Annotated in this window: 40 protein-coding genes and 6 pseudogenes; 35 read left to right on the top strand and 11 right to left on the bottom strand. The window is 41.4% G+C overall.

Annotated features, from left to right (window positions below):
• Positions 1-139: 139 nt before the first annotated feature.
• The 20 genes and pseudogenes from K6J74_RS08040 to K6J74_RS07945 all read left to right on the top strand — a co-directional run bounded on the left by K6J74_RS08040 (position 140) and on the right by K6J74_RS07945 (position 21208).
• Positions 140-2263: a replication initiation protein gene (locus K6J74_RS08040; RefSeq protein WP_221272654.1), complete on the top strand. Its 2124-nt coding sequence runs from the start codon at positions 140-142 to the stop codon at positions 2261-2263.
• Positions 2220-2585, top strand: a complete 366-nt coding sequence (locus K6J74_RS08035) for a hypothetical protein (RefSeq protein ID WP_221272653.1) — start codon at positions 2220-2222, stop codon at positions 2583-2585. Before K6J74_RS08040 ends, K6J74_RS08035 begins: the two co-directional genes overlap by 44 nt.
• Positions 2586-3610: 1025 nt before the next feature.
• Positions 3611-3889 (top strand): UPF0175 family protein, encoded by a 279-nt coding sequence (locus K6J74_RS08030; RefSeq protein ID WP_221272652.1) that lies wholly within the window; start codon positions 3611-3613, stop codon positions 3887-3889.
• Positions 3853-4365, top strand: coding sequence for a PIN domain-containing protein (locus K6J74_RS08025; protein ID WP_221272651.1), 513 nt, complete (start codon positions 3853-3855; stop codon positions 4363-4365). Before K6J74_RS08030 ends, K6J74_RS08025 begins: the two co-directional genes overlap by 37 nt.
• Before the next feature lie 471 nt (positions 4366-4836).
• On the top strand, positions 4837-5154 hold the full coding sequence (locus tag K6J74_RS08020) for a hypothetical protein (protein WP_221272650.1): 318 nt from the start codon (positions 4837-4839) through the stop codon (positions 5152-5154).
• Positions 5115-6128, top strand: a complete 1014-nt coding sequence (locus tag K6J74_RS08015) for a hypothetical protein (protein WP_221272649.1) — start codon at positions 5115-5117, stop codon at positions 6126-6128. The genes K6J74_RS08020 and K6J74_RS08015 overlap by 40 nt, the downstream gene beginning before the upstream one ends.
• Positions 6129-6214: 86 nt before the next feature.
• Positions 6215-8101: an acetate and sugar kinases/Hsc70/actin family protein gene (locus K6J74_RS08010; protein ID WP_221272648.1), complete on the top strand. Its 1887-nt coding sequence runs from the start codon at positions 6215-6217 to the stop codon at positions 8099-8101.
• The gene (locus tag K6J74_RS08005) at positions 8080-8739 is read left to right on the top strand and encodes a hypothetical protein (RefSeq protein WP_221272647.1); all 660 of its coding nucleotides are present in this window, start codon (positions 8080-8082) and stop codon (positions 8737-8739) included. The genes K6J74_RS08010 and K6J74_RS08005 overlap by 22 nt, the downstream gene beginning before the upstream one ends.
• 12 nt (positions 8740-8751) lie before the next feature.
• On the top strand, positions 8752-9393 hold the full coding sequence (locus K6J74_RS08000) for a hypothetical protein (RefSeq protein ID WP_260321746.1): 642 nt from the start codon (positions 8752-8754) through the stop codon (positions 9391-9393).
• Positions 9394-9407: 14 nt separating this feature from the next.
• The gene (locus K6J74_RS07995) at positions 9408-9677 is read left to right on the top strand and encodes a hypothetical protein (RefSeq protein WP_221272646.1); all 270 of its coding nucleotides are present in this window, start codon (positions 9408-9410) and stop codon (positions 9675-9677) included.
• On the top strand, positions 9677-10699 hold the full coding sequence (locus K6J74_RS07990; RefSeq protein WP_221272645.1) for an HNH endonuclease: 1023 nt from the start codon (positions 9677-9679) through the stop codon (positions 10697-10699). Before K6J74_RS07995 ends, K6J74_RS07990 begins: the two co-directional genes overlap by 1 nt.
• Positions 10666-11088 (top strand): SMI1/KNR4 family protein, encoded by a 423-nt coding sequence (locus K6J74_RS07985; protein WP_221272644.1) that lies wholly within the window; start codon positions 10666-10668, stop codon positions 11086-11088. Before K6J74_RS07990 ends, K6J74_RS07985 begins: the two co-directional genes overlap by 34 nt.
• Before the next feature lie 8 nt (positions 11089-11096).
• Entirely contained in the window at positions 11097-11330 is a 234-nt protein-coding gene (locus tag K6J74_RS07980; RefSeq protein WP_221272643.1) for a hypothetical protein, read from the top strand.
• Positions 11331-11338: 8 nt separating this feature from the next.
• A complete protein-coding gene (locus tag K6J74_RS07975; protein ID WP_221272642.1) occupies positions 11339-13810 on the top strand; it encodes an FtsK/SpoIIIE domain-containing protein in 2472 nt (823 codons plus the stop codon).
• Positions 13811-14127: 317 nt separating this feature from the next.
• Positions 14128-14700 (top strand): P-loop NTPase family protein, encoded by a 573-nt coding sequence (locus K6J74_RS07970; RefSeq protein ID WP_221272641.1) that lies wholly within the window; start codon positions 14128-14130, stop codon positions 14698-14700.
• Positions 14693-14956: a ribbon-helix-helix domain-containing protein gene (locus K6J74_RS07965; RefSeq protein WP_221272305.1), complete on the top strand. Its 264-nt coding sequence runs from the start codon at positions 14693-14695 to the stop codon at positions 14954-14956. The genes K6J74_RS07970 and K6J74_RS07965 overlap by 8 nt, the downstream gene beginning before the upstream one ends.
• Positions 14957-15078: 122 nt before the next feature.
• Positions 15079-15471, top strand: coding sequence for a type II toxin-antitoxin system PemK/MazF family toxin (locus K6J74_RS07960; protein ID WP_221272640.1), 393 nt, complete (start codon positions 15079-15081; stop codon positions 15469-15471).
• 915 nt (positions 15472-16386) lie between these two features.
• Entirely contained in the window at positions 16387-18492 is a 2106-nt protein-coding gene (locus K6J74_RS07955; RefSeq protein WP_221272639.1) for a replication initiation protein, read from the top strand.
• A 1186-nt stretch (positions 18493-19678) separates the two neighbouring features.
• Positions 19679-19872, top strand: a pseudogene (locus tag K6J74_RS07950) (nucleotide-binding protein); the annotation flags it as partial.
• 514 nt (positions 19873-20386) lie between these two features.
• Positions 20387-21208, top strand: coding sequence for a protein rep (locus K6J74_RS07945; protein ID WP_221272638.1), 822 nt, complete (start codon positions 20387-20389; stop codon positions 21206-21208).
• Between the two features lie 351 nt (positions 21209-21559).
• Here the strand turns inward: K6J74_RS07945 and K6J74_RS07940 are convergent, their stop codons facing one another.
• The 3 genes and pseudogenes from K6J74_RS07940 to K6J74_RS07930 form a co-directional block, all read right to left on the bottom strand.
• Positions 21560-22081 carry a tetratricopeptide repeat protein gene (locus K6J74_RS07940; protein WP_221272637.1) on the bottom strand — a complete coding sequence of 174 codons (522 nt, stop codon included), beginning with the start codon at positions 22079-22081 and terminating at the stop codon, positions 21560-21562.
• An 809-nt stretch (positions 22082-22890) separates the two neighbouring features.
• Positions 22891-23280, bottom strand: a pseudogene (locus K6J74_RS07935) (DNA adenine methylase); the annotation flags it as partial.
• Between the two features lie 291 nt (positions 23281-23571).
• Entirely contained in the window at positions 23572-24393 is an 822-nt protein-coding gene (locus tag K6J74_RS07930) for an outer membrane protein (protein ID WP_260321751.1), read from the bottom strand.
• Between the two features lie 654 nt (positions 24394-25047).
• Here K6J74_RS07930 and K6J74_RS07925 point away from each other — a divergent pair.
• Positions 25048-25733 (top strand): annotated as a pseudogene (locus K6J74_RS07925) (aldo/keto reductase); the annotation flags it as partial.
• Positions 25734-26030: 297 nt separating this feature from the next.
• Here the strand turns inward: K6J74_RS07925 and K6J74_RS07920 are convergent.
• From K6J74_RS07920 to K6J74_RS07905, 4 genes and pseudogenes are all read right to left on the bottom strand, one after another.
• On the bottom strand, positions 26031-26396 hold the full coding sequence (locus K6J74_RS07920) for a DUF779 domain-containing protein (protein WP_221272670.1): 366 nt from the start codon (positions 26394-26396) through the stop codon (positions 26031-26033).
• Positions 26397-26407: 11 nt separating this feature from the next.
• The gene (gene exaC / locus K6J74_RS07915) at positions 26408-27913 is read right to left on the bottom strand and encodes an acetaldehyde dehydrogenase ExaC (protein ID WP_221272669.1); all 1506 of its coding nucleotides are present in this window, start codon (positions 27911-27913) and stop codon (positions 26408-26410) included.
• A gap of 11 nt (positions 27914-27924) precedes the next feature.
• Positions 27925-28966: pseudogene (adhP, locus tag K6J74_RS07910) on the bottom strand (alcohol dehydrogenase AdhP).
• A gap of 209 nt (positions 28967-29175) precedes the next feature.
• Positions 29176-29457: a hypothetical protein gene (locus K6J74_RS07905; RefSeq protein ID WP_221272668.1), complete on the bottom strand. Its 282-nt coding sequence runs from the start codon at positions 29455-29457 to the stop codon at positions 29176-29178.
• Between the two features lie 328 nt (positions 29458-29785).
• On the opposite strand from K6J74_RS07905, the gene K6J74_RS07900 reads away from it, so the two are divergent.
• Entirely contained in the window at positions 29786-30301 is a 516-nt protein-coding gene (locus K6J74_RS07900; protein WP_221272667.1) for a hypothetical protein, read from the top strand.
• A 54-nt stretch (positions 30302-30355) separates the two neighbouring features.
• Entirely contained in the window at positions 30356-31120 is a 765-nt protein-coding gene (locus K6J74_RS07895) for a hypothetical protein (RefSeq protein WP_221272666.1), read from the top strand.
• 389 nt (positions 31121-31509) lie between these two features.
• On the opposite strand, the gene K6J74_RS07890 is transcribed toward K6J74_RS07895, so the two are convergent.
• Entirely contained in the window at positions 31510-32205 is a 696-nt protein-coding gene (locus K6J74_RS07890) for a MerR family transcriptional regulator (protein WP_221272665.1), read from the bottom strand.
• A gap of 530 nt (positions 32206-32735) precedes the next feature.
• On the opposite strand from K6J74_RS07890, the gene K6J74_RS07885 reads away from it, so the two are divergent.
• From K6J74_RS07885 to K6J74_RS07855, 7 genes and pseudogenes are all read left to right on the top strand, one after another.
• Entirely contained in the window at positions 32736-33314 is a 579-nt protein-coding gene (locus K6J74_RS07885; protein ID WP_221272664.1) for a hypothetical protein, read from the top strand.
• A gap of 122 nt (positions 33315-33436) precedes the next feature.
• The gene (locus K6J74_RS07880) at positions 33437-34900 is read left to right on the top strand and encodes a replication initiation protein (RefSeq protein WP_221272663.1); all 1464 of its coding nucleotides are present in this window, start codon (positions 33437-33439) and stop codon (positions 34898-34900) included.
• A 256-nt stretch (positions 34901-35156) separates the two neighbouring features.
• Positions 35157-36557: a coiled-coil domain-containing protein gene (locus K6J74_RS07875; protein WP_221272662.1), complete on the top strand. Its 1401-nt coding sequence runs from the start codon at positions 35157-35159 to the stop codon at positions 36555-36557.
• Between the two features lie 17 nt (positions 36558-36574).
• Entirely contained in the window at positions 36575-36757 is a 183-nt protein-coding gene (locus tag K6J74_RS07870) for a hypothetical protein (protein WP_221272661.1), read from the top strand.
• A gap of 699 nt (positions 36758-37456) precedes the next feature.
• Positions 37457-37792 carry a type II toxin-antitoxin system death-on-curing family toxin gene (locus K6J74_RS07865; RefSeq protein WP_347709919.1) on the top strand — a complete coding sequence of 112 codons (336 nt, stop codon included), beginning with the start codon at positions 37457-37459 and terminating at the stop codon, positions 37790-37792.
• Between the two features lie 57 nt (positions 37793-37849).
• The gene (locus K6J74_RS07860) at positions 37850-38557 is read left to right on the top strand and encodes a Fic family protein (protein WP_221272660.1); all 708 of its coding nucleotides are present in this window, start codon (positions 37850-37852) and stop codon (positions 38555-38557) included.
• Between the two features lie 345 nt (positions 38558-38902).
• Positions 38903-39210: pseudogene (locus tag K6J74_RS07855) on the top strand (Fic family protein); the annotation flags it as partial.
• A gap of 20 nt (positions 39211-39230) precedes the next feature.
• Here the strand turns inward: K6J74_RS07855 and K6J74_RS07850 are convergent.
• Complete coding sequence (locus K6J74_RS07850) at positions 39231-39452, bottom strand: type II toxin-antitoxin system HicB family antitoxin (protein ID WP_221272659.1); 222 nt, start codon at positions 39450-39452, stop codon at positions 39231-39233.
• 188 nt (positions 39453-39640) lie between these two features.
• On the opposite strand from K6J74_RS07850, the pseudogene K6J74_RS07845 reads away from it, so the two are divergent.
• The 5 genes and pseudogenes from K6J74_RS07845 (at position 39641) to K6J74_RS07830 (ending at position 45894) form a co-directional block, all read left to right on the top strand.
• A pseudogene (locus tag K6J74_RS07845) lies at positions 39641-41547 on the top strand (type I restriction-modification system subunit M).
• Positions 41547-42845 carry a restriction endonuclease subunit S gene (locus tag K6J74_RS07840; protein ID WP_221272658.1) on the top strand — a complete coding sequence of 433 codons (1299 nt, stop codon included), beginning with the start codon at positions 41547-41549 and terminating at the stop codon, positions 42843-42845. Before K6J74_RS07845 ends, K6J74_RS07840 begins: the two are co-directional and overlap by 1 nt.
• Complete coding sequence (locus tag K6J74_RS07835) at positions 42817-44106, top strand: type I restriction endonuclease (protein ID WP_260321748.1); 1290 nt, start codon at positions 42817-42819, stop codon at positions 44104-44106. Before K6J74_RS07840 ends, K6J74_RS07835 begins: the two co-directional genes overlap by 29 nt.
• A gap of 14 nt (positions 44107-44120) precedes the next feature.
• Positions 44121-45701, top strand: coding sequence for a type I restriction enzyme subunit R domain-containing protein (locus K6J74_RS08820; RefSeq protein WP_260321747.1), 1581 nt, complete (start codon positions 44121-44123; stop codon positions 45699-45701).
• Positions 45694-45894, top strand: coding sequence for a hypothetical protein (locus tag K6J74_RS07830; RefSeq protein ID WP_221272657.1), 201 nt, complete (start codon positions 45694-45696; stop codon positions 45892-45894). The genes K6J74_RS08820 and K6J74_RS07830 overlap by 8 nt, the downstream gene beginning before the upstream one ends.
• A gap of 125 nt (positions 45895-46019) precedes the next feature.
• Here the strand turns inward: K6J74_RS07830 and K6J74_RS07825 are convergent, their stop codons facing one another.
• Together K6J74_RS07825 and K6J74_RS07820 are read right to left on the bottom strand one after the other, a co-directional pair.
• The gene (locus K6J74_RS07825) at positions 46020-46157 is read right to left on the bottom strand and encodes a hypothetical protein (protein WP_221272656.1); all 138 of its coding nucleotides are present in this window, start codon (positions 46155-46157) and stop codon (positions 46020-46022) included.
• Between the two features lie 610 nt (positions 46158-46767).
• The gene (locus K6J74_RS07820) at positions 46768-46923 is read right to left on the bottom strand and encodes a hypothetical protein (RefSeq protein WP_221272655.1); all 156 of its coding nucleotides are present in this window, start codon (positions 46921-46923) and stop codon (positions 46768-46770) included.
• Between the last annotated feature and the right edge of the window lie 138 nt (positions 46924-47061).

Below are 47061 nucleotides of genomic sequence, written 5' to 3'. Positions count from 1 at the left end.
TTTGGATATAAATTGCGCTTTTTAGGATATAAATTGCGCCAAATAGTGGATTTTTAGGATATAAATTGCGTATTAATCGTTATTTTTCAAAAAACACGCTACAATCCCCCAAAATTTAGCATAAAAACTTAAAGAAAAAATGGATAAGAGAAGTCCCTTGTATAGGCACATAAAAAGCTTGATATGCGACATTGATGCGCTTACAATTTTAGAATGTGAATCGGACAAAAACCCAAAGGTACATGAATTTATCCTAGCCCAAAAGACAGAGAAGCTAAAAGAGATTGTGAGCTTTATTTTGGAGCATGAAAACGAGTGGGGTCAAGATGATATAGGGGGACTAAACACTTCCAAAGAAGCCATCGCAAATATCAAACACTATATGGGTATCATTGAGAGTATGGAGAAACTCAAAAGCACAAATACCCACCCCGACATCCAAAAAACCTGTGATGATGGCATTAAAGACTGCATCAATAACATGTTTATCGCCGTAACCACATGGTGCGAGTGGGTAAAAAAAGAAAACATTCCATCTTATAGCCCCCCAACCACGCAAACAACCCCTACACCGCCTACAGAAGTTGCCCAAATTACCACAACTGAAGTGGGTAGCTCCCAAAACACCCCCAAAACTCCACCATTGCAAGCGCACACTTTCCAAGAAGTGGTTAAAGAAACTCCGCAACAAGAGCTACAATTAAGCCTAGTAGCTCAAAAAAATCCTAAAGAACCCACAAACACAGAAAACCTAACAGGCGAAGTTATAGAATACACACCTATTTTAGCCAAAAGGACAAAAATAGCTAACCCTAAGCAAGTTGTGATGCATAACAATATTTACAAAGTCAATCTAGGCATGCTAAGTGAGCTAGAAAACAATTTATTCTTTAGCCTATTTAACCGCCTAAAAGACAAAAAAGACACTGTGATCCGTTTCACCCAACAAGAGCTAAAAGCTCTAGCAGGCGACCCGCACATGCCCAATACAAGACTTTATAAAGTAACCCTTGATCTTTTTAACAATATAGCGGGGGCTAATTTTGATTTAATCAAACATCTGCCCAATGAGCACATACGTAGAAGCAAAGTGATGCTTTTTAGGGTGTTTGCCCTTGAATACGACAAACAAAAAAATGTTAAACATTTAGACATACAAGTCAATGACCCCTACTTTACCTACTTGCTAAACGACCTAGAAGCAAATTTTACCACAATGCAACTCCAAACATTTGTAGACCTAAGCGGTAAATACACCAAGAATCTATTTAGGCTCTTAGAGCGGTTTAAGCACGCCACAGACAAGAATGGGGTTTTTAAAGTCTGTGTCTATGAGAGCAATTTACAAGGCTTCCGTGATTTTATGGGTATCCCCGAATCTTTAAGGATGGGTGATATTGATAGACAGGTATTGAACCCCACTTGCAAACAACTCACCCAAAAAACCAAAAAACTAAGCCACTTTGAACCCCCCTACAAATCAGTCAAGGTGATCAAAAACAAAGCCAAAGCTCGGGGACAAAAAGTGTTAGGTTACACCTTTGAAGTCATGCCAAACCCAGCCCTAGCTGAGCTAGAAAAAGCTCTAGAAAATGCCAAAGCCCCTAGACTCAAATACTTCAGTAAAAAAGACATTAAAATTCTTAATGACTGTTTGCACAAATGTGTAGATGTAGTTTTAAAGGATAAAGAGAACAATCCCTTTAGCATCCCCCTTGCCACCATAGAGCAGATCATCCCCACTCAAGACAGCAAAGCCCTTATTGTGCAATTTAGAGCTCCACCCCTCATTGATGGGCAATTAGAAGTGATGCAACTTTACCAAGACTACACAAAATATTGCCAAGTTTGTGGGCATGACTACTTCACTCTAGCCTTTGCTCACATGCAAGACTTGCTTGCCTTGATTGAGAGAACACAGGAACGCTTTAACACAGATAAAACATATGAAACACAAACACCCCCCACCATCAATGCCACACAAAAAGCCCAAATCCAAAGTGCCCATGGCATGCTCGCTCCATTTTTTGAGAACAAGACACCACAGCACAACTTTACAGAAGTCAAGTTAGTGGATACCATTTTGTCCAAGACTAATACAGAAGTGATTGCCCTATTTGAGATTATTGGTGGCACGGAGAAAGACTTTTACAGAGCACAAGAACATAAAACCTACATTGAAAAATTTAAAAAAAGATGGACAAGAATACTTTACACATGTGTTTTCAAACCCACAAGACTTTTTAGAAAACTTTGGCAATAATGCTAAACCCCCACACACCATAGGTGCAATCACACCAAAAGGCAAAGGCAAAAAAGGCACAACCCACACTTTCAACACCGCACAATTAATCACTTACATCAAAAGCCCTAACACTAAAAGAGTGGGAGCCTTATTTAAACTCATTGAGCCTAGCCCAAAAGATTTAGAAAACGCCAAGCTTTACCAAGAAAAAATCTACATAGACTACTTTAAAAAATCTGTGCCCAAATGTGATGCTCCTGATTATTTTGTGTATGTGTTTGAGAGTATGCAAGAGTTGCAGAAGTGGATAGAGAAATATAGCCAAAATTCTCTTTCATAAAAAGCTCCATAATACCGAATATACAACTTAAGGGCTGTTGTGTTAAAATGCACTAAGCAAGTGGTAACCTCTTATTATGAGCTATTTAGCGTATCGATCTTTTCCAATTACAACGCACTGATTGAGTCATAAGACCAAGATAGCAAGCTCACGCCCTAGACGAACTCAAGGCTATAGAAACTAAGTTTCAACTAGAAAAAAATAAAACTGAAAATTTAGATATTGTCCATAAAGACTTAAACACTCTTTGCGAGAGTTTAGGTATTAGTGTGGGTAAAGAGAGCATGCCCCAAGACATACTCAAAACGCTCACAAAGGCGATTAGCAATACAAAACACGCACAATTTGTTTTTAGTCATTGCGCACTTGTCTATCCACACATACCCCCAAACTCAGATAATTGGATAATAATCAAGCAATATTGATGAGTGAAAATTAGAATAAAAACTCTCATTGCCTTTTTCATACAAAACAACCCAAACACCACCCTATATCTCTCTCAATTCTATATTTTGTCATACAAAATCGTGTCATACAAATTTCTATGAAGTGCCTATTTTAGGAGGTTTTTTCTGTGAGAATACCTGTATTTTATTATACAAATTTGTCATACAAACTTGTAATTTTGTCCTACAAATGTCCTACATAAAAAATCTCACAAAATGTATCTCAGGCTATAATACCCTATATGATTATTTAGCTTCTTCTTTGCAAACAAAAGTCCTAATACGACATAGATAGTGCTGTACGCACACACTAAAGAAAGAGTGAAGCGGATATTAAAGGAGTGGAAAGGGAAAGGCGGAGATGAGATAGGTAGAGACTACCATGAGGTATGGTCATCATTAAATAATTCAAGAAATACTAAATACAATTTTAAATAATGTTTAATGTTTTTAATAGTGTTTGAAATATTAATAATTTATATTTAATATATTTCTAAATGTGTGCCAAATATTCAAAAATCTTATCAAGTGCTCTATTTTGCTACAATTCTTGCCTACACCATAGATAAGGGGGCTGTTATGAAGACTATCCAATTATCAGTACCAGATGAAATGGCTACACTGATTGGCGATGCAGATGAACAGACACAAATTTTACAAAAAGCCTTGCTCCTTTATCCTCGCATCAAAGATCAAAGCATTTCTTATGGGAGAGCTGCAGAGATACTGGGGATGAAAAAGTTGGATTTACTAGACATTTATGGTCAAATTGGTATCCCCATTATTGACTATAGTGTAGCAGAAGCACAAGCAGACCTAGAATGTTTGAGAAAAATACTAAGAACAAAGCCTCATTAGTCGTTTCGGACACGACACCCCTGATTTCATTCTTAAAAATGGGAACTTTAGATCTGTTGGGGGATTTTTTTGGTTATGTGTATATCCCATCAGGTGTGTTTGCTGAGCTCACAGAGAATGAGAGGTTTCAAGATGAAGCCAAGCAGATTAGAGATTGTAAATTCATACAAGTTTGCTCTGTTCCAAAAGAAGAGACCGCAAAACTAAAAAAGAACACGGGACTAGACTTAGGAGAATGTGAAGCCATTGTTCTAGCCAAAACTCTCAAGGCTGAATTACTTCTTATGGATGAACGAAAAGGCAGAGCAGAAGCCCAAAAACTAAGTTTAAAAATTACAGGCACTCTAGGTATTTTATTGCAAATGAAAGAAGAAGGCTTTGTCTCCTCTACACAACTCCAAACCTTTGTTGAAGCTTTAGAAAGACACAAACTTTTTATAAGCCAAAAATTGCTGAATATGCTTTTTGAAGGTTAGGGTCTCATCTGAACATTTAGTCAACTTACAGCACCTTATAATATTCAACAACAAAAAAATATAATATAACGTCTGCATTGTATAAGGCAACTATACTCAGTCGCGTTACCTTGTTCTGTACTGAGCGAATAATCATTGGTGTTGCATCGCAGAACATGGGGTTGTTTTTAGATGATGTTCTAAAGGGCTCTGACACGAAGAAATATTTAAATACTGGACTTAATAGACCAGATGATCCAAAACCAAGAAAAATACAAGAGGTGAGCAGAAATCCGCCCTCGAATCCGCCCGCATCGTAGCACAATTTTTGATAATTTTTCTATGGTAAGATGTGAGTAAGATACAATATAAAAAATATTTAAAAATGATATAATTTCTGTGTGCATGGGGTTATAGTTCTTGCAACTAAAAAGGCAAGATTACCAAATCTTGGAGGGTGGGAGTCTTATTTTGATAAACATAAGGAGTTGTATGGATCGTATCTGTCATTTAACTATCGAGCACTTGACTATCGAGCATTTGACCATCAATGGTGATTTAAAAGACTTGGGCATTAAAGTTTGGGGGGTAGATCACGCCTCTAAATCTTATCCATCCCCACACCACAACCCCGCTGATGACCCCGTCTACAAGCGAGCAGTAGAGGAAAATAACCGCTACAAGGGGTGTCCTGAATGTGCTAGCACTAACCAACGCTCTTATGATCTCCAAAAACAGCTAGTAGAGGTGCTTGAATGGGCAGCTTCTCTATGCCCACATCTTGGCTTAACACCCCTAATCCCCAACTAGCACCCGCAGAACAAATTAGAAGCCTTTTAGAACAAAAACCCAACTCCGAACAACAAGAGGATTTGAGCGAACTTGAAAAAGAGTTATACCACTTCGCACAGAACTTGTTAAAACTAAACCTAGAGGACATAATAGACATGGGCAAGGATAAAAAGGACAAACTCACCCTCAAAGAACTTAGAAAAATGGTTGTGGAAATGCAAAAAGCAGTTAAAACACTGCAAGGGCGGGTCGAAAACCTAGAAAACGAGCTTGAAGGTCCTGAGGGTTTGAGGGAAAAATACACAAAACTAGAGAAGGAAAAAGGAGCGGTTGATAAGGAGCTAGGAGAGAAAAGGGAAGCACTAGGGAAAAAAGAGAAGGAGCTAGGAGAAAAGAACGCAGCAATAGAGGATTTGCAGAAAAATAAGATACCGGGCTTACAGAGCGAACTAGGAACTGAAAGGCAAAAAGTAGAAAACTTAGACAAGAAGTTGGAAGGTTTAGAGCAGGAAAAAGCCAAACTAGAAACCAACGCACAACAAAAGGAAGAAGAATTAGAGGGGCGGATCACAAATTTAGAGACACAAATGGCTACACTCAAGGGCTTTGAGCCCTACCAAGAGCTTTTAAAACTTGCCCAAGAACATCCTAATTTGGGGCTTGTGGCAAATACGCCCGGGGATTTGCTCAATGAGATTTATAAAGCCCCTAAAAACTTGATGAAAAAGGTAGCCGAGAACACCCTCAAATCCATTAAAGAAAAAACAGCGGATGCGCCAATTTGGATGGACTATTTTGAACGCCTCTTTGCGATTTTGCAAGATTTGCTTGGTTTGCAAAGGCTGGCGATTAAAGAAGGCGATGGATACAACCCCGCAAAATGCGAGATATTGGGCAAGGGCAATAAGCAGGGTAAGGTTTGCAAAGTTCTCTTTCAAGGCTACCAAATAGGTGGCACCACCGTGGCATATAGTTTGGTCGAAACGCAGTGATCGCGGGCATTTTGGTGCGTGTGCGGGCGTTTTTATGTGCGCATTTGTGTGCAAAAGTTCCAACCCCCATTAAGAAAGGAAAAAACATGGAAGAACAAAGAGACAAAATCAGTATTGAGGAATTAACCCTTCCTGAAAGGCATCCTTTAGCCAAAAAGTTACGGAATTTAGAGAAAAAGGGCAATGAGAAAACCAAAGAGATTTTAACCGATGTCCAAAGGAAATTAGATGGTTTTGAGGGAAAGATTGCAACTCTCCCTACCAAAGACCAAGAGCGTTTGTTAACGGTGGCTAGACGCGTGCGTTATCTCAAGCCCGATGATTCTTGTGTGCGATCCCCGCAGTTTTTGGAATACCTGCAGGAATTATCTGTTTTGGTTTCTCGCAACCAAAAGCCCTTTATTCCGGCGCACTGGATTAAAGAGTTTGAAGCGTTGTTGCAAGATAGCCAATTACATATCAAAATGGAGGATTTGCGCCCTGAGTTACTCGAAATTGACCATGTAGCCATTGGCATTGAACCCTATGCGCAAACTTTGCTAGATGACCCCAACGAGGGGCATTGGGACCTCTACCCTAGGGAAGATGGGTTCAAGGGTAAGAAGTTGTGTTTTAAATTTGATGTGCGTCTGAATGTCAGAACCCCTAAGGGAGATGTTAACCCCGGAGAGGTCGCCATTGACTTTGGCACTAAAAGCACCATTGCAGCTTACTTAGAAGATGGCAATCCCACCTTGCTCTCCATTGGTGCAGAACAAAATCTAGGAAATTTAGGCGATCGGGAGTTTGAAAACCCCACCATTATCGAGTTTAGACACCACCAAAAGTTTTTAGAGGACTATGGTGCACTTGAACACCGCCCCTTGACAGAACTTGCCGATCTAGGGGTCTCCCACGGGGCTTTTGAAGAGTTTAAAAAGGCTGAAGGGAATGACTTTTATCGATTTTTTTACAAACTCAAGCAATGGGCGGGCGCGGCAGATTACAATATCCGTTTCAACGATGAACAGGGGTATGAAGTGAGCTTGAAGGGCTTCATGGATTGTGATTTTAATAATCCAGTGGAATTTTACGCCTATCTGTTAGGACGCTATATCAACAACATGAATAGGGGGGTGTATTTAAAATATTTCCTCTCTTATCCGGTCAAATATGAGGAGGAACAGGCGTTAAAAATCCGCGAGAGTTTTGAAAAGGGTTTGAGAAAATCCCTTCCTGCTGGCTTAGATGAGAATCAATTACAAGTGCGCTTGACCTTGAGCGAACCGGCTGCCTATGCGATCAGCGCATTGCTAGAATTTGGGTTTTATGACAAAGTGGATCAAAAGGGCATTTACTATGGGATTTTTGACTTTGGGGGCGGGACAACCGATTTTGACTTTGGGATTTTTAAAGAGAGTGATGATCCCAACCACGAATTTGATCTCTGCCCTTTCACAACCCATGATGGCATGCGTTGGCTAGGAGGCGAGAATTTATTAGAACTTCTAGCCTATGAACTCTACATTCAAGAGGATCACCTAGAGCAGATGCGCGAACACAAAATCCCCTTTGTAGCCCCTAATTACGATCCGGCGCGTTTCAACACTGCCCTCTTAGGCGATCTCATCACTCTAGCTCCCCGTGAGGGCAGGCGCAATTTACAAGATTTGGTAAAACTTTTGCGCCCCTTTGTAGAAAACTTGAGTGCGGAGGATTTGCAAAAAGAGGATCAAGAGCTACAAGAACAAGAAATGGGCAAAATAGAGCGAGTCATCACTTTAAAAAATGCGCATGGTGGGGATGAAGACATTAACCTAGCCATCAACTATCCCCATCTGCTTGCCGTGCTGAGAAGAGAGATTGAAGATGGGGTCAAAAACTTCTTTACAAGCTTGCGACTCTTGGGCGAGAAAATAGAGGGCATGACAAAATTGCACATTTTCTTAGGGGGGAATGCGAGCCGCTCCCCTTGCTCAAAGCCATTTTCTTAGAGCACATTGAAAAGGAAAAAGAAAAATACCAAGCCTATAAAAACACCCAACTGAACAAACGCGGGGAAGAGATGCCGGATATGGATTTTGAACTCTGGCCCCCTCTAGGCACCCCTGAGGCAGATGAAATCATCAAAAGAGAGAACCCCATGCACCCCATACACGATGGACCGATCCATTCTTCACACCGCGTAACCTGTAAAACGGGGGTGGTCTTTGGGCTTTTGGAGGGGCGTGAGCGCAACAAAGGGGGTATTCGGATTGTGCGGGAGGAAACAGCCCCTGCCTTTAAATACCACATCGGCTTTGAACGCAGAAGGCGTTTTGAACCCAAATTGCACCGCGATCGAATCAAGATCGGGGAATGGGTGGAGTTGGATTGTTTGGGGTCTTATCAAGAGGTGGAATTCCGCTACACGGATAAAGCGAGTGCCTTTGCTGAGGAGAGGAATTTTCCAGCCAACCAAACAATAAGATGCGTGGTGAGTTTGGATCGCCCCTATCCCGACCATGTGCTTAAAATTTGCGCTCAAGATATGAGCACGCTTAAAATCGGCGTTTTCAACGATAAGGGTGAATTGGTTTGGTCAGAGAAAGTCATCCGTCTAGATGACAACAAAGCGACTCATCTCAATTAATAAAGGAATGCCATGCGTTATACCTATGTTTTTGTGCTAGTCAATAATTGCGTGTGTGTGCTCCAATATAAAGATGAAAAGATTAGAGCGTCTAATTTAGCTAACAAAGCACGCTTTGAGGACATCTCTGAGAGTTTTTGGGAGGATTTCCAGCGGGTTTTTAACATCGATCCAAAAGGGCATAAAGACTATGCCTTTGTGTGGATCAACAAAGCCTACAAGCATAGTATCGTGCTAAATACCCCTGATTTTAAGGATCGCCTAGAGAATAGCATTTGGGATTATAGACGCATGGCAGATGTGCGCGACATCCTTGAGAGGGATTGTTCCATGCGTTTTAATTTTGAGGATTTTGCAGGGTGTCAGTTATATTCCCTGTCCTCTGCAACCCTCTTATTCACCAATGCTAATCTAGAACGCCCACAAGAAACATCCTTTGAGGATGAAAAACGCTCAACGGGTTTTCATGACTATAGCAAGGATAGCCTCAAGTCCAATCACGAAGCTATCTATGGAAAAAACCCCAAAAAGAGCACATCTGTGGGGCGCACCCTCTCTACTACAGCCTCTATGAAAGGGGGGATAACAAACCTAGCAAAGATGAGGAGAATATATAAAAGCGGTGTGGTTGGGCGGGACTTTAAGAAAATCTAAAACAAGGAGTTTTGATGTCAGTAGCACAAGCCGATTCTGATGAGATTGAGGGTTTTGCCAACCATTTACAGCAATTCCTAGACGATCTCAACGACATGGTCAATAGTCTCAATGGGCATTTTCGTTCTTTAGGAGATACTTGGGGCGATAAAAAATATTTGGAATTTGAGGAAGTCTTGCGGGATTTAGAGTCGTTTTTAAAACGCTTTGATACCGATGCGACCGAGCAAGTCGCATGGCTTAGGCGCAAGGTTGAGGAACTTAGGACTTATGGAGGCATCTGATGCCTGTTAATGTCGATACGGAGCAACTACGCCAAGTCATTACGCAGTTACGCTTTTTTAGAGATGAGTTGCAACAAAGAACACGCAACTTTTTGCGAGAGTTGCAAGAGTATTACGAAGCGATCTGCGAAGAATATCGCAACACCAAGAAGTTGCTAGAAGAGGCTAGAGTGGGGTTAGCGGATGCTAGGCGTTATGAGGGTTATTGTAAGGCTGCCCTAGCAGCAGCTATGCTTCTCCCGCCACCATGGAGATTTCCTGCTGTAGCCACAGCCACAGCCGCCCTGACCATAGCCACTAATAAACGCAAACAATGGGAAGAAAAAGTTGCTTTACTTGAGCAGGCTTTAGAGATTTACAGCGAGCAGATTAAACGCATTGAGAGTCAGCTCCTAGAGGAAGCCTACCAGCAAAGCAAGGGCTTATTGCTAGACTATGACGAGGAACATAACCAACTCTGCCGGCGTTCCAATGAGGCGGCTAGCATTATCGAGCAAGCATACAACATTCCCCCACCACAATTCCAAAAATTACAAGAATTATCCGCACAACTAGAAGCCTTACAAGAACAGCTCAAACCCAATGCCAGAGAGCAACAAATCCAAGAGGCAAACACCAAATACCAAGAACTCTTAGAGGGACAAAAAGAGGACTTTAACGTAAACCCCCAAAATGATTTTGACATCCACTTTAGTGAGTTTAATTTGCCTATTTTTCCGGGAGTGTTTTCTACCACCATAGACTTAGAACATTTAAATGAGGAAAAATCTATGTTACACTTCCGCGCGATCAAGGCTTTACAAAAAGCCCTAGAAGAACGCGCCTCCTTGCAAAATCTTTTTGATGATGAAGAGAAAGCACAGATCAACAAGGGCATCACCCCTAAGGGTTATCTCTGGCATTTTGATGGCAACCCACCACTAGGCACTATGCAACTTGTGCGTGAAGAAATTTTACTCAAAGTCCCACACAGCAAAGGTTATCCCCTATGGCAACAAATGGCAACACAACTCAAGGCTTAAGTTGGGATTTTGCGATCCCCTTACAAGAGGAGGGATTGCAAGTTGCACAAGATTTTAGCAAGCAAGAATTTAGCCCTACATTCATTGACTTTTTAAGGCGTAACAACAATGCGATTCCCCCTAAACGCAGTTTCTCTATTGGCAATAAAAACTATAGCTTTAAAAATATGCTGAACTTCAACACAGAGGGCAAATGCCTCTTTGTGTTTTTCATGGAGAGCCTCAAAGAGCACTTGGGGCAGAGTGAAATCGTCTTTGGGAGCGATGGGTATGGGGGTTATTATCTCTTGGATACTAGCAACCAACAAGTCTTATTCCTAGACACGGACACCTACACCAAAACGCCCTTATTGGTTTTGGACATGTTTATGAAAAAATTAGAGGACTAAGGACACGCATGTATTATGATGGGAGCACACAGACTTTACAAGGGCTAGAGAGGCAATTTTTAGAGGCAATGGATGACGATTTGGGGGCTAAGTTAAGTGTAGAGGTCTTTTACCCCATGTGTAGCCTCACCAACCGCCTAGAAAACCTAGAATACGAGATCAAAAATACTAGGCAGGTGATTGAAAATCGCTTAGATGAGGCTAGAGACTTGGTCAGAAAAGCGCAAAATATTAAACCTTAGGAGAGTACATGGACCACAGCTTAAAAAATTTAGATAATATTCTCAAAAGTGTGTATTTTGAGGATGCGCCCGCATCTTTGATTCAAGAAAGCTTAGATAACATGCAAGCGCAAATCAAGCAAGTGCGCGCGATTCAACCTCAATTAGGTGGGGAGTTGCATGTCAATCACAGCAAAGAATATCCGGATTTTCTAGCCCTAGGACTCTATGAAGTGCGCGATGGGCACACTCCTGAGAGTTTTGAGCCCTTTTATGCCCCTAAAACCCACACTTTCCCCCCACCAGCTCTCTTTGGGGATAGCCCAAATACGCCTAGATTTATGCGTGAAACATTGATGCGCTTGATCTCAACAATCCCCCTCACGCATTTAGAAGTGGTCTTAGTGGATGCGCTCAGTCTTGGAGGTATTTTTGCACTGGCTAGAAGATTGCTTAAAAAAGACAATGACTTTATCTACAAGCAGAAGATTCTCACAGAGGGCGATGAGATCAAGGAGGCTTTAAAGAGTCTTTATAGTTACTTGAAAGTGAATTTACAAGAAAAACTAGCCAACTACAAAGATTTTATGCACTTTAACCGCAATAACCCAGACATTTTAGAAGTGCGTGCGTTATTTTTAAGCGGGGTGGATGCGCTGGATGGGGAGAGTTTGCATTACTTGCAAAAAATTGTGCGTTTTGGACCGTCTAATGGGGTGTTGAGTTTTATTCATAGTGAGAGTGAGGGCGAGGCTTCTACTGGGCTTAAAGCCTTGATGGGATATTTAGAAAATTATGGGCAAGACTTCGAGGCTGTGGCTGACTTAGAGCATGTGGATTTAAATGTAGTGCATGATTTCAGCGTGTCTCAAGAGCATTTAAACGCTTTTGCGCACGAAGTGGAACAATATTATAGCGAACGCAAGCAGGTTAAGCGCGAACTTGATGTCTTGCAAAGACCTAAGGAGTTTTGGAGCAAGCAGAGCACCTTTATTGTGAGCGTACCCATTGGCTGGGATAAGGATCATAGAGAGGTTTTATTTGAGATTGGGGGCGATCACACGGGACACCACACTTTGGTGTGTGGGAAAACGGGGAGCGGAAAGTCCAACTTTTTAAATGTGTTGATCCAAAATCTAGCCTTTTACTATTCCCCAGATGAATTGCGCTTGTTCTTGTTAGACTATAAAGAAGGCGTAGAATTTAACGCCTATGCCAATCCGCCTTTAGAACATGCTGAATTGGTGAGTGTGCAGGCTTCTGTATCCTTTGGGATCGAGTTTCTAGAATCGCTCAATAATGAGATGATTGCGCGATCGGAGAAATTCAAGGAGTGTGGAGTCAAAGATTTTAAGGGCTACCGCCACGATGCCAAGCAATCCATGCCTAGAATAGTGGTGGTGATTGATGAATTTCAGGTACTTTTTGCAGAAGTCGTAAGTAAGGAAAATGAACATCTAACAAAGCTCTTACAAGCGTTACTTAAAAAAGGGCGTAGTTATGGGATTCATCTCATCTTTTCTACCCAAACTATGCGCGGAACTACAATTCCACAAGCAATGAAAACCCAAATTGATAACCGCATGGCTCTGGCAATGGATGCAGAGGATAGCATGACTGTTTTAGGCAATGAAGCCGCTGGCGATCTCACACTCAAGGAACGTAAAGGTATTTATAGCAATGTTGGCGAGAAGAAAACGCCCGCTATGATGACTTATACGACCATCCCCTATGCAGCCAATGAGAAACTCCCTACCTTTATTCAAGAAACCATCAAAGCCGCCCAAGAGAGAGGCACAAAGCCTGTAGAACACGAGCTTTACAATGGCGAACTCCCAGTTGCGATGCCTACAAGCTTGCAAGTGCAGGGCGCGGCCTTGCAGCTAGGCGTGGGTGCGGGTTATAAGGGGAAAGACTTTATTTTGCACTTTGAGGATGCCCCACAATCCCATTTGCTCATGGTGAGCAATGATCTAGCCACCCAAATTGCTTGGCTTCAGATTATTGGTAAAAATTTACAAGTAACTGGCAAACAACTTTACTACTACAACGCTAGTAAACAGATCGCTAGCCATGCCTCTGTGCTACAACCCTTTGGGATTGTAGTAACCCACACCAATGCCCAGCTCTTTGCGGAGAATCTAGCACCGGGTAGCTTTATTCTCATCGATTCTTTAGATGAGGCAACAGATTTACATCGTAGCAAGGGCGGTTCTCTAGGTATGTGGCAGACATTTTTAGAGAAAGCCATGGATAATGAACAGCACTTCATTGTCTTTGCTAGTAGTCTTAAAAATGTTATGGGCAATCATGAACTCAAGCCTATGTTAGAACACTTCCGCTACCGCATCATCTTTAAGAGCAACAAAGAGAATTTAGAAAAAGCCATCTACCCTGGGGAGATCAGAGCTGAGCTAAGTCCTGTTAATGCACGCTTTATAGACAAAACAACCGATCAGTGGAGGGATTTCAGACCCTATAGCTTAGGACAAAATGTCTAGAAAAAAGGATAGTTTGGCTAATCAGTCAAAAGGAACTTGAACTCAAATGAATAAAAATGAAAAAATAAGGGGATGCGGGAGTTAGTTGCTTACCAAAGAGTACCGAACTATTACTTATCCACATTTAACCCAATTACAAACATTACTCATTTGATTAATCAAAATTTTAAACATTTTTTAATGGATTAAATCTTACACTGACCTATTAATCTAGAGTATTGTACTAGTCTAGTAGTGATGCCAGTAATGTTAGCAGTATCTGTACCAATCAACCAATAGTATCAACAATCAACAAAAACCAAAAGACAAGGGTCTCCATGATTTTCTCCACTATTAATAAAAAAGGCGGTGTGGGTAAGACCGCCTTTAGCTTCTCCATTGCTAAAGATTTAGATTTGTTCTTGCAAAGCAACGACTCTTCTATCATTGAGAGCATTTACCCCAACAAGGCTAAGATCAGCACCCGCCCCTCTTTAATCGACAATTGTGTCTATGACTTTGGAGGCTTTATCCAAAGTGGAGTTTTAGAAATTGCTAAAGCTAGTAAAGCCATCCTCATCCCCTGCACTCCCCTTTACAACTCTCTATTAAAAACCATTGAAACCATCCAAGAGTTGCAGGCTTTAAAAGTGCCCTTAATGGTGCTCATCACTGATTACCAAAGCCTAGAAGAGCAAGATCAAGCAAGATCTACCTTACAATCCAACTTCACAGACTTAAACTTTTTCTTTTTCAAACACTCTAGGATTATAGAGAACTCTATGCGCAAGGGATTGAGCTTTAAAGAGTTGTCTATGCAAACCCCACTCTCTAGAATCCACTACAAGACCTTCATTACAGAATACCAACGCCTTTTAGACACTTTAACACAAGGAGCAAGCGATGCGTGAAAACAAAAACATCCCTAAATCTATCCAAGATGCTTTGAAAAACACCAACAACCCACAAGCAAACACTTTCAGTGCTAAAGACAAAGCTAAACCGGGCAGAAAACCCTTACCTGCACACTTAAAACAAAACCACACCATCACTTTTTATCTATCCCAAGATGAATACAACACCCTCAAAGCTCTAGCTGACAAGGAAGCTGATAGTGTGAACTTCTTTGTCAAACGCTATGTGTTGAAGAATTTGGTAAGGGGGTGAGGTGTGAGTGGATGGCAATAAGCTAGGGATTGCCTGTATATGGACGCGTACTTATAACCTGCTTTCTTAAAACTTTTGTCTTTTTGGCATATTCGATATATCTTAGGTTTTGAGAGAAACAGATGGATAAACTTTTTGATGCGTGGAACAAACAAAGGAAAAACACGAATAAGTTAGCACCCTATAGAGTTATCCCGGGGTATACCTATTGGGTTTGTGGTGGTTACAATGTAGGATGTGAAGTCTATGGTAAATCTGTAAGTTTTACACGCCTTATTTTGGTGTCGCGAGTTCTAGCCAATAAACTCTCCTTGGGCGTGTCCCTTTCTAGTAAAACATACAAGAAAAAAATGCCTTACCATCACTTGTTTAAGAATGGTAGAGGCATAGAACAAATCGCTCTGCTCCACCAAATCCGCACATTTGACGCTAGACGCAGGCGCAATAAGGTGTCGAGAGCGGATAGACAAACTTCAGAAACTATCAAAGGGAAGATTAGAAATGAAGTGATTTGATATTCCCTACTCAAAGGTAGGGCAACTCTGTGTTGTCAAATCCAACACGAGTTCTCACCAAAATGGGTTAAGGATATATTGTAACATACTTTTTAGCTTTTATGCTACCACAGTTTTTGATGACTAAATTTTGAGCTAGGTTTTTATTGCTCTTAAAAGCCCTCACAATCGCTTCTAAATCCACATTATAAGTTTAACTCCCAACTCCTAACCTTTCGCTCTATGAGCCTTTAAAAGCGATTTAAACGCTATCTTTGTTTTATCGTCTTGCTTTGTCTTACTTTTCAAGAGGCATGATTGCTCTGTTTGGTTGCTTTTTCACTCTCTCCCCAAGGACATGATTGCTCCACAATCGTAGATACTTCAAGACCAAAATCAAATTCTCATTTCTAAAACCCTCTCTTGGGGGTTTGGGGGTTTACCCCCAAGAGTAATATAGATGCCAAGCGTCAGCTTGGCTTACCTTAATCTCAATGTAAATTTTTTATTTTTGTGTGAAGACACGAAAGAGAATTTATAAAGAGATTGTAAGATAATTGTACCTAGCTTGGGGGCTCGTTTGTACCGAGGTTCGCGAGGTCTAAGTGAAACATTTTGTCGGGAAGTTAATAACATTTTGTCGGGTTACTTAATAACATTTTGTTAGGATAAAAAATTTTTTAGGCTTTTTAATAACTTTTTGTCCGCAATCTCCACATTTTTAGCCATTTTTGCCACAAAAACTGCTCGATTTTGACGATTTTTGTACAAAGTTAACGCTATCTTATCTAAAAGGTTTTTATAAAATTCAATACCGTTATAGATGAGTTTATAGACATATTCTACCCAAAGATGATGCTTTTATTGCAAATTTAATACTAGATAATTTTAAAGTTTTAATATGTTATAATCTGTCAAATACGAAAAGCGTAAAAATTGGATAAAGAGCACCCCCTTTGTAAGCAACTGAGAACCCTACGAGACAAGCTAGATGCAATTATTTACTTAGAGATCAAGCACACTAAAGACTCTGTAAAGCTCAACCAAATTACCACGCAAAAATCTAAAGTAGTGCAAGAGATCGCTACCATTGTGATTGCCAATAAGTGGGATGGGGATGAAACAGGGGGTATCAACACATCGCCATGGGCTAAAGAGTGCCTAACAGCAATGGCAAACACGCTCAATAAATTGCAAGAACTTTTAGACAAGACAAACAACCAGCAGCTAAAGCAGAACATCAAAGAGGACTTAAAAGAGGTCGTTAACAACATTTCGATCATCTTAACCTCGTGGTTTAATGACCCCACTGAGGTATTGCCCTACACAATGTTATCACTTGTTACTGCGCAAACACAGCCACAACAACTCACTAAGGAGGAAGCACCACAACCGCAACCGCAAGAAACCCTCCAAGAGCAACCACAAGAACCCGCCAAAGTTCCCGTCTTATATAAAGACATTAATATGCACAACCCTGGGCAGGTCGCTTACCACAACGACATGTATAAAGTGGAGATGGGCAACTTAGGCGCACTAGAGAGCAATTTATTATTTTCTATTTTTAACATTGTCAAACAACAAGGTGATACAATCGTACATTTTGACTTACAAGGAATCAAAACGCTCATCGGTATCCCCAATATCCAACATAGCAGAGTTTCAAAGATAGTTAAAGAAGTATGGAACAAAATAAAGGTAGCGAACTTTTGGATACTGCTCCCAAGGCGTGATGAAAATCACTTGCTCTTTAGAACCTTTGCTATCAACTACTATGATGATGCCAAAACTAAAGTCAAAGACATAGAGATACAAGTCAATCACCCCCACTTCACCTACTTATTAAACGCGTTAAAGGGTAATTTCACAAACTTTCAATTACAAAAATTTTTAACTATCAAGGGCAAATACGCTAAAAGTCTTTTTCGCCTGATTGAGCGGTTTAAGGATAAGGTTGTTAATGGGTTTATTACCATCAACGCCTATAAAAACGACTTTCAAGGCTTTTGCAACTACATGGGCATCCCTAAAGATTATGAAGTATGCCATGTAGATAATAGGGTCCTCGTTCCCGCTTGCAAAGAACTCGCCTATACCCAAGATGAGATCAAAGAACGCGCTGAAAAAATGCGGTTGCTAGATCAACGTATTTATAGTAGCATCACCTATAGAAAAATTAAAACGGGGCGAGGGGGCAAAGTTACAGGCATTGTCTTTAAAGTGATACCTAACCCCAAAACCATTGCCGAGCAAGAGGCACGCCAAAACGCCCTAAAGGCTAGACAAACAAAAAGCTCCGTTTTAGATGCGCTCATGCAAGACTACAAAGAAAATAAGGCCTACCATAAACATTTTAGCAAAGAAGATGTTAAGACCCTAAAAGGCTTAATCAACTCTACGGGTAAGCTCGCCATAGACAATCCCGAACACATCTTTAAAGCGGTGCGCCTTGTAGACATTTACCCCGCCAAAACGAGAAAATGGATCGCCGTGCATTTTGAAGTCTTGGGTAATGATAAGCGAGATTTAGACATGGCAGGGCATGTGGCACTAAATGACAACCACAAATGGCAATACTTTGAAAAGCCCAAGAAGTGGGAGGGGCATTTTGTGGCAGTGTTTGAGGACATTGACCAATTCATCAAAGATTTCAAAAGAGGGGGCGACTCAGACACCACGCAAAAGTTAGTTGTCTTAGAAGCGCAAATCCCAACACCACAAACACCGCAAGAAATACCTTCTTCCACACTACAACAAGAATCGCCCAAAGCAAGGACACAAGAGGTAATACGGACCGAGCTAGAAACCCTAAGGACCTATCATGGGCAGATTGTAGACTTACACACCCCAGATCACATTTTCATAAAAGTGCTCTTAAAAGATATTCTACACTACCCCACAGGGCATATCAAAGTATTGTTTAAGATCACAGCACAAGAACAAAAGGTGGTGCAAGCCGAGCTGGAATGGGCTAAAAAATGCCCTAACTTTTTGAAGACTTTAAAAAATACTCCAAACACCCTCCCACTGCAGAGTTACTAGAAAAATGCTTTACCCAAATTTTTCAAAGTTTAGAGCAGTTTGAGAAAATGATTAAAATTTCCCAGTTTCATACAGAAGCACAAAAAGAGAAGTCCAAAGTTACCACGGGTGTTTGGGAGAATTTTTTGAAGATGAACAGCCACAACACAACTTTAGAAAGGTCAAATTAGTGGATACGAGATTTTCTCAAACAAGCACAATGGTGCTAGGCTTGTTTGAGATTATCGAAGGCACCGACAAAGATTTTTACATAGCAGGGGAGCATAAGCTTTACATTGAGAAGTTTAACCAGAACGGGCAAGAATACTTTACGCATGTCTTTGCAAGTCCCCAAGACTTTATAAACAAAATATATACTTTCATCAAATCATTATTTTAGCTACAACATAATTCCCCATAACTACGACATAAACCAAAACCCGCACTCTAGCATGCCCTCATCGCTTTTAGAGCCTTTTATAAGCTTAAACATATTTAAGGTTTTCTCCACAAACAGCCCAAACCCATAAATCAATATTAAATCAATATAAATAGAATTTTAGCCCCCACGGCGTTTGAGTGGCAAATTATGCAAAGCGAACTTGTGAGCACACCCCAAATGGTGTTGCTTGGTTTACAAGTCATGCGACCACATAAAGGAGTTTCGTTCGCAAGCTCACCGCCTAGTTTGCCCTTGCAGGGAGCTAAAGCAAGACACTCACTTACGAGAAACACCTACAATTATTGAGATGACTTTAACAACTAAAAACAACATAGCGGTTTTGGCTTGCGGGCGGGCTTGCTTTTGCTGTGTTTGGACTTGCATCTGGGTGCGCCTTTTTCAAGAGCTTGTGTTATACCTTAACTTGAACTTTCTGTTATATGGGTTGCTTTTAGACTTCTAGTTGTTTTAGGGCTTCTTGGGTTTCTTGTTGATTTTTAGCCATATGCACGATAAACGATAAATTAATTCCCTTAATCGTAGCTTGGTGTTTTCATAGAATCTCTAGTGAGTGGTCGCAATACACTCCCCAAAGAATTACATTGTTGTTTTGTATTTTGCATTGCTTTACATTATTGTAAAGTCTTGTATTTTATACTACTATCTTGTATTTTCTTATTTTTGCGGTGTTGCAGTTTGTTCTAATGTATTTTGCAGTATTTTAAAGACTCGTGTTTTATGGTATTTTCACAAAAGAAGGGGTCTATGATCATTACGGTTGCCAATGAAAAAGGAGAAAGCGGTAAAAGCACATTGTGCATCAACTTAGCGTTGCAGTTTTAAAAGAACAAAAAGATGTCGTGGTGCTAGACACAGACCCCCAGCAAAGCGTGGAAGTCTTTTTGAATATCAGGGGTGAAACCGACTTGCCTACTTTCCCTCTTTTCAATAGGACGGGTCTTACACTTTTGCAAAGCCCTTTTACACTTGATTTTGTGCCTTACAAAATGGCACAAAACGACTAAAAACACTCAAAATTTTATTTTTTGTTAAGTAGTTTTTATTTTTTTAAGATAGCGCAAAAATCCACATGTGTGCTTTTAGATTTTTGGCAACTTTTTGGCAATAATTTATTTTTTCATTGAGAAACAGCCCAACAAGTCCAAAATAGAAACATTAAATAAGAAAAATTTATATTTAGTTATTACTTAATAACCGAACATAGCATAGTTTAGGCGTGGTTTTGCGGGCAAAATGCTCTATTCTTAGTGGTTTGACAAAGACAGCACCGCATTGCCTAGCGATGACAGCATTTAGGCTAGTTTTGTGTGGATTAGCCCCCAAATCTTTGGGCTAGACAAGTAAGCCCGATCAAGCGATAGCCATCTTCTATTATTTAAATGTTTAGGCATGCAAACCAAAAAAATAATTTTTAATATGGATTTAGATAGATTTAGATTCAAGGAGATTTTCATGCCTAAAGAAGTGCATTGTGGTGCTTGTGATGATGATGATCGAGCTTTTCAGCTCTTTCGCAATAGAGATACTACTGAGACTCAACAAGAATTTATGCGCACTGGTTTCTGTGGTGAGCGCTGGTGTCCCGTATGTTTGTGGCGCAAAGTGACTCGTTTGATGATGGAAACCATCAGTATTCTAAATCAAATACAACACGACCATAAAGTGGTGTATATTTTTCTTACTCTGACGATGAAGAATGCGAGTATGGACAAATTGAGAGCTTCCATTGAGCATTTATCTCAATCATGGGATAGACTAACTCAAACTCCGCAATGGAAAGACAATATTTTAGGCTTTGTCCGCATCACTAGGTTTCTAGGTAACAAGATTTTTGCTCAAAAGTGTAATCCTCATTACCATTGTATTTTAGTTGTGTCCCCTAACTACTTTTCACATGGCTACATTAAACAAGCTGAGTGGGTGCAAATGTGGCATGAGGCTTTATGTGTAGATTATAATCCCATTGTGTTTGTGCAATCTGTTAAAAGCAACTTAGAATCTGTTTTGCTTCATTGTATGAAACCTACTAAGGTAACTAGACTCAACCAAGAGAGTTTTAGTATCTTAGACAATCAAGTAAGGGGTATTCGTCAATATAATAAGGGCGGATTAGTTGAACAATATAAACCACTTGTGTCTGATAATCTTGACTCTAGCCTATGGGAAAAAATTGAGAATGGATTTTATGAATGGTATGATGAAACTTATTTATTGAAGGTTAGAGATGTTATAGGCTATTTATCTAAGCACTTACAGCCTCCACGGCGTATTTGAGCGGTGCGCTATGTGTAAGCTTGCGAACTTTTGGAGATACGGGGCGCGCTATGCACTATAAACCTATAGCGTAGACTGCGCAAGTTCCGTTGTTATAGTGCGCTCTATGGGTTAAGTAAACCCAAACCCAAAAAAGTATGTGCGCCATGTATTCTGCGGTCAATCAGTGGTGAAGTGTCCACCCGCTAAAGACGAGTGGGATTTCTGCCAATAAGATCAAAACGCTTATGAGTTTTAACATGGCGTTCTAACGCTCCATGGCTCGCAGAGCTTTCATGGCATTTTCGTTGCCAAAATCTACAGCTTTTCGCAGAAAAGTTTTAGCCTTACCTAATCCCCGTTTCTTGTAGATCATGCCCATGTTATAGAGTGTTTGGGCAACAAGGTTTTGAGCATGGGGGCATTGGTAAATTCAGCTACTCTTAAATTTTTTACTTGAGCGTATCTAAAATAGATTAGAGGAATTGTAATTATGGTGAAAGCAGTGAGACCGCCAAAGATGATTAGTCCATATCCTCTACCTCCATTGTAGGAAATAATTTTTTTATAGAATTTTAGTGCTTTGCCCATGCTTTGTGTTACACCAAGCCCTTTTTCATATATCTGTGCTAAACCAAAGAAAGCTACAGAAACAGGTAGAGAGTACTCTCTTTGATTTCCTTTGTATTTTCTCAATACAGACTCAAAGTATTGTTTAGCTATTTTTCCATCTTGCCTAACCCCCTGCCCCCTCATATAAGCCATTCCTAAGAACACTTCCCCCAAGCTATCTCCCGATTCGTAGGCAGCATGAAAATTTTCAAAAGCTTTTTTAAACTGCCCTTGGCTTCTAGCCTCTAATCCTGCTTGCACAAGTGAGCTGACTTGTTCCACTTGTGGTATGATCCATATGCTTTTAAGGGCATAAAAGCAGTCAATACTAAAATTAACACCAAGCTAATGCTATTCTTGATACGCAACAACAACTTCAACTCCTTGTACTTAGAAATTAAAATCCAAAATTCCAAATTATACACCGCTAGAGGTCATGTTAGGATAAATAGAGCCATGAAAAGATGAGTTCGCACATGTTAGGGTGATGCTTGAAAGATCAAAAGGGAATAAAAATACTGACAGTGGAGTTTGAGGGCAAAAAACCTATGGGTAGGCCCTAGAAAGCTCGCACAAGAAGTAGTTACAGCCACTTAAGTAAAAAAGAGAACAAAGAAAATAAGAAACAGCACAGATCCCTAAGTCGCAACAACTATCCAAGAGAGAAGCAAACAAAGGGGCAAGCACACAAACAGAACAAGAGTTAGAATTAGACACTTCTAAGCCCCAAGAAACTAAAAACAAAGGGGCAGAAAGACTAAGAAGGACATATAGCAAACACACACTATCATCCAATATCCTAAGAGCCAAAGTGCTAGTGTGCTAAACTCCACACCACGAGACAACCCACCAACCCAAGGGGGAAAACCGCCACACAAGCTACTCCAAAATCTTGTGTGAAGCCCAAGAACCCCCTTAATCCTATGCTGCACCCTTCATATAGGGGACAGCCCATGTCACTCAATCTAAGGACTCTTGTTCCCTCACCGTCAAACACCTGCTTGAACCGCTTATACCACAATCTTACATCTCACAAAGGTGGATAATAGATAGTTAGAATAAAACAAAGTTTGATCTAGCCATTAAGCCAACTAAAGCACATAATTCGTAACCAACACTTCTTGACTCGGGGTTTTGTGCTTGGCTTGGTAGCTAGAATTGGCGTAGCTATGTTTTAGAGGGTGGATGTGCCACTTTTGCGCCTTGCACCACTCCAAGAGTAAATCATGTCCTGCCCCCTTATGCTCGAGCACATTAGAGAGCGCAAATCTAATGCCCTTGTAGCTAGTTCTCTCTAAAAAGCGCAATAAGTCTAACTCATCGCCTACAGACCAGCCTCCATTTTCGTTGTAACTCGCACAGCCCAAGAGATAGGGTGGATCAAGGTAGAGAAAATCCTTAGAGTTCAAGGCGTTTAGGTCCATCGCCCTAAAATCCATGCATAAAAAAGAACTTTCTTGTATTTTTTTATAAAAAAGCCTTAACTTGCGCCGAAGTTTGTCGTTAAAAGCTCTTTAAACGCTATGTTTGATTTACACTTTGCTTTACCTTACCTTCACAAAGACATGACTGCTCTATTTAGTTGTTTTTTACTCTCTCTTCAAAGACATGATTATCCCACAACCATAGACATTTCAAAACCAAAAATCTAATCCTCACTCCAAAACCCTCTCTTAGGGGTTTGGGGGCTCGCCCCCAAGAGCATAGACGCCAAGTATTAGCTTGGCTTACCGATTCAAATCAAGATTGTCGCTATCCACCACCAGCCATGCTTAAAAATTATAGACATAGTTGGCATAGATGGCCACATCGCGCCTAAAGGTGAGGTTTTTCCAAGTTCCCTCATTGCCCCATGGTCCCATCTCTGTGTATGCGATCTTAAAATACGGGTCGTCAATGGTGGGGATGCGCACACCCACTTCAAAGCCCTGATGTCTGGTGAAATTGGTTCTAAATCCAACATTGACGAGGAATTGCACAAAGGTGGGCGAGAACGAGGCTCTGGACACATTGCCGTCATTGGCACTCGTCAAGTTACCATAATAGTCATTCATGCTCACACAATCACCGCTAGTCGCTCGTGTTTGACACACATCATTAGCCTTACCTGCCCCAAAAGTCCAACTGCTCCCTCCAACTGCCACGCCCACAAAGACCCCAAATTCACTTCTCTTATTGTGGTAGAAATTCCAAAGCGCATCTATACCCACACCATAGAAGAAATTCCCCGCGGGTCCTTGTGTGGAGTATTTATTCCCCGTTTTTTGCGAGAAACCTCCACCTTGTAGGCTAATGAGCCCATAGTAGCGTAGACCCCAATGTTTCTTTTTGCCAAAGAATTGTTTATAACCAACTTGGAGATCTACCCCAAAGAGATTCCCATCGTAAGGGGCTTTGCTAGAGGCTGGTATTCCAAGAAGTTCACGCTCTGCAGCACTTTTAGCGTATGCGTAAAAGCTTGCTATATGTTCGTTCCTATAGGTTTCTGCCTGCGGTTGGGTATCCCCCGATGCTACAAGAGTTTTTACATATTCTTGCTCGATCTCCTGTTGCTTCACCTGTATCAGCTCTTGCAATGCAACCGGTTTAACCACATGCGTGTCAAGACCTGAAAAATGGGAATACTCAAGACCACCCTCTACAAAGAACCCATTTTTTTCCCCACTAAGAGGCACCAAAGAGAGAAAAGCCAAGGCACCAACTCCAAAAAGGGAACACTTAAAGTTTAAAAACTGCTTGCTAGCTATCATCCTAGTAAAAAACCCTTTATAAAAAGAGTGAAAACAGCCACATCTTAGTAGGATTTTGCTTATTTTTCAAAGACTATCTCCATCACCACACAGACCCACTAAAAATACTTAACTTGGTATCAAAGTATCAAAGAAACAACCATACACAAAGTGTATCTAGCCTCGCGCCATAGGTGATTGCAAGAATATTAAAACTTTGTCCAATCTAAAATTTAGCCCCTACTTTCTTAGGACTAGCCGAGCAAAAACAAAAAGCACAAGATTAGTGTTTTAGTCGGTGTCTTTTACCTCTCGTTTGGCGTTTAGAGTTAGACAACGACATAAAAAAGCCATCCACACTAAACTAGCACAACCCCCATATCCCCACGCAGCAGTAAAACACTAACACCCGTTTTCTACTCCACACTAAAAATCATCTAGACCGTTGCCTATGCTTATACCTTTAAACACTAAGTGGTAGGCTTTATCGTGTGAAATACTTTAAAACAAGGAGAAAACATGACACATAAGCAATTAGGACACTTTCAAGTCAGCCTTTTGGCTTTGGGCTGTATGGGCATGAGTTTTGGCTATGGTGAAGTGCATGACAAAAAAGAAATGACTAAACTCATACATAAAGCCTTTGAGTTTGGCATTAACTTTTTTGACACAGCTTAAGGTTATGGGGCTTACAACGAGGAGCTCTTAGGCGAAGCCATTAAACTCTTTAGGGACAAGGTTGTCATTGCAAGCAAATTCAGGATTTATAAGGATGAAGAAGGGGGTGGGCTTTAAAAACCGACTCCAGCCCTACCAACATACGCCAAGCCCTAGAGGGGAGTTTAAAACGCCTAGGCATAGAATGTTTGGATTTGTATTATCAGCACCGCATGGATACCAACACACCCATAGAAGAAGTTGCCCACACAATGCAAGAGCTCATTAAAGAGGGCAAAATCAAAGCGTGGGGGATGAGCGAGGCTTTGTGAGGCACATAACATTACCTATGTTGCCTTTTCACCTCTAGGCAAGGGCTTTTTAGGGGGCAAATTTGCCAAAAACACCACTTTTTTAAAGAGGACTTTAGAAATATCGTACCCAAGTTTAGCCCAGAAAACCTAGCCCAAAACTACACCCTAGTGGAGTTGGTGCAAGACATGGCCAAAGCCAAAAACGCCACCCCCGCCCAAATTGCTTTATCGTGGTTTTATCTCGGGGAGAGATAGCCCCAAAAATTAGCCGAAAAACGGGTAAATAAGAGCTTAACCTAAGCGGCGCAGCTAGCTAGTGACTCATTGGGGGTCTTTGCTCCCTTTGGGAGTATAAAAGGTTTTTATACCCCCACAGCACTTGAGTAACAAACCACTAAGGAATCTATGGGTATCCCCTCAATGGCAACCATCTAGCTCTATAAGTGAGATGCTCTACAAGCTTCGTTTTTGATTAGTTTTTTTGCGGGGAAAAAATCCTATGAATCGCATCAATTGTTTTTGACCTCAGGTTTACACCTGTCTTTGTAATTCCTCTAGCTCCTCAGGGCTAAACAAACGACTTTGGAGTTCAAAGCTTTTGCCCATGCCATATTCCAAAGAAAATTCACTGCCATCGATGGGCTTAACACTTAAAATAAGCTGTGTGTGTTTTTGGTATTCATACTGCTTTTTGTGCATATAAAACTCCACTCCCCCTACGCACCCCAAACAGATGTCATTATCGCCTAATTTAAAATCAGATCGATCATAAACATAGACAATGCTCCCATCACAGCAACCGCAAGACTGATAAAAGATGAAATCCGGATGCAAAGCCTTGAGCTCTTGGATGAGTTTAGCCGCCTCAGGTGTTAAAACAACCTTTGCTACCTCCACTCAATCCCCCACTAAAAAAACCCTAGTTTATGGGTGCTGTAACTCACCAAAATATTTTTGGTCTGCTGATAGTGATCTAAAATGATCTTATGGGTTTCGCGCCCAATGCCACTTTGTTTATAACCCCCAAAGGCAGCATGTGCAGGGTAGGCGTGGTAACAATTAGTCCACACCCGCCCGGCTTTAATGGCGCGTCCAAAATGATAGGCGCGGTTAATGTCGCGCGTCCACACACCCGCTCCTAAGCCGAACATGGTGTCATTGGCGATCTCTAAGGCCTCTTTTTCGTCTTTAAAAGTGGTGAGAGCGAGCACGGGACCAAAGATTTCTTCTTGGAAGATACGCATCTTATTATGTCCTTTGTAGATTGTGGGTTGGATATAACACCCATTCTCCAAGCCCTTGATGTGGTTTTTACCCCCACCAATAAGGCACTCTGCACCCTCTTCTTTAGCCACCTGCATGTAATTCAAGATGGTATTAACTTGGTTTTCATCCACCTGTGCGCCCATCATTGTTTCTACATCCAGCGGATTACCCACCTTGATGGCTTTCACACGCTCTAAGACCTTTTGCATGAACGAGTCATAAATTTTTTCATGCACCAATGCCCTTGAAGGACAAGTGCACACTTCGCCTTGATTGAAGGCAAAGAGGACTAATCCCTCTATGGCTTTATCCAAAAAGGTATCCTCGTGATCGCAAATATCGGGGAAGAAAATATTAGGACTTTTGCCCCCCAACTCTAAAGTGCAAGGGATGATATTTTCCGTAGCAAATTGCATGATCTGCCGTCCTACAGCCGTTGAACCGGTGAAAGCCACCTTGGAAATCAAGGGGCTTGTGGCTAGGTGCTTGCCAATCTTAGCACCACTGCCATTGACAATATTGACCACTCCTGGGGGTAAGAGATCGCCGATGATTTCAAAGAGAACCAAGATGCTAGCCGGCGTTGGCGATGCGGGCTTGATCACCACAGCATTGCCCGCAGCTAAAGCCGGTGCTAGTTTCCAAGCTGCCATGAGAATGGGGAAGTTCCAAGGGATGATCTGCCCGACCACGCCCAGGGGCTCGTGGAAATGGTAGGCAACCAAATCCTCACTAATATCGCCAATGCTCCCCTCTTGTGCGCGGATACAGCCGGCAAAATAGCGGAAGTGATCGACAGCTAAAGGAATGTCCGCATTGAGTGTTTCTCGAATGGGCTTGCCATTGTCCCAAGTCTCAGCATAGGCAATTTTCTCTAAATTAGCTTCTATGCGATCGGCAATCTTTAGCAGAATGTTGGAGCGTGCCTCAACAGAAGTGGCTGCCCAAGTGTCTTTAGCCTTGTGTGCGCTCGCCAATGCCTTATCAACATCAGCAGAGCTGGATAAAGGCACTTCACAGAGAACCTCGCCATTGATAGGACTTTTATTGGCATGGTAGTGCCCTTCAATGGGTTTGACCCACTCCCCCCCAATATAATTTTCATAACGGGGCTTAAAAATCTGTCGGCTGTCTTTATAAATGCTCATGCGTCCCCCTTTCAATGACTAAAATCAAGCACCATGCGCCCATCAATCGCTCCCTTTTTCATCTGTTCAAAGATAGCGTTGATGTCCTCCAACTTAGCCGGGCGCAACATGGGCTTTAACCTTTTGATCCTCAGCAAAATTGATCGCCTCTTGCAAATCTAGGCGCGTGCCCACAATCGACCCGCGCAAGGTGACCCCGTTTAAGATCAGGTTGAAGATATTGACCGGAAATTCCCCTGGGGGCAAGCCATTCATCGCCACAGTTCCGCCTCGGCGCACAAACCCCAACGCTTGTTTAAATGCAACCGGGTGCACAGCAGTGACCAAAACCCCGTGTGTCCCCCCATCGGTTTCTTTCACAATTTTATCAATCGTGCCTTGTTCGCCCAACTCTTTTGCGTTAGCCACCACACTCGCACCATAATGTTTAGCTAACTTTAATTTATCCTCCGATACATCCACCGCGGCTACATTCAAACCCATCGCCTTCGCATACTGCACGGCTAAATGCCCTAGCCCACCAATGCCAGAGATGGTAACCCATTGTCCGGGCTTGGCTTCTGTCATTTTAAGCCCCTTATACACCGTAACGCCCGCACAGAGAATAGGTGCAATGTTTAAGAAGTTTGTATCTTTTTTAAGCACGCCGACATAATTGGCATCGGCTAGCGCATATTCGGCATACCCACCATTGACAGAATAACCTCCATTTTCTTGATGCTCACAGAGTGTTTCCCAACCAGCCATGCAGTGATCGCAGTGCCCACATGCACTATAAAGCCAAGGAATCCCTACGGCATCACCTTCCTTGATATGCTTAACACCCTTGCCTACTTCTACTACATATCCTACACCCTCATGTCCGGGAATCAAGGGGAGCTTAGGTTTAACAGGCCAATCGCCCTCTACAGCATGCAAATCCGTGTGGCACACCCCACATGCTTCAATTTTAACCAGCACCTCCCCTTCATGCACTTTAGGAACATCCACTTCTTCCACGGAGAGCGGACTCCCAAACTCTCTAGCTACAGCCGCCTTCATTTTCTTAGCCATGATCTCTCCTTCAAATTTGTTTGTCTAATCTCAATGCCAAACACATCAAGCCCGTTTAGGACAAGGGAACTTTAGTTGAAAAGGTTAATGGTTTGGTAAAAGATTTTTAGAGTATTGCAAAGTCAGGTTAGAACAGTTACAAAAATACACGATTTAGTATCGTAACGAACCCTATTGATATTGTTTCTGAGTCCCTCATAATGTGAAATTTAAGAACGCTGTGAAAAATTACTGGACCAAAGTTGAAATGTTAAAAATATTGTTTTCCCTGAAAAGTCCAAAGCGTGATTTAATTTAAAGTTTTGATAGGAAATCCATCTATCCTTGGCAAGTGGTTGATGTAATTCACAAATAATCCCCTCCTCTAACGCGTTCTCATTAAAGGCTTTTGTACAAAGTAGTTCGAATAAGACATTGATATTTGCTTTAAAAGCCCTCCACACATCTTCCACAACTGCTTTCAACCCTAAACCATATTCGATACTCTCCACTAACTTTTCGCTCTACGACCTTTTAAAAGCGCTTTAAACACTATATTTTGTTTTATCACTTTGCGTTTTCTTACTTTTCAAAGACATGATTGCTCTGTTTGGTTGTTTTTTCAACTCTCTCCCAAAAAATACGAAAAACACGATTACCCAGTAGTCATAGATACTTCAAAACCAAAACTCCAATCCTCACTTCAAAACTCTCTCTTGGGGGTTTGGGGGCTTGCCCCCAAGAGCATAGATGCCCAAGCATTAGCTTGGCTTACCTTTAGTGTTTATAGGCGTTTTTGATTTTTTTGCGCTAAAAGCATTAAGAGAATTTGTAGAAAGAATGTTTGAGGTTAATAATAATGTGCTTACCCCCGCTTGCAAAGAACTCGCCTACACCCAAGACGAGATCAAAGAACACGCTGAAAAAATGCAGTTGCTAGATCAACGCATTTATAGTGCCATTCACTACAGAAAAATTAGAACAGGACGAGGGGGTAAAGTTACAGGCATTGTCTTTGAAGTCGCCCCTAATCCTAAGACTATCGCTGAGCAAGAGGCACGCAAAAATGCTCTAAAAGCTAGAGATTCTAAAAGCGCAGTGTTAGATGCCCTTATACAAGACCATAAAGAGAATAAAGCCTACCACCGCCACTTTAGTAAAGAGGATGTTAAGACCTTGAAGGGTTTAATCAACACACAAGGCAAGCTTCGGGTAGATAACCCAGAACATTTATTCAAGGCAGTGCGACTCGTAGACATCTACCCAGCCAAAACTAGAGAATGGATAGCGGGGCAATTTGAGATTTTAGGCAATGAAAAAAGAGATTTTGAGATGGCAGGGCACATTGCTCTATAGGGTAATGACAAATGGCAATACTTCAAAGCTACAAAAGAACGAGAAGGAAGGTTTGTGTATGTGTTTGAGAACATAGATCAGTTTTTAAAAGATTTTCAAAGGGGGTTAGACTCAGATACCACATTAAAGCTCGCCGCTCTTAAAGTCGAACAACAAGCCAAACAACAGCCACCTAAAGCAAACACACCCCAACAACCCCCCACCATCAATGCCACACAAAAAGCCCAAATCCAAAGTGCCCATGGCATGCTCGCTCCATTTTTTGAGAACAAGACACCACAGCACAACTTTACAGAAGTCAAGTTAGTGGATACCATTTTGTCCAAGACTAATACAGAAGTGATTGCCCTATTTGAGATTATTGGTGGCACGGAGAAAGACTTTTACAGAGCACAAGAACATAAAACCTACATTGAAAAATTTAAAAAAGATGGACAAGAATACTTTACACATGTGTTTTCAAACCCACAAGACTTTTTAGAAAACTTTGGCAATAATGCTAAACCCCCACACACCATAGGTGCAATCACACCAAAAGGCAAAGGCAAAAAAGGCACAACCCACACTTTCAACACCGCACAATTAATCACTTACATCAAAAGCCCTAACACTAAAAGAGTGGGAGCCTTATTTAAACTCATTGAGCCTAGCCCAAAAGATTTAGAAAACGCCAAGCTTTACCAAGAAAAAATCTACATAGACTACTTTAAAAAATCTGTGCCCAAATGTGATGCTCCTGATTATTTTGTGTATGTGTTTGAGAGTATGCAAGAGTTGCAGAAGTGGATAGAGAAATATAGCCAAGAGGCTACTGCCTAAATAGCTCATAGCTACTTTACACTGCTCACCCTTGTGTAGTGAGAACCTCCACTACACCTAGTAAATATCTTTTAAGCCCCCACGGCGTTTGAGTGGCAAACTACCTAGTAATAGCCCGTGTGGCGGTTTGTGAAATAAAAATTACTAGGTTAATTTGCAAACTTACTCAATAAGCAAACTTACTCAATAAGCCCACACGGGGCACGGCTAACGCCTTTATCGGGTAAAGTTTGCCCTGCGAGGCTATGAGAAAATTTATTGCCAAATACGAGAAGCTTTTGAAAAAGTTTTAGCCCCTACGGCGACTGAATGACAAAAATTACAAAGCGAGCTTATGAACTCCCACCTTTCCAGTCAGATTCAGCCAGATAAAATTACGGATAATTTGCCTATTTTTGGCGATTTTTAAATCGTTTGACTTCGTCTTCTGTGTAATAGATTTCTCCATCTATCTCACACCATCTCGGTCCCTTGCCTTCTTTTCTCCATTGTCTAAGTGTATCTATACTGACTTTTAGCTCTCTAGCACATCCGTGTTCTCCAAAACCACCTTTTATTGGCTCATGCTCTACGGTATATTGCTTTAGCAACTCTAAAGGATATAAATAGACTGTGCCGAAGTTAATGTATGTAGGCCCAGTTCCATCTCTACGCCAAGCATGTAACTGCCCTACACTGACATCTAGCTCTAATGCAGCTTCTTTTACACTGAGATAGTGAGATATTTTATCATCATCAATGCCTTTTTCCAAGAGGCATCTTCTTAATGATTCTTTTTCAAAATAATGTCTAGATCCTTCAAGTTTTTTAACATTAGCCCACTGTGGTTCTGAAGTTAGCGATTTCAACATCGTACTACGATTGACTTTGCCGAATTTGCCAGGACGAGAATTTGCATTTCTAGTAGATAGATCATCCAAAGTGTAATATTTATCTTTATCAAATCTATTGATACAGAGCTGTGGATTGTCTCTTTTAAATTCTTCGAGCTTGTACATGGGGTAAAGGTATTTTCTATTACCTTTGCCCTTACCACCCAGTAAAAGAAAAGCAGGACCTTTTTTTTCCTTACGCCAACCAATCATAGTGCTTATATTTACCCCCAAAAAATCAGCAGCATGGCTAGTGTCTAATAAACGTTTATCATAGACGGGTTGTTGTCGTTATTATTATAATGATTATTATGATAATTATTTTTTTGATTTCTTTTCAATTCCATACATTTTCCCTTCTATCAATTGACTAAATTGATATATTTTGTGATTAGAATATACTACATAATTTTTTAAAGTTTTCTTAAGTTATTTAAAAATTTTGTTTAGAACATATCAAAATAGAAATATTTTCATATTATATATTTATATAATTATTTTTATTTGTGGTTGGTTATTTTAATTTTGTTGTAGTTAAGAAATAGATTGTATGATATAATCACAGACCATTAAAAACACAAGGAGCTGATATGGCTAAAGAATTAAATTTGGAGATGACATAAAACACCCAAGAAAATCTGTTTTCAGCCAAACGACTAGATGGGTATGCCAACCTAGCAGAACATGAGGCTAACTTTGCGCTCATTGGGCGCATAAGCCACAAAATCGGCATTTTAGAAGTGGTGATCCGCAACCAAATAGACTCGGTGCTATTAGAACAAGTGGGGGCGTGGTGGCAACATTTGCCCAAAAGCATCCAAATCAATGGCGATTTGGCACACCAAGATGGCTTGATCTCCAAACAGAGCATGGGTTTTTGGCTTAAAGTGGTGGAGCATTTTAAAATCTACGACAAGGTGTTTGCTTTAGATTTTTTAGACCACCTAGATTTTAAGAGGTACTTCCACAAGAACAGAAACCGTTTTGGCACTAAAACAAATTTGGCACACCGCAAAAACGCCCATCTCAAACGCCATGAAAAAGCGGACTTGCTTTTGCAACTCTTACGCACGCTAAGAAATCGGGCGTTTCACTTTGAAAACCTTTACAAATACACCCCCAAGGGCGACCCTAGACTCAATGCCAAAATCCTAGAGGACAAACACACAGCCTACCCTACCCCAGCCAAACAAACCTTAAAACCCCAAGAGCTGTATATCGCCTTACAACCTGATAAGATCGCGTTATTTTTAGAGGATTTGTTAGGGAGTTTTGCACCTGAGCTTGTGAGTTATGCAAATGGTGGAAAAAGATTCACCTAGCAATGGCGGTTGTTCTAACTCAAAAACACTGAAAAGCCCCAATTACGGTGTTAGTCACGGTGCTGAAGTGGCGGAGAAGGCCCGCCTAGAAATGACAAGTACTCTAGCATTTTTATGTTAAAATGTCAAGTCTGCTAAATGCTGTTGAACCTTCAACCCCACAAACCAATAACCCCACCCACCATTACAGAAACCCCCCACAAGACCAACCCACAGCACAAGACCAACCCATAACAGCCGAAGTCATCACACAAAATACCCCCACAATCCCCACAGAGATCGCTGAAAAGTACGTAACCTTTCACAACGATGTTAATTCCGTTTCTCTAGGCAATTTAGGGGCATTAGAAGCCAATTTGCTCTTTGCCATCTTCAACAAACTCAAAGACAAAGAGGATGAGACCCTAGTATTTGAAGCAGAAGACATTAGAGCGATGATAGGGATTAAGACCAAAGTCAGCCTTGAAAACCTCTCTAAGATCGTTGAAAAATTTTGGAAAAACATTAAAGCTGCTAGCTTTTGGGCACTCTATCCTTATGCTAAAGAGAACATTATGCTCTTTAGAAAGTTGCGGATCAACTACCACGACACCAAAAAAACCCAAGTTAAGAGCATGGAAATCCAAGTGAATACACCTTACTTTGGCTACTTGCTTAACTACCTCCATGGCAACTTCACCTACTTTGAGCTCTTGGAGTTTCAAAATATCAGCGGTAAATACGCTAAGACCCTTTATAGACTTCTCAAGCAATGGAAAAGTACAGGCGTACCCCCTAAAATGGAGTGGGGTAAGTTTAGAGAGTTAATGGGGATTTCTAGTAGTTACACAATAGGCGAACTCGAAATGCAAATTCTCAAACCAGCTGCCCAAGAGCTCCAAAAGCTCCCACACTTTGAGAACCTTTGCTATAAAAAGATAAAGACCAAAGGCATGGGTAACCGCATCACCCATATCCAATTCTACTTTGAGCCCATCACCAAGACCAGCAAGGACAGAGAACAAGCTAAAAGAGATATAAGAACCATTGCATGGAAAATTAGAAGTGAAAAGGCAGTGAAACAGCTCAAACACTCTATGGAGCAAGCAAAACAAACCAAACTAGACAAAGACATGCAAGAAGTCATAGATATGGCTTTTTACAAACCCCAAGACCCTAGTGTCGTTCTTGTGGTTGATGGCATACAGCCTGCCAAGGATGGCTATGAAATCTTAGTGAAATACTACAGAGAGGGCAAAGAGTTTCAAGCAAAGAGTGCTGTGTTGGCTAACAAAGAAACTTTCTTAACAGCTATGACAAAGGGAGGCTACCAAATTGTGGAATCGCAAGCACAGCAGCTACACACCCCTAAGCAACCCCAAGCCACAAGCTCTAACAACGATTTGACAGAATACATTGGGCGCAATCTTTACATGAACAACAATGGCATCTCTGCTAGTCTTAAGATCACAGACATTGCACACATAGAGAATGGCAAAGTTAGAGTAGACATTAAAGACATAGACAAACCCCGTAAGACTTTAAATCCCTTTATCTTGGATAATGTCAAACACTTTAAAAGCTGGTTTAAGAAGTATAAAGAGTGAGAGGTTTTTGCCCCATTATCATTTGCATTTTAAGCCCCCACGGCGATTGAGTGGCAAATTATGCAAAGGAGCTTGCGACTGAACCCCCGTAAGGGGTGTTGCATAATTTGCAAACTATGCGACCCCCATACGGGGGTTTCGTTCGCAAGCTCACCGCCTAGTTTGCCCTTGCAGGGGGCTTAGAGAAAATGCCTTAGCATTTTATTTGTGCTAGACTAACTATATGACCAAAAGCATTAGGAGGCATAGGGGCTAAATGGGTAACATTGCGTCAATCAATTTCAAGCCTACAAACAATATTCAGTTAAAACACAATGACCGAACAACACCGCCTACATATTTACTAGCCAAAGAGCTAGGCTATGGCTGTGAGTGCAATAGGAATTGTGATGATGCCTTAGCATTAAGAGATGAGCTTGTAGCCAAAGCCAAAGAGCGATATAAGCAAGCCTTTAATCAGCCCTTTAAATCCACACGCAACCTTTGGAGTGCTGTCGTCAATATCAAGCCCACGACTACCATGCAAGACCTAGAAAGGCTTGCTAGGCACTTCAAAAAAGAATATGGCTTTCAATGCTACCAAATCGCCATACATAGAGATGAAGGGCATATAGACGAAGAGGGCAATGTCGTTATCAATCACCATGCGCACATGGAGTTTGTTATGCTTGACGAACATACGGGCAAAAATGTTTTTCGCACTATAAGACCTAGACACCTTAGACAGATCCAAAGCGAAGTGGCTACAATCTTAGGTATGCAAAGAGGCGTGGATAACCGCAAAAGCGGTGTGAAACGCATTGAGCCTAGAGCCTATGCAAAGCTCATGGAAAAGAATAAAGTCGAGCGCAAAGAGCTTAAGGATAAATATCAAAGTGAGAAAGACAAGAAAAATAGAAATCACCAAATTATCCAAAGAACTTATGATGGCCTTATTGATCTCTTAAAATTAAATGATGACGATCTCATTAAGAATGAAAGCCTGAAAGGACTTAGCTATATTGAAAAGATGGACGCTAGAACAAAGGCTGATCTTGAAATCATTGTGGATAGAATCAATGCCCTTAAGCAAGAAAAGCTAGAGGCAGAAAAGGCTTTAGCAGAGCTCATAGACAATGCGCCAAAAGGAAAGAAAACCCACACCCTTATTGAGGGCGCACGCAAGATTTGGGCTAAACTCAATAAGGGTTTAAAAGAAGTCAATCTTAGTGAATTTGAGGCTGCCGATTATAAAGCCTTGCGTGAGTTAAAGAAAGAGGGGCTTAGTATTGAGAGCTTAAAAGCACGCATTACAGAGCTTGAAAATTTGGCAGAGGCACGCTTACAAGAAAAGATAGAGCTTACAGAGGCAAAAGACAAATTAAGTGCCGAGCTTAAAAACTTGCAAACCGATCATGGTGTTACCCTTGCGAACATGAACCTTTTAAAGTTTGATAAACAAATTCTAGAAAAGCGTGTTAATGATTTTGCAGAGGAAAAGTATAACCTAAGCAGAGGCTATAAGAAAGAGCTTGAAGGCATAGAAAACGAATATAAGGACACTATCCAAGGCTTGCAAACAATAAATAGCAAGCTGTCCAAGCGGATTACAGAGCTTGAAAAGAGAAAGCCTAAAGAAGTATATATATCACCGACAACACCGCCCTTAACACTTTAAAAGCTGGACATGAGCAAGTGATTAAGGACTTAAAAGAGAAACACCGCAAGGCTATCACTGATCTAAATAAAACTCATAACGATGAGCTTACCAGCATGCAAGAACAAATCAACAAGCTTAAACAAGCCCCACAAATGCAAGAAGTGCTAAAGCAAGAGGATATGCCCCCAAACCTTCACAAGCTGACTATGACGCTTTAAAAAGTCAATATGACGATGCGCAAGAAAATCTAAGACAAGCCCAAGAGAAAATCGATGACCTTGAATATGAAAACACTAAACTAAGCGATGCCATTATTGAGTTTGAAACTAAGCACGGCATCACAAGCGACTACCACAAATAAGCCCTTGCATTTTAACATACGCCATAAGTGCTATAAACGCTTGCGAAATACAAACCTTTAAGCGCAATTTATTCTATTGTTAAATCAGCGATAAATACATTTTTGAAACCTTGCTTAGGGTGATCACGCTGTCTTTAAAAAATGTGGATTTGATTGAAAAGATCAGTGCATGCGATTATAGGTAAGAAAAAATAAGCAAATGGGTGTTAGTAGTGGTGCCCCCAAAACTTCCATAGAGTGATATAATTACCGAAATATCTTGGAGATGAATATATGCCAAATTTAAAACATACACAAGTCGAAATGAAACAGCCATTACATGAAAAACAAATAGAAATAAGTGAAGAAAAGCGCGCGAAAATTGTGCAAGAAGCCCGTATTGCATGTCGAAAAAGACTCGAGGATCCGGACATTTTAGCGGTCTATAAAAGATTGGCAGACAAAATAGTTTGATTTATATCAATATTGGTGAAGCCATTGATATACATAATGAGATATTGGAGCTGACGGGGGACTAAAAGGAATAAACCCTACTAGCATAGGTTACCTTGAGAGTGTGCTCGAACACATTAAGAATGATGATTACTACCCAACATTTGAGAGCAAAATGGCGCATCTTTTCTTTTCATGTGTCAAATTTCATCCATTTCCAGACGGCAATAAAAGAACAGCTGTTTATCTCTGTATGCATTTCTTTTTCATCAATGAGAAAGAAATAATAGATAAACTTGAAGAAAAATTGGAAAAACTTGTATTGGATGTTGCCGAAGACAAAATCTCAAAAGATGAATTAAGAACTATCTTTAAAAATTTTTCGGTCAAGGCAAACCAAAAATGTGAGGACATACACATAACACAACTGCTTACAAGCGATTGTGAAACAAGAGAGTAGCTTGAATAAGTCTATTCTCAATACCTCATTCTACCAAATTACTAAATTCTTAACAAAATGGCATACAAACTAAGCGACTTATCTTTACTCCAAAGGGAGCAACTTTTTAGAACCTTGCGTGTTACACTCACGCACCACAGCAACGCCATAGAGGGTTTAAGTTTGCAATTAGACGAAACTAAGCAGCTTTTAGAAAAAGGCTTAACCGCACCTAACAAACCCTTACACGAACAGCTCATTATTTTGGGGTTTGCTAATGCTTATGACTTAGTTGTGCGTGAGGCTAGCAACAAAGACACGCTTTTAACCATAGGTTTTATTAAAGATTTACACTATCTGTTGTTTAAGACCGCTTTAGACATAACCCCGCAATTTGTTTCTAAGCCCATCGGCACTTACCGCACCGCTGAAGTCATTGTGGCGGGTGCAAATTTTGCTCCCACTCCCCCCATTTTTATCGCCCAAAAGCTAGAAAACTTATTGTTTCAATATCTAAGTAATGCCCTTAACCTAACCCAAATTGCTGTGTTTCACGCCGAATACGAGCGTATCCATCCTTTCATTGATGGCAATGGGCGTACAGGTCGGTTGATTATGGCGTTTCAAGCTATCCAAAACGACTTAATCCCGCCCTTGATTGTAGATAGTCGGCGGGCGGAGTATTTGAGCTTTTTAGAAAGTTGTAAAGCAGAGGGTGATTGTGGCGGATTTGCTCGTTTTTTAGAAAGTTGCCAAGAGCAGAGCTTAGAACATGTAGAGCAATAAATGCCGAAATTAACAAGGAAATAAGCAATTTTAAATACCTGCCAAATAGGCAAGGCAGACCCGCAAAAGGCAAGCAAGCTAAAGGGAGTGGCGCAAATGTATTTGAGGACTTGTATAACCTTAACGATGACTTGCCAAAGATTTTGGAGCAAGTGAAACAAGAACAAGCCCAAAAAGGGAGTGGGGGTAAGCATATTTAGCATTGTATTTAATACTATTTGCAATATTTTTTATTTCATTTAATTTAATTTGAAATGTTTTTTATTGTTTAAAATGCGTGGGAGTTAATAGCAAAAAACACGAAACTTTGTTATAGCTAAAAAATGTCAAAAATAAAGGATTATTATGAACCTGGATGAACAAAGCCTAGAAAACGCTAAACAGCTCTTTGAAAACGGGGCAATTAACGACATAGAAGTCGGCACGATTAAGGGACTACAAGATATACATAAAGCCTTGTTTCAAGGATTGTATGCCTTTGCAGAACAAATAAGAACCAAAAATATCGCCAAAGACTATTTTAAATTTTGTTCGGCTCTATATCTCAATGAAGCCCTTAAAAAAATTGAAGCGATGCCCCAAACAACCTTGAAGAAATCATAGAAAAATATGTTGAAATGAATGTAGTACACCCATTTATGGAAGGCAATGGGCTACCGTAAGACATGACGATTCAGGCATTTAAAGCCACTTCAATAGGGACTATTACAAAATTTGTATTGGAGAGATGAGCTAACTCATCTGCCTCTAAGGTTTCTAAGTAAAGCTCGATCGCCTCTTTGATATTTGCCAGAGCTTCTTCATAACTTTCGCCCTGAGACACACAACCTTGCAAAGAAGGGACAAAAGCAAAATACCCATGTTCATCCTTTTCTATCACGGCATTTAAAAGCATGTCGCTCCCTTTGATTAAATTGCTTATGGTTTGTATCTATAGCACGTGTTTTTAATAACATATATTTTTAAATAAGATTAAAGTGAAAATTGATCATGGCCTAACATCTGTTAGCAGCACTTATGCTAAAATGCGCAACGATGAGGGATTAGGTTTTTCTACCCTTTATTTTAGACAGAGCGAGAGTTATGGACGGCAATCAGTTTCAGCCCATGGTGAATTTCATTTGGGGCATTGCGAATTTACTCAGGGATCACTATAAAAGGGGCAAGTACCGCGATGTGATTTTGCCCATGACCTTGATTCGGCGGCTAGATGCCATGCTAGAACCTACCAAAGCCAAGGTTTTGGCGTGCAAAGAAAAACATAAGAATTTAAGCCCAGATGGTTTAGCCACCCCCTTGTGCCATGCCAGTGGGTTTAAGTTTTACAACGATTCTAACTTCACCCTTAAGGTACTTTTAGATGAGCCCTCAATCATTAAAGCTAATTTCTTAAACTACCTAGATGGCTTTAGCCCGAATATTAGGGACATTTTGGAGAAGTTTAAATTTAAAGATCAGCTAGACACCTTAGAAAAGAGCGGTATTTTATACCCCCTCGTGCAAGAGTTTTGCAGTCAAAAGGTGAATTTCTCCATCAACGACAAGAAAGACGAAAAAGGCAGGGTGATCCAAAAAGGCTTAAGCAATTTGGGGATGGGCTATGTCTTTGAAGAGTTGATCCGCAAATTCAATGAGGAGAACAACGAGGAGGCGGGTGAGCACTTCACCCCAAGGGAGGTGATACGCTTGATGGCAGAACTTGTCTTTAGACCCGTGCAAGAGCAAATCAAAAGCGGATTTTTCACCATTTACGACAACGCCTGCGGGAGCGGGGGGATGCTTACCGAGTCTAAAGCCTTCCTTCAAGAGGAGTTGCAATCTAAGGCAACCTTTGAATTGTGCGGGCAAGAGGTCAGCCCCGACACCTACGCCCTTTGCAAGGCAGATATGCTCATCAAGGGCGAGAACCCAGAGAATATTAAATTCGGCTCCACTCTCAAAGAGAACGAAGATGGATTTTTAAAGGGGGACATCACAAAATTTGATTTTATGCTTACCAATCCGCCCTTTGGCAAGGCGTGGAGGAGCGAGCAAGAGGATGCCAAGAAGGATGTGCGCTTTAGTGTGGGGGTTACGGGAGCAAGGGATGGGCAAATGATGTTTTTGCTCAACATGCTAAGCAAGATGAAGGACACCCCCCAAGGCTCGCGCATCGCCTCCGTGCATAACTCCAGCCCCCTTTTTAACAATGACAGCGGGCAAGTGGCGATTCGAAGCCATATTTTACAAAACGACTATTTAGAAGCCGTGATCGCCCTACCCACCGATTTGTTTTACAACACGGGCATCCCCACTTTTATATGGATCCTTAGCAACCGCAAACCCGAGCATAAAAAAGGCAAAGTCCAGCTCATCGATGCCACAAGCTTTTTTGAGCCCATGGCAAAATCTCTAGGCAAAAAGCGCAACCGCTTAAACCAGGAACACATCAACCAGATTGTAAGGCTTTTTTAGAACAACCCCACGACCCGCACAGCGTGCTTTTAGACAATGCCGACTTGGGTTATCAAAAATTTAGAGTCTTTTCTTTAAAACCCAGCCAAGAACTCTTTAAAGAGGAGAGCTTTCAAGCGCTTGAGAACAAAGGGGAGATTTTAGAAAAACTGCAAGAATTAGAAGGCACCCCTAAAAATCTAGAGCCCATCTACAAAGGAGCTAAGGAGTTTTTAGAGGCTTTGGATATGCCCATGCCCAAGATTAAAGATGAAAAGGGCAAGCAAAAGCCCGCCCCAAATGTCCTTTTTGGCAAACAAGAGGAGAAAATCCCCCTTAAAGAAAACATCAAAGCCCATTTTCTTAGCAGCATCTGGCCTCGCACCCCTTTAAGCTTTATTGAAGAGGACAGCGTGAAAGTGGGTTATGAGATTTTATTCAACCAGTATTTTAAAACCACCACCAAAAGCCAAAACACCAAGGCACTGAAAACCCAAATCCGCGCCCTAGAAGTGGAGATCACCGCCCTTTTAGACGATATTTTTAAGGTGGGGTGATGGAGGGGCTAGAGAACTTACCAGCGGGGTGGGAGGTGGTCGAGCTTGGTAAGATTGGGACTTTTGCACGGGGCTCGGGACTAGTGAAGGCGGATTTACAGGCAGAGGGCGTGGGAGCGATTCATTACGGGCAAATTCACACTTATTACAACACCCACACCGCCCAAACTAAAAGCTTTGTCAGCTCTAAGCTAGCCAAGACGCTTAAAAGGGCAGGGCGAGGCGATTTAATCATTACGGGCGTGAGTGAGGACATTGAGGGGGTTTTAAAAGCGGTGGCTTACTTGGGTGAAGCGGATATTTGCATTAGTGGGGACATCTTCGCCTTTTCCCACAAGCAAGACCCGATTTTTATCGCCTATGTTTTCCAAAGTGCCTATTTCATGCGCCTTAAAGCAAAATATGCCAGTGGAGTTAAGGTTTTGCGTGTCAAGCTTGAAAACTTGCGTAATTTTCAAATCCCCCTCCCTCCACTAGCCGAGCAACACGCCATCGCAGCGTTTTTAGACGAGAAAATCTCTAAGCTCGATGCCTTGATTGCCAAGAAAACACAGCTCTTAGAGCACCTTAAAGACTATAAACACGCCCTCATTAGCGAGGTAGCGACTAAGGGGCTAGACCCCAATGCCCGCATGAAGCCTAGCGGTTTAGACTGGCTAGGGGAGGTGCCTGAGGGTTGGGAGGTGGTGCGGCTAGATAGCCTTTTTGGTACCCGAAACGAAACAAACAGGGATAAAGCCATTACCCAAATTTTGTCCCTAGTTAAAGATATGGGCGTTTTACCCTATGAACAAAAGGGCAACATTGGCAACAAGGCTAAAAAGGATATATCACAATACAGAATCGTAAGGCGTGGGGATTTAGTCTTTAACAAAATGAACGCCGTCATTGGCTCTTTGGGCTTTTCGCAATACGAGGGGCTAGTTAGCCCGATTTACCTAGTTTTATTCGCCAAAGATAAACGCCTAACCTTCATAAAGTATTATGCCTACTTGTTTGGGAACAAGGCATTACAAAGCAGTCTAAGCCAATATGCTACAGGCATTATGAAAATTAGAGAAAGCATAGACTATACAATCTTTAAAGGCATGCCTTTGCCCCTCCCCCCTCTAGCCGAGCAACACACCATCACCGCCTTTTTAGATAAAAAGACCAGGCAACTAGAGTGCCTCAGTGCCAAACTACAAACCCAAATCCAAGCCCTTAAAGACTATAAAAGTGCCCTCATCAGCGAAGCGGTGCTTGGACTTATCCCCCTAAAGGACACCCATGAAAAGATACACAGAAGAAGACCTTGAAACCCTCATAGAAGGACATTTGCTAAAGAGCGGTTATACCAAAGGCGACCCTAAAGCCTATGATAAAGAATTTTGTTTGGATGTGGGCTTGTTATGGGAGTTTTTAGAGCGAACGCAAAATAAAGCCCTAGAGGCGTTGCGCCAAAGGGACCAAGATTTTAAAAAAAACCTGCTACACCGCTTAAGACAGCAAATTGAAGAAAAAGGCATGCTAAAAGTGCTTAAGGATGGGGTGGAGCATTTGGGGATCAATTTTAAGCTTGCCTACCCCAAACCCAAAACCCAAAAGAACCCAGACACTTTAAAAAACTACCAAAACAATGTTTTTTCTGTAGTGCGCCAGCTGCATTACAGCCAGCACAACCAAAACTCCATAGATTTGGTGATCTTTTTAAACGGCTTGCCCCTTTTCACCTTAGAACTCAAACACTCTTTAAACAGGCAAAATGCCCAACACGCCCTAAAACAATACCAACAAGACAGAAACCCCCAAGAACCCCTACTCAAACACGCCCTAGCCCACTTCGCCCTAGATGAAAGTTTCGTCTATCTCACCACAAAACTAGAGAAGACCGACACCCGTTTTATCTCCTTTAATAAGGGCTTAAACGATGGGAGTGGGATGGTGGGGCTAGAGTGCGGGGCGGGCAATCCCCCAAACCCACAGGGGCTCAAAAGCGCGTATTTGTGGGAGCAAATCCTGCAAAAAGACCAAGTTTTAAATCTCATTTTCAACTTCTTACAACTTGTGGATGAGGGTGTGATCTTCCCCCGTTACCACCAACTCAGTGCCGTGCAAAGGCTGTGCAAGGCTGTGCAAAATGAAGGCGTGGGGAAGCGTTACTTGATCCAGCACAGCGCAGGTAGCGGTAAGAGCAACACCATTACATGGCTGTCTTACGCGTTAATCGGGCTTAGTGTCAATGAAAAACCCTTGTTTGATAGCGTTTTGGTGATCACGGATCGGATCGTTTTAGACAAACAATTACAAAAGAACATCCAAAGCTTTTTCACCATCAGGGGGGTTGTAGAGACAATCACAGAGGGCAGCCGCCAGCTTAAGGATGCGTTGGCGGAGGGCAAGAAGGTGATCATCGCCACGATCCAAAAGTTCTCCCATATTTTAGAGGAATTGCCCAGCCTTGCCCATCAAAAATTTGCCATCATCATAGACGAGGCGCACTCCAGCCAAGGGGGGGCGTATGGCGATGCCGTCAAAAAGCCACAGGTGCGCCCATACAAGAGGAGCAAGAGACGCTAGACCCCGATGAATATTTGTTACAAACCATTAAATCCAAACAATTTAATGAAAATGCCTCTTATTTCGCCTTCAGTGCCACGCCCAAACCAGAAACCCTAGAACTTTTTGGGATAAAAACAAGTGGGGAGCAGTTCATTCCTTTCCATTTGTATTCCATGAAACAAGCCATTGAAGAAGGCTTTATTTTGGATGTTTTAAAATCTTACACCACCTACACATTCTACGCCGATTTGGTGGCCAAAGTCCCAGACGATCCACTCTATGAGAGAGATCCCGCCTTTAAAAGGCTTAAAATCTATGTCAAAGAGCACCCTAAAAGCATTGAAGAAAAAACAAAGGCGATGCTCGCCCATTTTTACACCACCACACACAGCAAAATTGGGGGCAAGGCTAAGGCGATGGTTGTTACGAGCTCACGCCGAGTCGCTGTGCGCTATTTTAAAGCCTTTCGGGCACAACTCGCCCAAGAAAAACGCCCCCATAAGGTCTTGGTTGCCTTCTCAGGAGAAGTTGAGGGCGAGAGTGAGGCGAGTTTGAATGGCTTTAGCGAGAGCCAAACCCCTAAAACTTTTGAAAAGGATGCATACCGCTTTTTGATCGTGGCAGACAAATACCAAACAGGCTTTGACCAGCCTTTGTTACACACGATGTATGTAGATAAGGCTTTAAGTGGTGTGGCGTGCGTACAGACGCTTTCACGCTTGAATCGTATCCACAAAGATAAAAAGGACACCTGTGTTTTAGACTTTGCCAACGACACTGAAAAAATCAAAAAAGCCTTTGAGCCTTATTGCAAACAAACCTTGCTCGCCGAGCCAAGCGACCCCAATAAACTCCATGACCTCAAAAGCCATTTAGACAGCTATGGGGTGTATGTCAGAGAGGAGGTTGAAAACTTTTATCTGGCCATCTTTAACCAAGCCCCCTTGCCCCAAATCCACGCCATGCTAGATGTAATAGTCGCGCATTATAACACCTTAGACCCAAATAAACAACAGGAGTTTTACAGCAAGGCAAAAACTTACCTCAAAAACTACGCCTTTTTAGTGCAAATTTTACGCTATCAAGATGTGTCCTTAGAAAAACTTTTTAGGTTGCTCCAAGAACTCATTAAGAAACTAGCCCCATTTAGAGAGGATTTTGATGAGGACATCACTAGAGCCGTAGAGCTTGAGGATTACCGCTTGCAAATCGCGCAACAAGATGTGAGTATTGCCCTTAAGGGGCAGTCAGAGTTATACCCCTCAAAAGCCGATGGCTCTAGCCACACCCCACAAAGCGAGCTAGAAAAGCTTTCAGAGATTTTAGAGGAATTTAGTAAAGCGCACGGAATCCCCTTAGGCGAACAAGCTTCTAAAGCCCTAAAAGACACCCTAGATCGTATGCGTGCCGATTCCAATTTCATGGAAAATTTCAACAACTCTGATCAAGACAATCAATGGATGGGTTTTAACAAACGATTTAAGGATGAATCGCTTAACTTGCTTGAGAACAACGAACAACTTTATAACGAATTAACAAAAAATAAAGATTTTGAAGACCTGATTCGGCGCAAACTCTTTGAAATTTTAGCAAGAGGAGTACAGAATGGCTGAAAAAGGCTCTAAAGAGTGGATTGAACAATATAACAAAGAAGTAGATGCTTATAACGAATGCCATAAATCCAAATGGAGCAGAAAGCATAGACAAGAGTACTTGCGTATGCACTTTGGCATGCCTTATGGGCGTGTTGTCTATTGGTGGGACGGGGCTTATTGGTGCGATGGAGAGTATTTAGGTAGAGATTAGGGTGCCATTTACAAACCATTCACTTCCACTGCCTACAACCCCTCGCAGTTATCACCTCTAGTTGTAGAATACTCGTTGGTTATGTAAGTCCAGTTACCCTAGCTTACAAGCCCGCCCAAAGACCGCTAAAAAACCATCGTCATCTCTAAAAGGTGTGGCAATTTGGTGCGGTCTGTAACTTTGAGAACACGCATTAAACCCTCAAAGACACGACTAGCTAAGATGTGGTAACGCAAACCCCTAAAACTGTGTTTGAATTCCAACCCCTAACTTTGCACTTTATGACCATTTTAAGCCATTTAAACGCTATATCTGCTCAGTGTTTCGCTTACTCTTTTTTTTCAACAACTTCAAAAATAAGTATCATTGTTCCCCCCAACTGCAAGTATTCTAATATTCTAAACAAGTAACCTCATTACTATATTCAAAGCCCTAAGTAGAAGCTGTAAGTGTCTGGTCTCCAAAGGCCATTTTGGGCTATGTTTAGGTGCAGATTGTCTTCTATAATCTTATCCATTTATTTAAATGTCCTTTCTACTCACCTAGAAGCCCCTACAATCAACACAACACACTTAACCCATAGTTCTAACTCTTTAACTACTCTCAATGCTCTAGGGGCGTTTAAACGCAAAAGACACACATTCTAAGATTTTCTTTGGTTTTTGAAACAAAAATTTGGGTTCATTTGGGGTTTTTCTGTAAGGCATAGTGTTTGGACTTTCTGTCTATTTGCACTAATAGCGTTTTTAGAGCCATAGAGGGGTCTACAATCAACACTTTACCTCTAACCCATACCAAACCACCCTTTAACCCAAGAAAGCGTTCTATGGGTTTTAAAACGCCAATTCTCGTTTTAGAACTCCCCAAGTCATCTTACTGCAGGGGTGTTTTTTGGTATTCAAAACCCAAAGCCCTCTTTACTGCAATGGCATCATAAAGCCAAGAAAACAAACTAATCCTCATTTCAAAGCCCTCTCTTGGGGGTTTGGGGGCTTGGGGGCTTGCCCCCAAGAGCAATATAGATGTCAAACGTCAGCTTGGCTTATCTTAAATCCACTCAACCAATTTTTCAACAAATTTAAAAAAATTTTTTTTACAAGAGAAATATGTATCACGGGCAAGCGCACCCGCATAGTGATTTTTAAAAAATTAGTTTTTCAAATCTTT

This window comes from Helicobacter sp. NHP19-012, from assembly GCF_019703325.1.
Taxonomy (GTDB): domain Bacteria; phylum Campylobacterota; class Campylobacteria; order Campylobacterales; family Helicobacteraceae; genus Helicobacter; species Helicobacter gastrofelis.
The sequence above is the reverse complement of the archived record's forward strand: the minus strand, read 5'-3'. Positions and strand labels throughout refer to the sequence as shown.

Coding starts and splice junctions, on each gene's coding strand:
- K6J74_RS08040 (WP_221272654.1), top strand. CDS start 140: ATGGATAAGAGAAGTCCCTTGTATAGGCACATAAAAAGCTTGATATGC.
- K6J74_RS08030 (WP_221272652.1), top strand. CDS start 3,611: ATGAAGACTATCCAATTATCAGTACCAGATGAAATGGCTACACTGATT.
- K6J74_RS08025 (WP_221272651.1), top strand. CDS start 3,853: ATGTTTGAGAAAAATACTAAGAACAAAGCCTCATTAGTCGTTTCGGAC.
- K6J74_RS08020 (WP_221272650.1), top strand. CDS start 4,837: ATGGATCGTATCTGTCATTTAACTATCGAGCACTTGACTATCGAGCAT.
- K6J74_RS08015 (WP_221272649.1), top strand. CDS start 5,115: ATGCCCACATCTTGGCTTAACACCCCTAATCCCCAACTAGCACCCGCA.
- K6J74_RS08010 (WP_221272648.1), top strand. CDS start 6,215: ATGGAAGAACAAAGAGACAAAATCAGTATTGAGGAATTAACCCTTCCT.
- K6J74_RS08000 (WP_260321746.1), top strand. CDS start 8,752: ATGCGTTATACCTATGTTTTTGTGCTAGTCAATAATTGCGTGTGTGTG.
- K6J74_RS07995 (WP_221272646.1), top strand. CDS start 9,408: ATGTCAGTAGCACAAGCCGATTCTGATGAGATTGAGGGTTTTGCCAAC.
- K6J74_RS07990 (WP_221272645.1), top strand. CDS start 9,677: ATGCCTGTTAATGTCGATACGGAGCAACTACGCCAAGTCATTACGCAG.
- K6J74_RS07985 (WP_221272644.1), top strand. CDS start 10,666: ATGGCAACAAATGGCAACACAACTCAAGGCTTAAGTTGGGATTTTGCG.
- K6J74_RS07980 (WP_221272643.1), top strand. CDS start 11,097: ATGTATTATGATGGGAGCACACAGACTTTACAAGGGCTAGAGAGGCAA.
- K6J74_RS07975 (WP_221272642.1), top strand. CDS start 11,339: ATGGACCACAGCTTAAAAAATTTAGATAATATTCTCAAAAGTGTGTAT.
- K6J74_RS07970 (WP_221272641.1), top strand. CDS start 14,128: ATGATTTTCTCCACTATTAATAAAAAAGGCGGTGTGGGTAAGACCGCC.
- K6J74_RS07965 (WP_221272305.1), top strand. CDS start 14,693: ATGCGTGAAAACAAAAACATCCCTAAATCTATCCAAGATGCTTTGAAA.
- K6J74_RS07960 (WP_221272640.1), top strand. CDS start 15,079: ATGGATAAACTTTTTGATGCGTGGAACAAACAAAGGAAAAACACGAAT.
- K6J74_RS07945 (WP_221272638.1), top strand. CDS start 20,387: ATGCCTAAAGAAGTGCATTGTGGTGCTTGTGATGATGATGATCGAGCT.
- exaC (WP_221272669.1), bottom strand. CDS start 27,913: ATGAGCATTTATAAAGACAGCCGACAGATTTTTAAGCCCCGTTATGAA.
- K6J74_RS07900 (WP_221272667.1), top strand. CDS start 29,786: ATGTTTGAGGTTAATAATAATGTGCTTACCCCCGCTTGCAAAGAACTC.
- K6J74_RS07890 (WP_221272665.1), bottom strand. CDS start 32,205: ATGATTGGTTGGCGTAAGGAAAAAAAAGGTCCTGCTTTTCTTTTACTG.
- K6J74_RS07880 (WP_221272663.1), top strand. CDS start 33,437: ATGTCAAGTCTGCTAAATGCTGTTGAACCTTCAACCCCACAAACCAAT.
- K6J74_RS07875 (WP_221272662.1), top strand. CDS start 35,157: ATGGGTAACATTGCGTCAATCAATTTCAAGCCTACAAACAATATTCAG.
- K6J74_RS07860 (WP_221272660.1), top strand. CDS start 37,850: ATGGCATACAAACTAAGCGACTTATCTTTACTCCAAAGGGAGCAACTT.
- K6J74_RS07850 (WP_221272659.1), bottom strand. CDS start 39,452: ATGCTTTTAAATGCCGTGATAGAAAAGGATGAACATGGGTATTTTGCT.
- K6J74_RS07840 (WP_221272658.1), top strand. CDS start 41,547: ATGGAGGGGCTAGAGAACTTACCAGCGGGGTGGGAGGTGGTCGAGCTT.
- K6J74_RS07835 (WP_260321748.1), top strand. CDS start 42,817: ATGAAAAGATACACAGAAGAAGACCTTGAAACCCTCATAGAAGGACAT.
- K6J74_RS07830 (WP_221272657.1), top strand. CDS start 45,694: ATGGCTGAAAAAGGCTCTAAAGAGTGGATTGAACAATATAACAAAGAA.